Genomic DNA, 56,245 nt, shown 5'->3' with positions numbered 1-56,245 from the left:
TGCCGCCACCGGTCAGCCCTGCTCGCTTGCGAGGACCGGGCCGGTTTCGTCTCGTTTTCGAAGGTCGCTTGCGCCTTTTAGTCCCGCGCCCGCGCCCTTCGCAGGCGCGCAGGCTGCTAGGCCCAGTCGCGCCTGGTCAGGCCGACGTTTTACGGGCGGCGCGTGCACGGATGGCTTCGGCGATATTGGCCATGCCTTCCGTCATGCTCCGCTCCATCGTTTGGCGATCGCCCGGCCAAGCTCGCCGGTGTCGCTCACGTGAAAAATGGGACAGCATCACTGTCCTAACGTCTCGAACTTGCCAGAATTCCAATCTGGGCACAAGCGGCGATTTTGCGCTGCATCGAAATTTTATTGCTAATTGCGTGATCGGTTCGACATTTTCACATCATTGGCCGCCTCGGGCCAGCCCGGAAGTTGTTTCTTCGCGCTTGGCGTGCACTGCGGTGACGACATGGCGGTGCGGCGGCGAGAGGATGGCGCGGCGTCGGTCGATCCCCGACAACAGCGTCCGGACCGGTTTGCGGAAGGGTGACATGAATTTCGTCAGCGACAATCTCGCCGGGGCGAGCGCTCCCGTTCTGCAGGCCATGCTGGCGGCCAATGACGGACTGGCGGCCGCCTATGGCAACGATGCCTGGACGAAGCGGGTCGAGGCCCTGTTCGCCGAACTGTTCGAGCGCGAGGTCGCGGTCTTCCTCGTCACGTCAGGCACGGCGGCGAACGCGCTGGCGCTGGCGAGCCTGGTCCAGCCCTGGGGGGCGGTGCTCTGCCATCACGAGGCACATGTCGCGGCCGATGAATGCGGGGCGCCTGAATTCTTCGCCGGCGGCGCCAAGATCGTCGGCCTGCCGGGCGAGGGCTGCAAGCTCGCTCCGGAGGTCGTCACGGACCAGCTCGCGCGCATGCGGCCGGACTCGCTGCACCAGGTGCAGCCGCAGATGCTGTCGATTACGCAGGCGACCGAATGCGGGCTGGTCTATCGGCCGGACGAGATCGCGGCGCTGAAGGCGGCGATCGCGCCGCGCGGGCTCAAGCTGCACATGGATGGCGCGCGCTTCGCCAATGCGGTCGCAGCGCTCGGTTGCTCGCCCGCCGAGATCACCTGGAAGGCGGGTGTCGACGTGCTCTCCTTCGGGGGCACCAAGAACGGCGCCTTCGCGGCCGAGGCGGTGGTGTTCTTCGAACCCGCCTGCGCGGCCGAGATGCCCTGGCGGCGCAAGCGCGCGGGGCACACCTTGTCCAAGGGCCGGCTGATCGGCGCCCAGTTCGAAGGCCTGCTGGCAGATGGCCATTGGCTGGGTCTCGCCGGCCACGCCAACGCCATGGCCGGCAAGCTGGCTGCCGGCATCGCTGCGCTCGGCAACACCCAGCTCGCCTGGGCCTGCGAGGCCAACGAGGTCTTCGCGATCCTGCCGGAGGCTCGCCGCGACCAGCTCAAGGCGCGCGGAGTGCAGTTCATCGACTGGTCGGATGGAGCGCTGCCGGCAGGGCAGGGGCTGGAGCCGGGCGAGACGATCGGGCGCTTCGTCTGCTCCTTCGCGACGAGGCCGGAAGATGTCGAACGCCTGCTCGCAATCTTCGCGGAGGCCTGAAAAACCCGGGAATCACTGGATTGCGACCGGATTCGTGCCGCAAGCACGCCGTAATCCTTACCGAGAACTGAAGCCTGAGATTCTGCCGCACAAGGACAGGACCATGGCACTTTTCACTTCGCCCGAGCGGGGCCCGCACGATCTGCGTCGCCGTCTCGCCGGGCTCGCCATTGCGGCTGCGGCCCTGGCTTCGGCCGGCCCGGCGCTGGCCCAGATCGACGATTACGGCGGCGGCTACGCCTACTACAGCCGGGGCTATGATCGCGATTACGGCTATGGCCGGCGCTATGACTACGCGCCGCTTCCGGCTGCTCCGATCCCGCAGCGCGCCATCGGGCGGCTGGCGGCACGCGAGTTCGGGCTCGTCCGGGTCGACCGCACGATCGCGACACGCTCCTCCTATGTCGTCGACGGCGCGGGCCGCGATGGCGCCAGGGTGCGCCTGATCCTCGATCGCTATAGCGGCGATCTGATCGACCGGATCGTGCTGGGAGCGCCGGCCCGTACCGCCCGGCTCGATCCGCAGATCGAGCGGCCGGCGCAGCGGCTGATCCCGCGCCCGCCGCCGCGTCCGGCCGAATTGAAGCCGCCCGCCGAGGCGAGCGCTCCGGCGACCGTGGCGCCGCCTTCGCCCGCCGCTCCTCCCGTCCCGGTGGCGGTGCCGGCAAAGCCGCTCGCCGTGCCGACCGTGGCGCCCAAGGAGATCGGCAAGCCAGGACTGGTCAACCCCCAGGATGTCCGCAATGCCGACGGGCCGGAGCTGGCGCCGCCGCTGGCTCGCGCCCATCCGAGCGGCATCCCGGTGCCCGACACCACCGTCCCGCCGGTGCGGATCGAGGGGACCAAGGCCGAGGCGCCGAAGCCCGAGATGGTCCCGATCGCGCCGCTGAACTAAGGGGGCGGCCGGGCGCTCCGCAGCGATGCCGCCGCATAGAGAAAAGGCCTCCCCGGTTTCCCGGGGAGGCCTTCTTGTTTCTGCCGGGCGCGGTCTGCGCCCTGCCGGCGGTTACGCCGCCTGCTTGGTCGCGACCTTGGCCTCGATCACCTTGGCGCCCTGCGCGCCGATCGGAATCAGGCGCGGCTTCTTGGCCTCGGGGATCTCGCGGACGAGGTCGATATGGAGCAGGCCGTTCTCGAGGCTCGCGCCGGTCACCTGGACATAGTCGGCGAGCTGGAAACGACGCTCGAAGGCGCGTGCGGCGATGCCCTGATGCAGGACCTCGCGCTTCTCTGTACCCTCGGCGACTTTCTTCTCGCCACGGACGGTGAGGGCGTTTTCCTTGCTCTCGATGGCAAGGTCAGCCTCGGCGAAGCCGGCGACGGCGATCGAGATGCGGTAGGCGTTATCGGCGGTGCGCTCGATATTGTAGGGCGGATAGGTCGGCGCGTTGTCGACGCTGGTGGCTTGGTCGAGCAGCGAGAACAGGCGGTCGAAGCCGACGGTCGAGCGATAGAGCGGGGAAAGATCGTAGGAACGCATGATTGTCCTCCAGAGGAAGCGACAGAGTGTTCAGCCCGCCTCGCCATGAGCGCGGGCCTCGGTGGCAGTCTCGCGCAGCCGGTTCCGGCCTGCGCATGACTGATCTGGGGGAGGGTTTCGGGCTTTTCAAGACCCCTGCGAGAGGGGCATAAGCAGCCTATCCGCCAGCTGGACGAGCCGATGGCCGAAGCCGAATTCTTCCACGACGCCGGCTATCCCGTTCCCGGCCATGGCAAGGTCTGGTTCGCCGGGGCCAGTGATGGCGCGCGGTTGCGCTTCGCCAGCTGGCATCCGACCGTCAGGCCGGAAAAGGGCACGGTGCTGATCGCCCAGGGGCGGGCCGAGTTCATCGAGCGCTATAGCGAGACCATCGCCGAGCTGCGTCGGCGCGGCTTCCACGTCATCACCTTCGACTGGCGCGGGCAGGGCGGCTCGCAGCGCTTCACTGGCCGGCCGCGGCGTGGCCATGTCGGGCGTCTGAGGGAGTATGAGCGCGACCTTGCTCTCGCCATCGCGGAAATGCAGGCGCGGCTGCCGGCCCCGCATTTCGCGCTGGCGCATTCGATGGGGGCCGCGCTCTGCCTCGATGCGGCGCGACGCGGCGCCTTGCCGGTCGCAAGGCTGGTCGCGCTCGCGCCGATGCTCGGAATCAGCATGATCGAGCGTCCGCGCGCGGCCCGCATTCTGGCCTTCGTGCTGTATTGGCTCGGCTTCGGGCGGGCCTTCGTACCCGGCGGCGGCGAGACGGCGATCGGTACCAAGCCGTTCGAAGGCAACCGGCTGACCGGCGACCCGGTGCGCTATGCCCGCAATGCGGCGCTCACCGCGGCGGCGCGCGAGCTCGCCATCGGCGATCCCAGCGTCGGCTGGATCCGTGCCGCCTTCGAGCTGATGGACAGGCTCGCGGCGCCGCGTGCGGCGCTCGAGGTACGCGTGCCGACCCTGGTGATCGCGGCGGGGCGCGATCCCGTCGTCTCGACGCCGGCGATCGAGCGCTTTGCCGCGCGGCTCAAGACGGGTTCGGCGCTGGTGCTGCCGACGGCCCGCCACGAGATCCTGATGGAAAGCGACGCGATCCGGGCGCAGTTCTGGGCGGCGTTCGACGCCTTCGTGCCCGGCGAGAAGCTGGAGGCGGACGCCTCAGCCGGCGAGCAAAGCGAGGGCGGCCTGGTGCAGGGCCTTGTTGCCGGCGGCGAGGATAGTCCCGCCCTCGGCGGCACTGCCGCCGCTCCATGAAGTGACGATGCCGCCGGCGCCCTCGATGATCGGGATCAGGGCGACGATGTCATAGGGCTTCAGCCCGCTCTCGATCACCAGGTCGACATGGCCGGCGGCGAGCATGCAGTAGGCGTAGCAGTCGCAGCCATAGCGGGTCAGGCGTACGGCGCTCTCGACGCGGCCATAGGCCTGCTTTTCGGCGCCGGCGAAGAGGTGAGGGCTCGTCGTCATCAGCGTCGCCTCGGCGAGCGCCGCGGTCTGGCGCGTGTGCAGCTCGCGCGGGCCGCCCGGGCCTTCATAGCGGGCCTTGCGGCCGTCGCCGGAATAGCGCTCACCGGTGAAGGGCTGGTTCATCATGCCGTAGACCGGCACGCCCTTGCGCGTCAGCCCGATCAGCGTGCCCCAGACCGGAATCCCGGAGATGAAGGCGCGGGTGCCGTCGATCGGATCGAGCACCCAGACATATTCGGCATCGGCGTTCTCGGTGCCAAACTCCTCGCCGAGCACGCCATGCTCCGGGAAGCTGCGCTTGATCAGATTGCGCATCGTCGCCTCGCCGGCGCGATCGGCCTCGGTGACCGGGTCGAAGGTGCCGCCGGCCGATTTGTCCTCGGTGGTGTGCTTGGCGCGGAAGAAGGGGAGGATCGCCTGCCCCGAGGAGGTCGCGAGCCCGGCGACGAACTCCGTGAAATCGACCGCGCTCATTCCGAATCCCCCGTATCCGCGGCCGATGGGGCCGCCCGCTGCCTTCATGCTGGCGGCGCGGTGAGAAGACAAGCGCGATTGCGGTGCGGCGTTCGATCTGCGTCTGACGCATACCCCTCGTAAGGCTCGTCGATCGGGCTTGCGTTTTTGCGGTGCAGCGCCTATTGTGCACTGCGAAGGGGAGATGACCTCAAACCTTCGTTGCCCTCCTTGGGCGTTTCCTCCCTAGACTTGGGCCGCCACGCCAGTGAGCGGCCCTTTTTCTTGGCCGCTGCCGTAGCGTCGCCCCGGCCCTCCTCCGGTGTTTCCCTAGTCTGCGCCTATTCCGCCGCCTGGCGCCAGTCGTCGATCCAGCCGCTCCAGCGCGCGAAGCACTCGGCCATGGCGGCGTTGATCACCTGTTGCAGGCCGGCGAAGCCGGCATTCGGCTCGAGCGTCGTTTCGTCCATGTAGAGGCCGCGATTGATCTCGATCTGCAGCGCGTGCACGCCGGCGCCGGGCGCGCCGTAATGCTCGGTGATGAAGCCGCCCGCATAGGGGCGGTTGCGGGTGACCTTCAGGCCGGCGCGGCGGAACGCCTCCTCGGCAGCCTCGACGACGATGCCGGCGGCGCTGGTGCCGAAGCGGTCTCCGAGAATCACATCCGCTTTGGCGAGACCTTCGCGATCGAGCCCGGTCGAGGGCATCGAATGGGCGTCGACGAGGACGCAGGTGCCAAAAGCCGCCTGGGTCCGGTTCACCAGATGGCGCAGGCCGGCGTGATAGGGGCGGTAGAGCTCCTCGATCCGCGTCAGCGCGACCTCGACCGGAATGCGTCCTGGATAGATTTCGTGAGCGTCGCCGACGATGCGCGGGATGGTGCCGAGGCCGCCGGCGACCCGCAGCGAGCGGGTGTTGGCGAAGCCGGGCAGGCGGCCTTCGAACATGCGTGGGTCGAGCTCGAAGGGTTCGCGATTGACGTCGAGATAGGCGCGCGGGAACTCGGCGATGAGGAGCGGCGCCCCGAGGGCAACGGCATGCTGGAAGAGCAGGTCGACATAGGCGTCTTCCGAGCGTCTGAGCGAGCGCAGCGGCAGGCGCGAGCCCTCGACGAAGGCGGCCGGATAGCGCCGGCCGGCATGGGGGACGTCGACGACGACGGGCACGACCTGCAGCGCCGGCTGGAACAGCGTGAACGGGCGTTCGATCTCGGCGATCACGCTCTCGGGATGCGGGGTGGCGATTTCGACTGGCGGCATCATGTCGCGCGACTGAAGCACAAAGCGAGCCGAGGTTGAAGAGCATGCCGGCTGTGGATGGATCGCCCGCATTCACCGGTTGTTTACTGTAATGGGCGCAAATGGAAGCGCATGGTCCCGGAGGGCGCAGGCGGGTGCTAGAGGCGCTGCGCAGGCCGGGGGCGGCGGCGGCCGGGGCGGCGGGACGGCCGGCCTGGTTTCAATGAATGACGAGGCGAGCGAATCGGGTGCGGCTCCAGTCCGTGCCGGGCGCGCGTCAGCGCAACGAGACGGACGATTGCAGGCGCCATGACGAAGATTCTCCTCGCCGAAGACGACAACGATATGCGCCGCTTCCTGGTCAAGGCTCTGCAGAACGCAGGCTATGACGTCGCCTCGTTCGACAACGGGCTCTCGGCCTATAACCGCCTGCGCGAGGAGCCGTTCGAGCTCCTGCTGACCGATATCGTGATGCCCGAAATGGACGGTATCGAGCTGGCGCGGCGCGCCACGGAACTCGATCCCGACATCAAGGTGATGTTCATCACCGGTTTTGCGGCTGTGGCGCTCAACCCGGATTCGCAGACGCCGAAGGACGCCAAGGTCCTCTCCAAGCCGTTCCATCTGCGCGAGCTGGTGAACGAGGTCGAGAAGCTGCTCGCCGCCTGATCAACAGGCCAATGTGCGTTTCGTTGGAAGAAGCCGACGAAGCGCCTTGCAAGGCGGCTTGCGACTCGCTATAGCCGCCTCACTCGCAACGACGTCGCCCCCGGGCTGGTGTCGTTCCTGGAGCCTTCGGGCGAAAGGGCGCGTAGCTCAGCGGGAGAGCACTACGTTGACATCGTAGGGGTCACAGGTTCGATCCCTGTCGCGCCCACCATTTTCCTCCTTGTTCCGCAAGGAGCCGCGGCCACCCTCCGGGGTGGCCGTTTTGCTTTCAGCCTGTGCATCTCGGCAGTGAGGGGCTGCATCGCAGCTGATCGATTGCAATCGCGGTAAAAGGCAGGGAAAATGCAGCTGGCGCCGGAGTGCTGTCGCGGAATGGCCGTTTTCCGGGCCTATTCCGTACGAATTCCGGCCGGGACGGAGAGCCGCCATGCAAGCGAAGTTGTGTGTTGCAGTGATTCTCGTCGCGGCGCTCGGCGGCTGCGTGACGCCGGCCGAGCAGCGTGCAGCCGATGAGGGGCGCTGTCGGTCCTATGGCTTCCGGCAAGGCACCGACCCGTTCGCCAATTGCCTGATGGCGGTCGATCTCGACCGTTCGGCGTCGCAGCGCGCCCGGCTCGAATCCAGCTTCTACGGCCCGGGCTTCTATGGGCCGGGCTGGTATCCCTACCGGCGCTGGTGAAGCCCAGGGCGCAGCGCCGGGAAGCTTCCGTTCGTGTGAACTCAGGGAGCGGCTTTCCCAAAGCCAGGGGCTGCCTGACCGTTTTGTCGTGAGGCCACGCTGAAATTCGTCACTCCGCGTCGGCCTGCTTCTCGGGCGCAGCGTCGCGGAAGGCCGGCAGGGCGAACGCTGCGGCCTCGGCCTCGAGCAGCCGCGGGAACTGCGCGACATCGACCTTGAAGCGCCTGGCATTGCCGAGCTGCGGCACCAGGCAGATATCGGCGAGGCTCGGTGCCTGCCCGAAGCAGAACGGTCCGGGATTCTTCGCAGCGACCCGCTCGCAGGCCGAGAGCCCGTCGACATTGACCGCGGCGGCCCAGGCCAGGACCACGTCGCTGCCATGGCCGAGTTCGCGCAGCCGGTTGAGCACCTTGAGGTTCTGCACCGGGTGGGTGTCGCAGGCGATGATCTGGGCGAAAGCGCGCACCTGCGCGCGCTGAAAGGGGTCTGACGGCAGGAGCGGCGGTTCTGGATGAGTCTCTTCGAGCCATTCGATGATGGCGAGCGACTGCGGCAGCACGCTGCCATCGTCGTGCTCGATCACCGGCACCAGCCCTTGCGGGTTGAGCGCGAGATAGTCCGGCGCGCGCTGCTCGCCGTTGCGCAGATGATGCGAGACGTGGGTGACGGGAAGGCCCTTGAGGTTCAGCGCGATGCGCACGCGCCAGGCCGCCGAGCTACGAAAATAGCCGTGCAGTTTCATCCTCGCCTCGCTTGTCATCGCCGGTTGCTCCGGCGTCCCGTTCTCGGCCATTCCGGCTTCGATTGACAGGCGGGCTCAGCGCTTTTCTAGCGGGAGGAGAATCTGCACCGATCGGGTGGTCAGAAGGTGTAGCCGAGCCGGGCGCCGAAATTCGACGGGCCGCGCGGGGCGCCGGTGCCGGCGGCGAGGTTGTCGGAGCAGTTCGAGGCGCTGAAATGCTCCATCGTCGCGATCAGGCTCCAGCGATCGTTCAGACGGTAGCCGAGTGCGGCGGCGCCGCGCGCGCCGGTGTTGCAGCCGAGGTTCAGCCGGTTCTCCGGCACGACGCCCGCGGTCTTGCCGTTGTTCACGGCCGCGCCGAGGCTGGCTTCGACGAAGAACGCCTGCGAGATGTCGACTGTCCAGGTCGCTCCGGCATAGGCGTATTGGGTGCCATTGAGGTTGAGGCTCGAGCCGAGATGGAAACGCGGCACGAAGGCATTCGCGATACGGTCGCTGAGGGTGGCGATGCGCGGGGTCAGCAACTCGCCGCCGAAATTCAGAAGGCCGCTTTCGCGCCCGCCCGGATTGGCGGCTCCGGCGCCGAAACGGGCCTCCCATGAGGCGGAGGGCGATTGGTCGGCAGGCGCATAGCCTAGTGCGCGGGAAACGCTGCTTTCGCCCTGCGCCAGGGCCGGCGCGGCAAGAAGGGAGAAGGCAACGGCTATCGACGCGACGCGGACCATGAGGGGCGGTGTTCTCTTAATCGGATCGTAAGATAGTGAAGCGCAGAGAGTGGTGGCCGCAATGTGACGGCAGGCGGTTATCCAATCCGGCCTCAGCCGCTGCGCCACCATGCCACGCCCAGGATCACCAGGATCGCGATGAACTGCAGCACGACGCGCAGTCGCATCAGCTTCTGCGAGGTGCCGGCGCTGCCGCCGCGCAGCATGTTGATCAGGCCAAGCAAAAGCACGACGGCGACGGCGCCGACCGCGATTGGCGTAAGAGCGGACGAGAAGGTCATCGTCAGGGTTTAGTCCCGTGCGCGGCACTTTTCCAGCCGGGACTTGGCGACGAAGCGCCACAGTTCACCGATAGCGTCGCTGCAGGATCAAACTGGCCGCGATGGCTGAGCCTAGGCGATCCGCTCCAATGCCACTTCGATGGCGGCGAAGATCGTCTCGATCTCTTCGGGGGCGATGACCAGCGGCGGCGACAGCACCAGCGTGTCGCCGGCATTGCGGATCAGCACGCCGACATCGAGGCAGCGCTTGCCGGCCTCTGCTCCTCTCACGCCCTCGGCGCCCGGACGCGGCGCGAGATCGATCGCGCAGAGCAGGCCGGCGGTGCGGATGTCGACGACATGCGGCGCCCCCTTCAGCCGGTGCGCCCGCTCCTCCCAGAGCGGCAGCACCTTGGCGAGTTGCCCGAGGATGTCCTGCTCGGCGAAGACGTCGAGCGTCGCGAGACCGGCGGCGCAGGCGAGCGGATGGGCCGAATAGGTGTAGCCGTGGAGGAGCTCGATCGCCTCGGGCGAGCCGGCCATGAAAGCCTCGTAGACATGGCCCGCGACGAGGACGCCGCCCATCGGCACTGCGCCATTGGTCATGCCCTTGGCGCAACTCATCAGATCCGGCCTGACGCCATAGGCCTGCGCCGCAAAGGGCGCCCCCAGCCGGCCGAAGCCGGTGATGACCTCGTCGAAGATCAAGAGGATGCCGTGCCTGTCGCAGATCGCGCGCAGGCGTTCGAGATAGCCCTTCGGCGGCGGATAGACCCCGCCCGAGCCGGTCACCGGCTCGACGATCACGGCGGCGACGGTCGCGGAATCATGGATCTGCAGCAGGGTCTCCAGCGCCTCGGCTGCGGCGAGCCCGCCTTCCGGCCGGCCGCGTGTGAAGGCCATGCTGGCGCGATCATAGGGCAGCGGCAGATGCGCGACATCGGGCAGCAGCGGCCCGAAGGCGGCCTTGTGCCGGCCGATGCCTGAGACCGAGAGCCCACCCCAGCCCATGCCGTGATAGCCCTTGGCCCGGCCGATCAGCTTGGTGCGCGAGGCTTGGCCGCGCGCCTGATGGTAGGCCCGGGCGATCTTCAGGGTGGTGTCGACCGCTTCCGAACCGGAATTGACGAAGAAGACATGGTCGATGCCCTCCGGCGCGAAGTCGGTGAGCCGCGCCGCATAGGCCTGCGCGTCGGGATGGCTCATCTTGAAGGAGGAGACGAAATCGAGCCGGCCGGCCGCTTCGCGGATCGCCTCGGTGATCTTCACCTGGCCGTGGCCGGCATTGACGCACCAGAGCCCGGCCATGCCGTCGAGCACGCGCTTGCCGTCCGGTGTGACGTAATGCATGCCCTCCGCGCGCTCGAACAGCAGCGGCGCCTGCCGGAAGGCCCGCATCGGCGTGAACGGCATCCAGAACGCGTCGGGAGCGTTGTCGCGACGGTTTTCGGCGGCAAAGGCATGCGCGGTCATCGGCTGGTCCTCGCTACGAACAGTCATATGATGTCTTTCTTAATTGCAAAAGACAATAGAGAGGGTGCCTGTGTTGCGTGCTTGGCGCTTCCGAATCCCTCAGTCCTGATCCTGAGGAGCGCTCCGCCGGAGCGCGTCTCGAAGGATGCTCCAGGAAGCTCCGGAGACGTCTGGAGCATCCTTCGAGACGCAAGCTGCGCTTGCTCCTCAGGATGAGGGCTCGGATCAGTCCAGCCCGTCCGGCCGGCGCAATTGCATGGCGCGCTGGAGATGGCTGCGCATCAGGGCGCTGGTGAGCTGGAGGTCGCCGGCCTCGATCGTCGAAAGCATCTGCAGGTGCTCGCGGCTGTTCACCACGACGCGCTCATAGCCATAGGTCCAGTCGTAATTGGAGAGCCGGCGCATCTGGTTCTGTCGGCGGACGGCGGAGTGGATGAAGCGGTTGCCCGAGGCGGCCGCCAGCCCCTCATGGAAATCCGCGTTCATCTCGTAGAAGCCGATCGCCGAGCTCTCCTTCCAGGGCTGCGACAGCGTCAGCTCGTGCCGGGTGCGCATCTCGTCGACCCAGCTCTGCTCCAGTGCGAAGCCAGGCTCCAGGAAGACCATTGGCTCGATCAGCAGGCGAAAGCGGTAGCGCTCGTCATGGGCCGACTGGTCCCGCGCCTCATGCAGGAAACGCCAGCCATAGCCGCGCTTGCGCTCGACCATGTCGAGATCGGCGAGCCGGGCCATCAGGCGCTGGACCTCGGGCCGGCCGAGCTCGTAGCGCCGCATCAGCTCGAGCTCGGAGATCTCGTCGGGCAGGCGTCCGCCATGGCGGTCCTGCGCGACCTTGACCATGAGGAGCTCGGTCTCGTCGGCGGTTGCTCCTGCATCGGCCGGCCCCTCGGGAGCGCTGAGCAGCTCGACGCCCTTGTTCGGATGCCGGCGCACCAGCCCCTGCCGGGCGAGATGGTCGATGGCCGCGCGCACCGGCGTGCGCGAGACGTTGAGGCGGCGCGCCGCGCTGTTCTCGTTGAGCCAGGCGCCGGCCTCGAGCCCGTCCTCGCGGACCATGCGGAGGATCCGCTCGGCGATCTCCTGCTGCAATCGTGTCGGCGTCGTCATCGAAAGGCTCTTGATTGTCTTATTTCGAAATGAAATACATTATGGATTGACGCAGCACCAGAGAGAATGCCGAGTTCCCGCCATGGTCGAGCCCTTTCCCTTCGTCGATGTCTCCGGCACGCCCTATGAGCGCGGCCGCCAGCATGGTGCGGCGGTGCCGAAGCGCGTCAAGCGCTCGATCGAGCTCTATGGCGGCCAGCTCGGCGATCTCGGCTATGACGCTGCCGCCAAGTCGCGTCTGATCGGCGAGTTCGCTCGCGAGATCGAGGCTTTTGGCGCGCACTACATCGAAGAGATGCGCGGCATCGCCGACGGCGCCGGCGTCGCGCTCGAAGACGTCATCATGATCAACGCCCGCACTGAGGTGATCGCCAAGGCGAAGCTGGAGAAGAGCAAGCCGGTCGGGGCGGAGGAAGAGCTCGACGATGGCTGCACCGGCGCGATCATCCTGCCCGAGCGCAGCGCCACGGGCGAACTGATCCACGGCCAGAACTGGGACTGGAAGGCCGAATGCGCGGAAACGGCGATCGTGCTGCGCGTGCGCCGCGATGACGGGCCGGATTTCCTGACCTTCGTCGAGGCGGGTGGCCTCGCTCGCTGCGGCATGAACGCGGCCGGCATCTCGATCACCGCCAACTATCTCGAAAGCGAGCGCGACTTCACGCAGGTCGGCGTGCCGCTCGCCCTGATCCGCCGCAAGGTGCTCGAGCAGGAGCATTTCGCCTTCGCGATCAAGGCGGTGGCGACGACGCCGAAGGCTTGCTCGAACAACATGATGCTTTCGACCGTCGCCGGCTTCGGCATCGACTTCGAATGCGCGCCCGACGCCGCCTTCCCGCTCTACCCCGAGGACGGGCTGATCGTGCACGCCAATCACTGGGTCGGTCAGGTCGCGCTCACCAAGATCACCGATACCGGCATCCCCCGCGTGCCCGAGAGCTTCTACCGCGACTGGCGCGTCAGGAAGCTGCTGAACGAGGCCGGCCGCGCGCTGACGGTCGACGATCTGAAGGCAGCCTTCTTCGACGATTTCCTGACGCCGCATTCGGTCTGCCGGCCGCCGCGCCTGAACGACACCGGCAATCTCTCGGCGACCGTCTCGATGGTGATCATGCAGCCGGCCAAGGGCACGATGGAGGTCGCGCCGTTGCCGGCATTGAACCGAGTCTTCACGCGCTACAGCCTCACCGACGAGCCGGTGACGCTGGCGCAGGCCGCCGAATAGGACGGTCGAACGGATCAGGCGCGCAAGGCCGAAGAGGGCGGCCCGCGCCGGCGGAAGAACAACAGGAGGTACGAAAATGGCTCTGAGACCGATCACGGCCGCCTATGCGACCCTGGCCATTGTCCTGGCCGGCCCGGCGCTGGCGGCACCAACGATCAAGGTGCACCTCAACGCCGATATCCGCAGCATCAATCCGGGCGTCAACCGCGACGACAACACCGACGCGGTCGTGCTGCATGTCGTCGAGGGCCTCGTCGCCTATGGCGAGGATTCGGCGGTGAAGCCGCTGCTCGCCGAGAAAATCGAGGTCTCGCCGGACGGCAAGAGCTACACCTTCACCCTGCGCAAGGGCGTGAAGTTCCACAACGGCGCCGAGCTGACCTCGGCCGACGTGGTCTGGAGCTGGAACCGCTACATGGACCCGAAGACCGACTGGCGCTGCCTGTCGGAATTCGACGGCCGCGGCCGCGCCAAGGTCGAGGCGGTCACGGCGCCCGATCCGGCGACCGTCGTCTTCAAGCTCGACCAGCCGAGCTCGCTCTTCCTCGCCAACATCGCCCGCACCGACTGCGCGATGACCGCGATCCTGCACAAGGATTCGCTCAAGGCCGACGGCTCCTTCGACAGGCCGATCGGCACCGGCCCCTACAAATTCACCGAATGGAAGCGCGGCGAATTCATCCGCCTTTCCCGCAACGAGGCCTATGCCAGCCTGCCGGGCGCCCCGGACGGCTACGCCGGCGGCAAGCGCCCGCTCGTCGACGAAGTCCGCTTCATGGTGATTCCGGACGGCGCCACCGCCAAGGCGGCGTTGCTGCGCGGCGACATCGACATCGTGCCGGACGTCGCCAATGCCGAGGTCAAGGAGCTCAAGAAGGACCAGCGCATCGGGCTGTCGATCACCCAGAACATGGGCCTGGTCGGCATCCTCCTGCAGACCCGCGACCCGCTGCTCGGCAACGTCAAACTGCGCCAGGCCATTGCGGCGGCGCTCGATACCGAGGAACTGGTCGCCCAGGTCACCGACGGGCTCGGCAAGCGCAACAACTCGATCGTGCCGGCGATGTCCTCCTACTACGGCGCGGTCCAGGCCAATGGCTACAAGCACGACCTCGCCGCCGCCAAGAAGCTGCTCCAGGAGGCCGGCTACAAGGGCGAGCCCCTGGTGATGCTGGCGAACAAGCGCTACCCGCAGAGCTTCGACGCAGCCGTGGTCTCGCAGCAGATGCTGCAGGCCGCCGGCATCAACGTCCAGATCGAAGTCCTGGAATGGGCGACGCAGCTCGACCGCTATTCCAAGGGCAATTACCAGCTCCAGGCCTTCCCCTATTCGGCGAGGCTCGACCCGGCCCTCTCCTTCGAATCCGTGACCGGTCCGAAGGCGACGCAACCGCGCAAGGTCTGGGACAATCCGGAGGCGCAGGCGCTGCTCGACAAGTCCATGGTCGTCTCGGACAAGGCCGAGCGCCAGAAGCTGTTCGACGAGCTGCATCAGCGCTTCATCGCCGAGGTGCCGATGGTGATGCTCTACAACGGGATCGACGCCGGCGCCTATGGCAAGCGGGTCAAGGGCTACAAATCCTCGATCCTGTCGAAGCCGCGGCTCTGGGAAGTGACCGTCGCGGACTGAGAACGCGTCCTGAAGTTCGCTACGGCGCGCCAAACAGCGACCGCAGCAGAGTTCGGGCGGACTCTAGGCCGCGCCGCTGACCTCGATCAGGTCCTTGAGGATGTGCTGGCTGATCAGCTCGGCCAGACGTTCGCCATCCCCAGCGCGGATCGCCGCGACCATGGCGTGGTGGTCGGCATCGCTCGCGAGCAGGGCCTGATGCGAGGCCCAGACCGTGACCGCCGAGCCGCGCGAACGGTCGCGCAGGCTCCAGATCGTCTCGACCAGCACCGGATTGCCGCAATGGGCATAGATCAGGCTATGGAAGGCGCGGTTGATCTCGCTCTGCTCGACGCGCGTGCCGCTCTGCACCGCCCGGCTGAACTCGTGGGCAAGCCCGTCGAGCCTAGCGAGAGCATCGTCATCCAGCTTGCCGATGACAAGGCGGCAGGCGGCGCTCTCCAGGATGATGCGGGTGTCGCGGATCGCGCGGTAGGTGGCGAGATCGACCTCGACGACACGGTAGCCGCGATTGGGCACGTGCTCGATGGTCTTGCGTACGGCGAGCTCGTCGAGCGCGGTGCGGACATCGAAGCGCGTCGCCTGGAACGCCTCCTCCAGATCGATCTGCCGCAGCCATTCGCCCGGGCGATAGGCGCGGATATGGATTGCCTTGGCGATCTCGTTGGCGAGTTCGCCCTTGGCGCGCTGGCGGGTTCTTGGACGGCTGGCCATGAGGGGTCTCTAGAGCAGTTTCAGCAGAACTGTGAAGCAGTTTTTGCGTCAAGGATCATGAAAAACAAAGGCTTAGGGCGCGGCAGCGACGCTTGCGAGCCGGCTCGCCTGCCTTGGGCACAGGGGCTGTCGAATCCGGCTTGCAGGCCCTTTCATATCATGCGACAAAATTGGCGCCAATCTTACAGCCAATCAGGAAACGCCGCATGACCGCTCCCGCTGCAAAGCCCGCCAAGCAGGACGACGCGGCGGCGATCGCTCGCGCGCTCTACGATCTCGGCCCGACGCCGGTCGTCGCCTGCAAGGCCGATCCGCGTTTCAGCTATTGCCTCTATGTGCCGAAGACCCTCGGCAAGGGCGGGCAGGCGCCCGAGCTCGTCGTCACCATGCACGGCACCGGCCGCGGCTTCACCGGCTATCGCGATGCCTTCGAAGCCTTCGGCCGCTGGAACAACTGCATCATCCTCGCCCCGCTCTTCCCGATCGGAGTGATGGGCGACGGCAACCGCAACGGCTTCAAATACATGGTCGAAGGCGGGGTCCGGTATGACCAGATCCTGCTCGCCATGGTCGAGGAAGTCGCCCAGCACTACGGCCTGCGCTTCGATCGCTTCGCCCTGTTCGGCTATTCCGGCGGCGGCCATTTCGCTCATCGCTTCCTGATGCTGCAGCCGAACCGGCTCTGGGCCGCCTCGATCGGCGCGCCGGGCTCGGTGACGCTGCTCGACCCGACGCGCGACTGGTGGGTCGGCACCCGCAACATGGCCGAGCTCTTTGGCGCCGCGCCTGACATCGAGGCGATCCGCAAGGTCGCGGTGCAGATGATCGTCGGCGCTGCCGATCTCGAGACCTGGGAGATCACCCACAAGCCCGGCGACCGCAGCTGGATGCCCGACGCCAACCATGCCGGCGCGAACCGGCCGGAGCGGCTCGACAGCTTGCGTCGCAATTTCGAGGAGCACGGCATCGAGGTGCGTTTCGACCTCGTGCCGAACATGCCGCATGACGGGCTGAAAGCCGTCTCGCGGGTCGAGGACTTCTTCGCCGACGTGCTCGCCAAGCGCCGGTCCGGCGCGGCCAGGGCCGCCTGAACCCCGCGATCGCACGCGCAACGACAAGCCAAGACAAGAAGACAAAGAGGGGAAATTGCCGATGAACCGCCTGCTCGCCTCCGCCTTTGCCTTGCTGGCTTTCGCCAGCCCCGCTGCGGCGCAGTCCGTCACGGTGGCGGTCGCCGCCGACATCCGCAGCAACAATCCGGGCGTCAATCGCGACGACAACACCGACGATTTCGCGCTGCAGCTGGTCGAGGGCCTGGTCGGCTACAATGAGGGCGGCGTCGTGACGCCACTGCTCGCCGAGAAGGTCGACCTCTCCGCCGACGGCAAGACCTACACCTTCACGTTGCGCCAGGGCGTCAAGTTCCACAACGGCGCCGAGCTCTCCTCGGCCGACGTGCTGTGGAGCTGGAACCGCTACATGGACCCGAAGACCGACTGGCGCTGCACCTCGGAATTCGATGGCCGCTCGGGCCTCAAGGTCGAGGAGGCGACGGCGCCGGATCCGCGTACCTTCGTCATGAAGATCGGCAAGCCGAACGCGCTCTTCCTGGATACGCTCGCCCGCACCGACTGCGCGATGACCGCGATCCTGCACAAGGATTCGGTCAAGGCCGACGGTAGCTGGGACAAGCCGATCGGCACCGGCCCCTACAAGTTCGGCGATTGGAAGCGCGGCGAGTATTTCACCATGACCGCCTTCGAGGGCTACAAGTCGCCGAAGGACGGCGGCAAGGCCGATGGCTATGTCGGCTCCAAGCGGCCGCTGCTCAAGGACGTCAAGTTCCTGATCGTCAAGGATCCGGCCACGGTGAAGGCCGGCCTGATCTCCGGCGCGCTAGACATGGCCGAAATCCTGCCGAGCGATGCCGCTGAACTAAAGAAGAACCCGAAGCTTTCGGTCGCGGCCGAGCCCAATGCCGTCAGGCACGTCTTCCTGATCCAGACCAAAGACGCGGTGATGGGCAACCAGAAGCTGCGCCAGGCAATCGCCGCCTCGCTCGACATGGATGAGATCGTCGCCGCCTTCTACAACGACCTCGGCAAGCCCAATACCTCGCCGATCTATTCCGGCTCGAGCTATTTCGGCGAGGTCGAGAAGAAGGGCCTGAGCTTCGATCCGACCCGCGCCAAGAAGCTGCTGCAGGAGGCCGGCTACAAGGGCGAGAAGATCGTGATCCTCGCCAACAAGCGCCCCATCGTGCCGAGCTTCCCGGCGGCGGTGGTGGCGCAGCAGATGTTGCAGGCCGTCGGCGTCAATGCCGAGATCGAGGTGCTGGACTGGGCGACCCAGCTCGATCGCTACAACAAGGGCAACTACCAGATGCAGTCCTTCTCCTTCTCGGCCCGCTTCGACCCCGCCATCGCCTTCGAGCAATTCTCGGGGCCGAAGGAGAAGCAGCCGCGCAAGGTCTGGGACAATCCGGAGGCGCAGAAGCAGATCGACAAGCTCTTCGTCACCTCGGACCGTGCCGAGCGCCAGACAATCGTCGACGAACTGCACAAGCGCGTCATCGACGAAGTCCCGATGATCTTTGCCTTCAACGGCCTCGACATCATCGCTCATGCCAAGCGCATCCAGGGCTTCAAGCCATGGCAGTCGAAGCTGCGCATGTGGGAAGTGACGCTGGCGAACTGACACAGCCGGACATCACCAAGCACCGGGGAGGAAACCGATGCTGCGCTTCGCGCTGACGCGCATCCTCATGTCCGTACCGACACTGCTGATCGTGTCGGTCTCGGTCTTCGGTCTGATCCGTTTGATCCCGGGCGACCCGGCTTCGCTGATGCTGGGGGATCTGGCGACGCCCGCCTCGATCGCCGACCTGCAGGCGCGGCTCGGTCTCGACCAGAGCCTGCCGGTTCAGTTCGGCATCTGGTTCGGCAACCTGCTCAAGGGCGATCTCGGCCAGTCGATCTCGTCGCAGCAGGCGGTGCTGCCGCTGATCCTGCAGCGCTTCTGGGTCTCCGCGCAGATCGTCCTGGTCGCGGTCGCGCTCGCGAGTCTCGTCGCCGTACCGGCCGGCGTGCTCGCGGCCTGGAAGCAGGATTCGTCGCTCGACCTCAGCCTCGTCGCCGTTGCGACGCTCTTGCTCTCGATCCCGACCTTCTGGCTCGGCCTGCTCTTGCTGCTCTTCTTCGGGCTCAAGCTCGAATGGCTGCCGGTGGTCGGCTATGTCTCGATCGCCGAGAACCCCGTCGCCGGCATCCTTTACCTCATCATGCCGATCATGACGCTGTTCCTGCACGAGATCGGCGTGATCCTGCGCATGGCCCGCGCCTCGACATTGGAGGTGCTGCGGCTCGACTACATCACCCATGCTCGCGCCAAGGGCCTGACCGAGAGCGCCGTGCTCTGGAACCACGCCTTCAAGAACGCCTTCGGCCCGACCTGGACGCTGATCGGCCTCGTGCTCGGCAACCTGCTCGGCGGCATCGCCGTGGTCGAGACGGTCTTCACCATCCCAGGATTGGGCCGGCTGCTCGTCGATTCGATCTTCGCCCGCGACTATCCGGTGATCCAGGGCTGCATGCTCTTCGTCGCCTTCACCTATGTGCTGGTCAATCTCGTGATCGACCTCTGCTATCCGATCTTCGACCCGAGGGTGACGGCGCAATGAGGCTCCCAGCTCCCAACGCCCTGGTCGGCGGCACGCTGATCGGCTTCCTCGGCATCGTCGCGGCGATCAGTTCGGTCTGGACGCCGGTCGACCCTTTGAAGCTCTCCTTCCGCGCCAAGTTGGTGCCGCCCTCGGCGATGCACTGGCTCGGCACCGACGAGTTCGGCCGCGACGTACTCTCGCGGTTGATGGCGGGCGCCGCCACCTCGGTCTGGATCAGCCTGCTGACGGTCGTGCTCGCAGTCTCGCTCGGCACGGTCATCGGCCTATTCTCCGGCTATGTGCGCGGCTGGGTCGACCGCACCATCATGGCCTTCAACGACGCGCTGCTGGCCTTTCCCGGCATCCTCTTGGCGCTTGGCCTGCTCGCGGTCGTGGGCGCCAACAAATACGGCATCATCCTCGCGCTCGGCATCGCCTATGCCCCATCCGTCGCCCGCATCGTCCGCGGCACGGTGCTGTCGCTGCGCGAACGCGAGTTCATCTCGGCCTCGCGGGTGATGGGCAATTCCGAGGGCTTCACCATGCTGCGCCACATCCTGCCGAACTGCATTGCGCCGCTGACCGTGCTGGCGACCTCGATGTTCGGCTGGGTGCTGCTGGCCGAGAGCTCGCTCTCCTTCCTCGGTCTCGGCGTGCCGCCGCCGGCCCCGACCTGGGGCAACATGCTGGCGGGATCGCGGCCCTATATCGGCCAGGCTGTCTGGCTCGGCATCTTCCCGGGCCTGTGCATCTCGCTGACCCTGCTCGGCATCAACCTGCTCGGCGACGCCCTGCGCGACAAGCTCGACCCGCGGATGAGGGGTGCGCGATGACCTCCAGCAAGCCCCTACTGGAGGTCGACGGCCTGACGCTCAGGATCGGAGCGAGCGGCCGCACCGTCGTCAACAATGTCAGCTTCAGCGTCTCGCCCGGCGAGATCGTCGGCATCGTCGGCGAATCCGGCTCCGGCAAGACGCTGGCGGCGCGGGCGGTGATGGGTTTCATCCCGCCGGCCGTAAGGCTGATCTCCGGCTCGATCCGTTTCGACGGCGAGGAGGTCACGACCATGGCCCCGAAGCGCCTGCGGGCCATCCGCGGCGCGAAGGTCGGCATGGTCTTCCAGGAGCCGATGACCTCGCTCAACCCGTCCATGCTGATCGGACGGCAGCTGGAGGAAGGTCTGGCGCTGCATCGCAAGCTCGACGCAGCCGGCCGGCGCGAGCTCATCCTCGACATGCTCAGGCGCGTCGGCATCCGCGACCCCGAAGGGGCCTTCAACGCCTACCCACACCAGTATTCCGGCGGCATGCGCCAGCGCATCATGCTGGCTTCGGTCATGCTGCTGAAGCCGGCGCTGCTGCTCGCCGACGAGCCGACCACCGCCCTCGACGCCGTCGTCCAGCGCGACGTGATGGAGCTGATGGTCGATCTGACCCAGGCCAACAACACCGCCGTGCTCTTGATCTCGCACGATCTCGGCATGGTCGCGCGCTATTGCAGCCGCATCGTCGTGATGTGCCAGGGCGACGTCGTCGAACAGGGCAAGAGCGAAGACATCCTCGCCCGCCCGCAGCATCCCTATACCCGCAAGCTCCTCGCCGCGATGCCGCATCGCGAGCCGGCGCGCATGCTGCCGGAAGCGGCGACCCCGCTGGTTTCGGTCAACGATCTGGTCGTCGACTATGGCGGTCGCCAGGGCTTCTTCCGCAAGGAACAGGGCAACCGGGCCCTGCACGGTATCAGCCTCTCGGTGAAACCCGGCGAGGTCGTCTCGGTCGTCGGCGGCTCGGGCTCGGGCAAGACCACGCTCGGCCATGCCATCGCCGGCCTGCTCAAGCCGAGCGGCGGCGAGATCCGCTTCAACGGCAAGCCGATCGACAAGAGCGACGCCGCCTTCTGGGACTATCGGCTGAACTGCCAGATGGTCTTCCAGGACCCGTATTCCTCGCTCGACCCGCGCATGACCATCGGCGAGCTGGTCGGTGAGCCGCTGCGGCTGGTCAAAGGCATGGGCTCGGCCGAGAAGAAGGCGCGCCTGCAGGAGGTGCTGAGCGAGGTCGGGCTCGGGGACGGCTTTTCCGAGCGCTACCCGCACGAGCTCTCCGGCGGCCAGCGCCAGCGCGTCGCCATCGCCCGCGCCATCATCCGCCGGCCGAGCTTCGTCATCGCCGACGAGCCGGTCTCGGCCCTGGACGTCACCGTCAGGGCGCAGGTGCTGGAGCTCTTCGCGCAGCTGCAGAAGAAACACGGTTTCTCCTGCCTGTTCATCAGCCACGATCTCGGCGTGGTCGAGCAGGTCTCCGACCGGGTCGTCGTCATGCAGGACGGCCGCATCGTCGAGGAAGGCACCCGCGACCAGATCTTCGATGCACCCAAGCACGACTACACCCGCAAGCTGCTCTCGGCCGTGCCCGGGCTGGAGAGCACGGCGGATGGCGGCGTCAGGCTGTTCTGGAGATTGAGCGAGCCGGAGCCGGCATGACCAAAGCCGTCATGCTCGGCCTTGTGCCGAGCATCCACGTCTTGAACACCGACCTCGACCAGCGAAGACGTGGATGGTCGGGACAAGCCCGACCATGACGGGACGTGCAATGCGAACTGAAGAGCCTTCGCCATGAAGAACGGAATGATCGTCGCCCCGCAGCCGGAAGCCGTCGAAGCCGGCGCGGCCGTGCTGGAGCGCGGCGGCAATGCGATCGACGCGGCGATTGCCTGCGCCTTCATGCAGGGTGTGGTCGATCCGCTGATGTCGGGAATTGGCGGCTTCGGCTCGATGCAGCTCTACATGCCCGGCAAGGGCGTCCATGAGATTGTCGAGTTCTATGCCCGCGCCTCTTACTCCGCGAAGCCGGATATGTGGCAGGACAAGCTGCGCGGCCAGTCGCGTGACGGCTTCGCTTTCCTGCTCGAAGGCGGCATCAACGAGTTCGGCCATCTCGCCGTCTGCACGCCCGGCAGCATCAAGGGCTATGACTATGTGCTGTCGCGCTTCGGCACGATGGACTGGGCGGATGTCATGGCGCCGGCGATCAGGCAGGCGCGCGAGGGCGTGCTGGTGCGCCCGCACATGCACTGGTTCTGGACGCAGGATCAGAGCGGCTCCGGCCAGGTCAACACCTCGGACAAGCTGCGCTACAGCGAGACCGGCAAGCGCCTTTATTTCCGCCCGGATGGCAGCGCGAAGCGCCCCGGCGACATCATCGTCAACACCGACATGGCCAACACGCTGGAGCGGCTCGCCAAGGGCGGCGCCGACCTGTTCTACCATGGCGAGCTCGCCGAGGAGATCGCCGCCGACTTCGCGGCACATAGCGGATTGATCTCGCGCGAGGACCTCGCCCGCTACGAGCTCTCAGTCGCCGAGCCGATCTGGGGCTCCTATCGCGGCCACCGCATCTCGACCTCGCCGCCGCCGGCGAGCGGTATGTCGATGCTGCAGATCCTCAACATGCTCGAGCCCTTCGACATCGGCTCGCTAACGCATGGCGGCACCGAGCATGTCCGCCTGCTGGCGGAGGCGATGAAGCGCATGACCATCGACAAGGACCAGTTCATGGGCGACCCGGCCTATGTCGAGATTCCGGTCGAGCGCCTGATCTCGAAGGAGCATGCGGCCGAGCAGGCTGAGAGCATCCGCCGCGGCGAGCGCGCCGACGTCAAGCGGCTGGAGCGCTCGTCATCGCGCGAGACCACCCATGTCACCGTGGTCGACCGGCACGGCAATGCGGTGGCACTGACCCATACGCTCGGCAGCCCGTCGGGCGCGATCACCGACGGGCTCGGCTTCATCTACAACGGCACGATGAGCCGCTTCGATCCGCGCCCCGGCCGCGCCGGCTCGATAGCGCCCGGCAAGCGCCGCTCGTCCTCGGCCGCGCCGACCATCGTCTTCAAGGGCGACAAACCCTTCATCGTCATGGGCGCGCCCGGCGGCAGCTATATCGCCCCGGCCATGGCGCAAGGCATCAGCAACGTCATCGACTTCGAGATGTCGATGCTGGAGGCGGTGGCGGCGCCCCGCGTGATGGGCGTCTCGAATTCCATCGACATCAGCAACCGCATCCGCCGCAGCGTCGAAGCCGAGCTCAAGGCGCAGGGCTATGACGTCAAGCGCTCGGCCCAGAGCTATCCCTTCGCCGCGCTCCACGGCGTCAAGATCGAGAACGGGTTCGCGACCGGCGGTGCCGACCCGCAGCGCGACGGCATGGCGATCTCGGTGCCGGCGTAAGCCGGCCGAAGCTGGATCGTTCTCCTGGCGGCTCGAAGCGTTGGGGATAGCCCAGAGCTGCTGCTGCCGTGTCAGCCAGATGGCGCGGATCGTGGCCGCGCTCACCTGCTCAGCCGGCGGCCATCGCGTTCTGCGTCAGGGCACGCCGGCGGACAGGGCTCGAAAGCTCGTCGGCGAGCGCCCGGCTGATCGCCGGCAAGCCTTCGAGCAGGTCCGGTAGATAGGCCTGGGATGGTGGCAGGCGCTTCGGCAGCGCGTGCAGGGCCTTGGCCATCTGCATCGGGTCGCGCGGACCGTCGCCGTTCTGCATGGGGTCGTGCAGCACGTCGATCAGGCGCAGGCTATCGGCGCGCTCGGCGCGGATCGCCTGTTCCCGCCGCGGCTTGACCCGCGGCACGATCAGCGCCGGCTTGTCGAAGGAGAGAATCTCGCAAAACGTATTGTAGCCGCCCATGGCGACGACGCAGTGCGCGCGGTTCATCAGCAATTCGAGACGTGGCTCGAAGCCGATGCTCTCCAGCTTCGGCAGGCGGCCGATGCGGTCGGTGAACTCCTTGCGCTTCTCGCGCGACATGAACGGGCCGAAGACGATCAGCGCCGGCAGTTCGATCGTCGGATCGGCCTCATAGGCGGAAATCACCCAGTCGATGACGCCGGCGCCATCGCCGCCGCCGCCCGGTGTCACCAGAATGAACGGCCCTTTGGTGATGCGCGGATGCCGGTTCGGCGGCATGGGCGAGGGTACGGCCCGCTTGAGGTAGCCGGTATAACGCACCTTGTCGGCGAAAAGGTGCTGGTTCGGCAGGCCGAGCAGCGGGTTGTAGACGCTCTCCAGCCCGTAGACGAAGATGTCGTCATAGACATGGGCGAGGGCGTCGACCGCGCCGCTCAGGCGCCATTCCTCGTTCAGCTTGCAGGGCTCGTCGAGCACGTCGCGCAGGCCGAGGACGATGCGCGCGCCGCGCCGGCGCAGGATCTCCAGCGAGGGCGCGAGCTCGCCACGCAGGCCGAGCGGCTCCTTGTCGACGATCACCACATCGGGGTCGAAGGAGAGCACGACCTGCTTGATGATCTCGGTGCGCAGACGGATCGTGTCGCCGAGGTCGAGATTGAGGTGATGCGGGAAGTAGCGGCCATCGCTCTGCTTCTCGATGCCGGGAATGCGGACATAGTCGACGCCGTCGCCGAACTGGAAGCTCGAGATCACCGACGAGCCGGAGACGATGATCACCGATATATGAGGGTAGCTCGCGACCAGCGAATTGGCGATCGCGCGGCAGCGGCGGATATGGCCGAGTCCGAAGGTGTCGTGGCTGTAGATCAGAACGCGCGGCGCATGGGGACCGGCGGGCGGGCGACGCGTCCCGCTATCGTCGATGAGGCTGAGGGACATCCCGCGTCGCGTCCTCTGCTGGAGGGTCAGACGGCCTCCTGGGGACGGAGAACGCACCGATACTGCCGGCGACCATAGCGCTGCCGGAGGCGTGCTCCAAGTCCACCGGCAGCGCAAAAAGCACCGGCGGCCGCACAAATTCGATAGCGGCATGGCCGCCGATCCGGACCAGCAGATTCTCGAGAAAGGCCCAGGTCGTCGCGTCATGGTCGCGATGGTGAAGCAGCAGGCCGAATTGGGCCCCACCCTCGGTCTGCGTGCGGCGTTGGACGAGCAGAGCGAGCATTTCGGCGAGCAGGTCCTCGGCGCTGCGGCCGACGCGGCCGCCATGCCAGTCGATCAGGTCGACGTCGCTGTTGACCAGCACAGGGCCGCTCGGCCCGCCAAGGCTGAACTTGCGGAAGCAGGACAGGCCGGCGAGCCCGATTTCGGGCAGGGCAGCAGCGATGCCGGGATCGATCCGGTTCCAGGGCGGCACGAAGACCGGCAGGGCGCGGGCGCCGAACAGCTCGCGCAGACGCTGCCAGCCCTGCGCGATGTCTGAGAGTACGAGCTTCGCTGGCCGGTGGCCGCCGACCTCGGCCTTCTTCTGAGGCGCCGGCGCATGGTTGTCGTGCCGGATGCCGTGCTGGCAGGGGAAGAGCAGCGGCGCGTTTTCGAGCCGCCGGGCCAGTGCTTCCTCGGCGAGGAGCGGGATGGTCGCCAGCAGCACTGGCGCGCCGAAGCGTTCGGCGAGCGCGGCGAGCCGGTCGAGCTGGACACTCGGGGCGACGGCATCGTCGTCGCGCAGCCAGAATGCGATGCGTCGGCCGGCGAGTGCCCAGGCGTCGAGCTCGGCGAGAAGGTCGGGCCAATCCGCGCGCGTGCTCATCGGCTTGCTCCGCAATGGCGGGAGCGGTGACGCTGCAGCGCGGTCTCCAGGGCGGCGCCAAGTATGGCGCAGGCCGCCTCGCCATTGCGCTCCTGCCGGGCGAAAATCTTGGCGGCGGCGCCGAGGCGTTCGCGCAAGACGGGCTGTTCGATCAGGGTCGCGATCGTATCGGCCAGGACGGCTTCGTCATGATCCGCGGCGAGAAGGCCGGTCCGGCCGGGCTCGACCACCGCCGGCACGCCGCCGCTATGGAGCGCCGCGACTGGCAGGCCGGCGGCCTGGGCCTCCAGATAGACCAGGCCATAGGCCTCATTGAGCCCGGGCCAGACGAAGAGATCATGCTCGGCGAGCTCGGCCCTCGTCTCGGCATTGCCGATCCGGCCGAGCCAGCGCAGGCGCTCCGGCGAAAAGCCGGCAAAGGCGGCCTCGACGGCGGCGCGCTGGGCACCGTCGCCGATCAGGGTCAGCGTCCAGGGCTTGTCGAAGATCCCTGCGAGGGTGCGGGCCAGGGCGAAATAGCTGTTCTCCTTGGTCCCCTTGCGCATCATCGCGACGACGATGAGACGAACCGGCTCGTCCGCTGCCCGCGCGACGCCGCTCCGGACCGGCCTCTCGCCATCGGCGAGCAGGAAGGGCGGCAGGTCGATGAGCGGGACGTCCTCCGGGAGCAGCTTGGCGAGGCCCTCGCGATCGCGCGCCGTCATGCACAGCTGCAGATCGGCTAGCAGGATCGCGTCACGGGCCAGTGCCGCCGCCGTCGCCCAGGGGCCCTCGAAGCGCTTGGGGGCGTCGCTGGCTTCGGCGAGGAGATAGGGCAGGGCGAAGCGCTCGACCAGTGCGGGGCCGATCAGGTCCGGGGCGCGATAGTGGCAATGATAGGTGAAGAACAGGTCGGGCCGGGTGGCCGGATCCTGCCAGCTTCGCGCAAGCCGCTCGATGACCTCCCGCGCCGCCACCTGATGGGCGGCGAGCTCGGCCTCGTTAGGCTCGCGCATGAAGCTGCGCTCGGCCGGCACGATCTCGACGCGATGGCCGAGGCGCTCCAGCAGCGCGACGAGCTGCCGGGCCATGCGCCGGTCGCCGGAGAGGGCACCGTCGCCGTACCGGTTGAGCGGCGTGTGGAAGGCGATCTTCAAGGCAGGCATTTGAAGGCAGTCCGGCCGAGGCACGCGCTCAGCGATAGGGATCGGCCGCGTCGCGCAGGCCGTCGCCGAGGAAATTGAAGGCGAGGATGATCAGGATCACCGGCACGCATGGAAAGAGCAGCCAGGGATAGAGGGCCACAACGTTGATGTTCTGGGCTTCGTTGAGCAGCACGCCCCAGCTGGTGATAGGCGGCCTGAGGCCGAGGCCGAGGAAGGAGAGCGCGGTCTCGCCGAGAATGGTCTTCGGCACGGTGATCGTCGCGGCGGCGATCAGATGGCTCATGAAACCGGGCACGAGGTGCAGGCCGATGATGCGGGCAGGCTTGGCGCCCATCAGCTGGGCGGCGACGACGTAGTCCTCCTCGCGCAGCGAGAGCAGCTTTGAGCGCACGGCGCGCGCCAGCCCGGTCCAGTCCATCAGGCCGAGGATCAGGGTGATGCCGAAATAGACCAGGAGCGGACTCCAGGAGGCCGGCATGATCGCGCTCAGCGCCAGCCAGAGCGGGATATGCGGCAGCGACTGCACGATCTCGATCAGGCGCTGGACGAAGAGATCGACCTTGCCGCCGTAATAGCCGGCAATGCCGCCGATGATGACGCCGAGCACGAAGGAGACCATGACGCCGAGGAGGCCGATGGTCAGCGAGATGCGCCCGCCATAGAGGATGCGCGAGAACATGTCGCGGCCGAGCCGGTCGGTGCCGAGCAGGAAGAGCGTGCCGCCCTCCGGCGGGCAGAACAGGTGCAGATTGCCAGGCACCAGTCCCCAGAAATAATAGCCGTCGCCGCGGCAGAAGAAGCGGATCTGCTGGGGCCGGGTGGTGTCGACGTCGTATTCGCGCTTCAGGTTCTCCATGTTGAGGCGCTGGGTATAGGGATAGACGAAGGGGCCGAGGAACGTGCCTTCGTGGAACAGGTGCACGCGCTGCGGCGGAGCCCGGATGAAGTCGGTATCGCGGGTGGTGTAGTGATAGGGCGCGAGGAACTCGCAGATCACGATCGAGGTGTACATCACGAGGATGACGACGCCGGAGATCACCGCGAGCTTGTGGCGGCGGAACTTCCACCACATCAGCTGCAATTGCGAGGCGAGATAGACGCGCTCCTGCTCCGGCGACATCTTCTCGACGGCGTAGGGCTCGAACGGCGCGGTCGACCAGCGATGCGGCAGCGTGGCGGGCTCGGAGGCGGGGGGCGGCGATGTGGTCACTTGGTCGCCGTTCCCTGCAGGCGGATGCGTGGGTCTAGGATCGCGAGCGCGATGTCGGAGATCAGCACACCGATCACCGTCAGGAAAGACAGGAACATCAGGAACGAGCCGGCGAGATACATGTCCTGGCTCTGCAGCGCCCGGATCAGCAGTGGCCCCGTGGTCTGCAGCGAGAGCACGATCGCGACGATCTCGGCGCCGGAGACGATCGAGGGCAGGATGTCGCCGATATCGGAGATGAAGAAGTTCAGCGACATGCGCAGGGGGTATTTGCGCAGCGCCTTGCCCGGCGGCAAGCCCTTGGCGCGGGCGGTGACGTAGTACTGCTTCTGGAGCTCGTCGAGCAGGTTGGCGCGGACCGAGCGGATCATCCCGGCGGTGCCGCCGGCGCCGATGATGATCACAGGTATCCAGAGATGCTCCAGCACCGATCTGAACTTGGCCCAACTCATCGGCTGGTTGAGATATTGCGGGTCGACGAGCCCGCCGATCGAGGTGCCGAACCAGACATTGGCGAAGTAGAGGAAGATCAGCGCCAGCAGGAAGTGCGGCACGGCAAGGCCGATCAGGCCGATGAAGCTGAGCCCGTAGTCGCCCCAGCTGTACTGGTGCGTCGCCGAATAGATGCCGATCGGGAAGGCGACCACCCAGGTGAAGATGATGGTGAAGAACGACACCACCATGGTCAGGAACAGGCGGTCGCCGACGATGTCGCGCACCGGCAGCTGGTATTCGAAGGAGTAGCCCATGTCGCCGCGCAGCAGGCCGGCGACCCACCAGAAGTAGCGCTCGATCGGTGGCTTGTCGAAGCCGTACTCCTTCTTCAGGAACTCGACACGGCTGAGATCGGCCTTCTCGCCCTGGGCCTGCATCTCGGCGACCATGGTCTCGAAATAGTCGCCCTCAGGCAGGTTGATCACCGTGAAGATCAGGGCGCTGGTGATCAGCAGCGTCGGGATCATCACCAGGATGCGCTTGAAGATGTAGTTCAGCAGCACGACCTCGGGCCCCTCACTTTGCTGCCGGCGCGTCGGCGAACCAGAAGGTGTCCGGCAGCGAGCGGCCGAAGAAGGCTCCGGGCTCGAAGCTGTAGAGACTCTTTTCCGGGACGTTGCGCAGGTTCCTGGAAACCACGACGGGTTGCAGCGTGGCATTGACCACGCCGATCGAGAAGAGCTGCTCGGCGTTGATCCGGAGCATCCTCTGCCAGATCACCTTGCGCTCCTCATGCGTCGCTGACTGGCGCCAGGCGATGTAGAGCTGGACCAGCTCATTGGCCGCCTGCAAATCGGGCGCCTCGCCCTCCCGCCCGCCGGATTCGTAGTACTGGCCCCAGCGCGGCCAGTTGAACTGGCTCGACGAGGTCGGCGCCAGCGCGTCCGGCTCCATCTCGGCTGCCACCAGCGCATTGTCCATGCCGGTCCAGACCGACATCACCGTCTGGCCGGCGATGATGCGGCGGCGGAAGACGTCGAGCTGCGAGGAGCGCGGGTGCATCTTCAGGCCGATGGCCCGGAAATCCTCCTTCAGCAGATCGAGGATGTCGGTCTCCTCGGTCGAGGCGCCGGCGGTCTCGATCGTGAACTCCAGGCGCCTGCCATCGGGAAACAGCCTGATGCCCTCCAGATCGCGCTTGCCGAGCCCGATCTCGTCGAGCAGGCGGTTGGCCTCGGCGACATCGTGCTTCATCCACATATCGGCGAGATCGCGATCGTGCAGCGGGCTCTCCGGCAAGGCGGTGTTGCCGCTCTCCTTGGCGAGGCCGAAGAAGATGACGCGGTTGACGTCCTTGCGGTTGATCGAGAGCGAGAGCGCGCGGCGCCAGCGCAGATCGTGATTGAGCGCGCGCCAGGCGGGATCGACGGCGTTGAAATTCGGCATCAGGGCGAAATAGGCGCCTTCGGCGCGCTTCCACAACCTGACGTCGAAGTTCATCCGCTTCGAGGCTTCCTTGAGGAAGGTGTAGTTGTCGAAGCGCAGATAGCGCGCCTGCAGGTCGCTCTCGCCGGCCGCGGTCTTGGCCGGGATCAGCGAGGCGGTGCCGATCGTCATCGTCACCGCGTCGATATAGGGCAGCTGGCGTCCGTTCTCGTCGACGCGGTGGAAGAAGGGATTGCGGGCGAAGACGAACTGCTCGGCCGGGATCGGCGTGGTGTTGCGCCAGGGGTCGAGCGTCGGCAGGTCGGGATTCTCCGGTCGGTACTGGCGGGAGAACCGCTCGTGCAGCGCGCCCCAGTCCTTGACGCGGATCTCGCGCACCTTCTGCGCCAGCGCTTCCTTGTCGGCATAGCGATGGTGGAACTGCCGCAGGTAATGGGCGGGCATCGCGATGTAGAGCGGCTGCGCTCCGGCCAGCGCCGGCAGGAAGACCGGGTTCGGCTTCGACCAGGAATAGCGCACGGTCAGCGGGTCGAGGACCTCGAAGGTCGCCTTCTCCTCGGCGATGACCATGGCCTGCGGCGGCCCCCCCGGCGAGAGCCGCTTGTTGTTGGCGACATCCTCCCACCAGTAGCGGAAATCCTCGGCCGTGAACGGGTGCCCGTCCGACCAGCGATGGCCGGCCCGCAGCCGCAGGGTGAAGACCCGGCCGCGCTCGACCTCGATGGCCTCGAGCAGGTCGGGCACGAGCTCGAGCTTGTCGTCGTAGACGACCAGCCGGGTGTAGCCGTAGATCGTCATCATGCGGATGTCGCGCTGGTCGCCCATCAGCACGCGCAGCGTGCCGCCGTGCCGGCCGGGCTCGCGCCCCATCGCGCCGACATCGATGACCCGCGGATTTGCCGGCAGGCGCTGTTCGATCGGCGGCAGTTTTCCGGCCGCGACCTGCGCGGCGAGGGCGGGGCTGTCGATGAAGCCCTCGGCCTGGGCGGAGCCGGCGAACGGGAGGTTCTGCGCCGCCAGCGCGGCGAGCATCAGGAGGGTTTCGCGCCGGGTGGTCATCACGCCAGCTCCCTGACGTCTGCGCCCTGGCGGGCGAGCACGAGATGGCCGGAGCCGAGATCGAGATGGGCGAGCCGCTCGCCATCGTCCTCCGGCCTGAAGCAGGCGGGCCAGTGGCGCATGTCGGAGGCGCCGCCGGGCGCCGCCAGCTTGAAGTCGAGCTTGCGGTCGAGATCGGCGAAGGGCACCGATTTCAGCAGGGCCTTGGTGTAGGGGTGCACCGGCGCGGTGAACAGGATGTGGCGCGGCGCGAGCTCGACGATGCGGCCATTGGCCATCACCGCGATGCGGTCGGCCATATAGTTCACCACGGCGAGATTGTGCGAGATGAACAGGAAGGTCAGCCCGCGCTCGGCCTGCAGGTCCTTGAGCAGGTTGAGGACCTGGGCCTGGACCGAGACGTCGAGCGCCGAGACCGGCTCATCGCAGATGATCAACTCGGGATCGAGGGCGAGCGCCCGGGCGATGCCGATGCGCTGGCGCTGCCCGCCGGAGAAGGAATGTGGGTAGCGGTTGAGGAAGCGTGCGTCGAGCCCGACATCCTCCATCAGTGCCTTGACCCGCGCCTTCTGCTCGGCGCCTTCGCCGCGGTCATGAATGGCGAGCGGCTCGCGCAGGATGTTCATCACGGTCATCCGCGGCGAGAGCGAGGAGACCGGGTCCTGGAAGATCATCTGGATCCGCGTGCGGAAGTTGCGCAGCTCCTCGCCCTTCAGGCCGAGTACGTCGATGCGCCGGCTGCCGTCGTCGAACCAGACCTCGCCCGAATCGGCGGTGACCGCGCGCATGATCAGCTTGCTGACCGTGGTCTTGCCGCAGCCGCTCTCGCCGACGAGGCCGAGGCACTCACCGCGCCTGATGTCGAAGCTGACATCGTCGACCGCCAGCACGGTCGATTTCGTGGACTTTCCGAAGAAGCGGGTCGAACCGGTGGTGTAGGTCTTGCGCAGATGGCGCACGGCCAGCAGCGGTTCTTCCTGCGCGCCGGCGCGGCGCGGCGGCTCCTGCTTCGGCGTTGCCGGCGCGCGCGGGCGCGCCTCCCGCAGCGCCACAAGCCGCTCGCCCTCCTGCATGTCGAAATGCGGCGAGGCGTTGAGCAGCGCCTTGAGATAGGGGTGCTGCGGGCGGCGGAAGATGTCCTCGGCGGTGCCGCTTTCCATGATCTCGCCATGGTAGATCACCACGACCTCGTCGGCCATGTTGGCGACGACGCCGAGATCATGGGTGATCAGCAGGATCGCCATGCCCATCTCGGCCTGCAATTCGCGCATCAGGTCGAGGACCTGGGCCTGGATGGTGACGTCGAGCGCGGTCGTCGGCTCGTCGGCGATCAGCAGGGCCGGCTCGCAGATCAGGGCCATGGCGAGCATGGCGCGCTGGCGCAGGCCGCCCGAGAGCTCGAACGGGTAGAAGCTATAGGCGCGCACCGGGTCCTTGAAGCCGACGCGCTTCAGCATCGCGGTGATCAGCTCGCGCGCCTGCGGCTTCGGCATCGGCCGGTGCAGGAGCAGGGCCTCCTCGATTTGGTTGCCGATGGTGTGGACCGGCGAGAGCGAGGACATCGGCTCCTGGAAGATCATGCCGATCCGCCCGCCGCGCAGCTCCCGGATCTCCTTGCCCTCGGACGGCAACGAGGCGATGTCGATCGGCGCGACCGGGGCCTCCGGATCGCGGAACAGAATCTCGCCGCCGGTGACGCCGCCCGCCCGCGGCAGAAGTCCCATGATCGCCTGCGAGATCACCGATTTGCCGGAGCCGGATTCGCCGACGAGAGCCACCGTCTTGCCGGCGGGAATCCGGAAGGAAACGCCCTTCACGACATCGCGAGCGAGGCCGTGGACGGTGAAGCCGATGCGCAGGTCGTTGATCTCGAGAATGTTCATGAGCGGCGAACGCCGTATCCCCTGTTTGGTTGCCGAGCCGTGTACCCGGCCATGCAGGCGCCGCAGACGCCACTCCGACGATGCAGCGCATGCGTTGCCGGCGTCCGAACCCGCCTCGTTACGCCCGCGGGACATTCTTCCGTTTCGATGACGTCCGCGCAACGTCGCTCTTGCGCAAGGTCACCGTGACCAACTGTCCCGACGCGCAGGCCGGGGCTTCCGCAGCGACCGAACTTGAAATACCGGTGCTTGTCGAGTCCCGACGCCGGGCGGGCGCGCATTGCGCGGCGGCGGGAACTGCCCACATATGGGGCCCTGCGCCGGTCCCGAATCCCGGCGCCCGAGGCCTGAGAACGGGATCGCCCCTTGGAGACAAGCCTCTTCCGTTATGTCTGGCAGAAGAGCCGCGCCGAGCAGATCATCGTCCTGCTGATCATCCTCGTCTCGATACCCTTCAACTGGGCATCGTTCGACGTCCCCAAGCGTATCGTCAACGATGCGATCCAGGGCGGAGCCTTCAGGGACGGCCGGACGAGCGTGACCGTCTTCGACTGGACGCTGCATCTGCCGGAGTTCCTGGGTGGCGGCAGCTTCCAGCTCTTCGACGGGTTCCAGGTCAGCCAGTACGGTCTGTTGCTGACGCTGAGCCTGTATTTCCTCGTGCTCGTGCTGATCAATGGCGGCTTCAAATACGCCATCAACGTGCGCAAGGGCATTCTCGGCGAACGCATGCTGCGGCGCATGCGCTACGATCTGTTTGCCCAGCTGATGCGCTTCCGGCCCGAGGACATCCGCGCGGCCAAGCCGGCCGAAGTCGCGAGCATGATCAAGGACGAGGTCGAGCCGATCGGCGCCTTCGTCGGCGACGCCTTCATCCAGCCGGCCTTCCTTTTGAGCCAGGCCCTGACCGCGCTCGTCTTCATCATGATGCAGAGCGTCTGGCTCGGTTCGATCGCGCTCTTGATCGTGCTGATGCAGGCGGTGATCATCCCGATCCTGCGCCGCGAGCAGCTGCGCCTCGGCCGCGAGCGCCAGATCGCCTCGCGCCAGCTTGCCGGGCGGATCGGCGAGATCGTCGATGCCGGCCCGACCATCCAGGGCCATGGCGCGGCTTCCTATGTCCAGTCCGATATCGCCGGCAGGCTCGGCACGCTGTTCGACATCCGCTACGCCCTCTACAAGCGCAAATTCGCGGTCAAGTTCCTGAACAACCTGCTGGCGCAGATTACGCCGTTCTTCTTCTATGCGATCGGCGGCTTCTTCGCGCTGCAAGGGCGGCTCGACATCGGCCAGCTCGTCGCCGTGATCGCGGCCTATCGGGACCTGCCGCCGCCGGTGAAGGAACTGATCGACTGGGATCAGCAGCGCAACGACGTGATGATCAAGTACGAGCAGGTGATCGCGCAGTTCAACCCGCGCGAGACGCTCGAACTCGAGGAGAAGGACGGGGTCGCCAGCCTGCCGAAGCAGGGCGAGATCGAACTCGACAAGGTCGAGATGTCCGATAATCGCGGCCAGCCGCTATTGCTGCCACTCTCCTTCGCGATCCCGCGTCCCAGCTGCGTCGCCCTGATCGGCCCGGCCGGCAGCGGGCGCGACACGCTGGCGCGCATTCTCGGCCGCCAGAGCATGGGCTATGAGGGGCGCGTGCTCATCGACGGTCACCCGCTCAGCAGTTTCAGCGTCGAGAGCGCCAGCCATCTCATCGGCTATGCCGGGCCCGACACCGAGATCATCAATGGCCGTCTGCGCGACAATGTGCTTTTGCCGCTGAAGCGCCGCCGCCCGTCGATCCCGGACCGGGCGATCGATCCGGCCGAGCATCGCCGCTTCATCGAGGCCCTGCGCGCCGGCAATACGCCGCTGCCCTTCTCTGCCGACTGGAACGACTATGAAGGCGTCGGGCTCGACGGGGCCGAGGCGCTGGAGGCCCATGTGCTCGCCGTGCTTGAAATGCTCGGCTGCTCCGAGGAAATCTACGAGCTCGGGCTCGACGCCAAGGTGAACGCGCCGCTGCCGGAGGGCGCCGCCGAGCGCATCATCGAGGCGCGCCAGGTGGTCTCGGCGGAACTCGCCAAGTCGAACCTCGGTGGGTTGATCGAGACGTTCGATCCCGAGCGCTACAACGCCAATGCGACGATCGCGGAGAACCTTGTCTTCGGCGCCGTGCGCAATGGCCGCCGCCCGGCGGAGCTCCTGCTCGACGATCCCTATGCGCGCTCGGTGCTGCAGGCGGAAGCGCTCGAGGAGCCTCTGGCGGAGATCGGCACCCGCATCGTCAACACCCTGTTCGAGATCTTCGCGGGCATGGCGCATGGCCAGACGCTGTTCGCGCGCTACGGCTTCGACGGCGACCTCGACCTCGAGAAGCTGAACGAGCTCGCCGAGGCCCTGCGCCGGCACGACATGCGCGGACCGCTCGACCCGATGACGCAGCGCGAGGTGATGGGGCTCGCGCTGCGCTATATCGAGCCGAAGCACCGGCTGAACCTGCTGGACGGAGCCTTGCAGCGTCGCATCCTGCGTGCCCGCCAGACCTTCAAGACCTATCTGCCGCCGGAGAGCAGCGAGGAGGTCGAGTTCTACGATCCCGACGATGTCATCCACGGCGCCAGCGTACGCGACAACCTGTTCTTCGGACGTCTCGGCTTCGGTGCCGACGCCGGGGAGAAAGTGGCCGAGATCGTGCGCAGCGCCCTGACGCGAGCCGGGCTCGACGCGGCCGCTTATCGGCTTGGGCTCGATACCGATGTCGGACCGCGCGGCCGCCATCTGCCGCTGCGGCTGCGGTTGATGGTGCCGCTGGCCCAGGCGCTGATCAAGCGGCCCGACATATTGGTGCTCGATCTCGACGGCTTCCTGGCGGTGAGCAACGATCCGGCCACGCTGGTCTCGCGCATCGTCGCCCATTGCCGGGAACAGACGTTGTTCGTGCTCTTGACCGACCCGCAACTGGCTGCCGATATCTCAGAGAAGGTGGTCTTTCGCGGGCCCGCCGGGCTGGTTCCCGGTGCGGACGAGGCCGAAAGCGAGGGCGACGAGGACACTGCGCTGCCGCCGGTGGATGGCGCCGAGCGGATCGAGGCGAGAACATGACGCTCGAGAGCGATATCAGCTGCCTGAAGGCGGTTCCGCTGTTTCGGAGCCTGCCGGCATCGCGTCTCAAGCTGCTGGCGCTGATGGGGGAGCGGCGGCATTTCCCGGCAGGGGCCCTGATCAGCGAAGAAGGTCAGAGGCCGCAGGAGGTCTATTGCATCCTCGACGGCGAGATCGAGATCTCGCACCCGCGGGCGAGCGGCGAGGCGCATTCGTTCCGGCTGGCGACCGGAAGCCTCCTCGGCGACGTGCCGCTGCTCTGCAACGAGCCGACGGTCGGCCGGATCACCGCCAAAACGGATGTCTCGATGCTGCGGCTGCCGCGCGAACTGTTCTTCGAGCTGCTCGACAGCATTCCCGAATTTGCGGTGGCGCTGTCGCGCGACCTCGCCTCGCGGCTGTACCGGGTCGCCGGTGCCGTCCTGCGCGGCGAGAAGACGCAGTGATCTCGCGAGGGCACAGATGAGCTCGATTCCGAATTCGGGTCCATCCCTACCGGGGGGCCGGGCCGGCGCCTCCGGCCTCGAGCAGGTCAATTCCTGGAGCCGCGACGTCCGCTTCGCCTCCGGCTGCGTCCTGATGCTGTTCGCGACCACGCATTTCCTCAATCACGCGGTCGGGATCTTCGGCATTCCTGCCATGGAGGCGATGCAGCTCTGGCGCCACGGCTTCTGGGAGAGCAAGATCGGCTCGGTGCTGCTCTATGGCGCGCTGATCGTCCATCCCGTCTTCGCCCTGCTGCGCGTGGCGCAGCGCCGGACCTTCCGGATGCCGATGCGCGAGGTTCTGCAGATCGCGCTCGGCGTTGCGATCCCGCTGCTCCTGATCGACCATATCGTCGCGACGCGGGTGCAGGGCACCCTGTTCATGCAGGACGAGAGCTATCACGCCGTGCTGCGCCGGCTCTGGCCGAATCTCGCACTGTCGCAGAGCCTGCTTCTGCTGCTGGTCTGGACGCATGGCGTGATCGGGCTGCACTTCACCTTCCGCTCCCGCGACAGCTATGCGCGCTGGCGCGACCCGTTCCTGCTCGCCGCCATTCTGGTGCCGCTGCTGGCCCTGATCGGCTTCGCAGTCGCAGGCCGAGAGGCGCGGCTCATGGCATTGCCGCCGGAGCTGAGCACGGCTCAGCAGGTCGATTCCTTCAACCTGCATGTCACCTGGGCGAAGCGCGCCTTCTTCGGCCTGGTCGGTGCGTTCGTGCTGTTCGTCGCGATCCGCGAGGTGAGGGCGCGGGCGGTCGGCGCGATCACCGTGCGCTTTGTCGGCCATGGCGTGCGCAAGGTGGTGCCCGGCTTCACCCTGCTCGAGATCTTCCGGCGTTTCGGCATCCCGCATGCGGCGCTGTGCGGCGGTCGCGCCCGCTGCGCGACCTGTCGCGTCCTGGTGCTGGACGGGGCCGCCGACCTGCCACCGCCCGGGCCGAACGAGGCGAGGCTGCTGCGCCGCATCTCGGCCGGGGAGAATGTCCGCCTTGCCTGCCAGATCCGGCCGAAGCACGATCTCCAGGTCCAGATCCTGCTGGCCGCAAGGCAGCGCGGCGCCGGGCCTTCCGGGGCGCTGGACCCGGATTCCGGCATCGCCAGGAAGGGGCTCACCGTGATGGTCGCGGATTTGCGCGCCTTCACGGCCCTGTCGGAGCGGCAGCTTCCGCGGGAGCTGCTGACATTGCTCAACCGCTTCTACGACGAGATGTCCCAGGCGATCGCCGCCCATGGCGGGCGCATCGAGGCGATCTATGGCGACGGGCTGATGGCCGTATTCGGCCTCGATGCCACGCCCGGCCGGGCCGCATCCGCGGCGATCGCCGCCGCCGGCGACATGCTGCGGGCGGTCGAGGCGCTCAACCGCGAATATGCGACCGCGCTGCCGTTGCCGCTTCGCATCGGCATCGGCATCCATGGCGGTCAGGCGATCATGGGGGCGGTCGAGAACGAGAGCATGGGGCGTCGCGAGATCACGGTCGGAGAGACGGTGATGATCGCCAGCCAGCTCGAGGCGGCGACGCGTCGGCTGCTCTCCGACATCATCGTCTCGGCCGAGACGGTGGCCGCGACCGGCCGCAGCTTCCCCGGCATCACCTCCTACAAGATCGCGATCAAGGGCCGCGACAAGCCGATGCAGGTCTATGGCTTCGGCGGCGTGCCCGAGAAGGTGGTGCCCAGCAAGCCGGAGGAGAATGCGCCGCGCCTGAAGCAGGTGGCCAAGGCTGGATCGGACAAAACCGAGGCCGACGACAACACCGGCTGACGGTGACCTCTTAGCCTCTGTCGAATACGAGGAAGCGCCGACGATCGAAGCCGGCCTCGGCAAGGGCGGGGTCGTTGAGCTTGAGCTCGACATCGATCGTGGCCGGCTCGTCCCGGACCGCCAGCAGGGGGGCGATCTGTCCCAGCGCGCGCTCCAGCGTCAGCGCGTAGTCGATCACCAGCACCTCGGCGCGCCGCGCGAGAGCGAGCAGTTCGTCGCCGAGTGCCGGCGCGCTGCCATAGGGTTTCAGCGAAAGGCCAAGCAGGACGAGGCCGAGCCGGCCGGCGGAAGGGGCGAGATCGACCTGCTGCAGCTTCGCGGCGATATGGCGGACGCGGCAGGGCGCTCCGTTCAGAGTCTCGTCGGCGAAAGCGGGGATCTTCGGGTCGACCACGGTGACGGAGGCCGGCCGGTGCGTCAGAAAGCCGGTGATCGGCAGACCGGCGCCGCCGATCTCGATCACGTGCTCGCAGCCGCGCAGCGCGTGGGCGGCCAGGACCTGGCGCAGTTCGGCCGCCATGCCGGCAAGATGGGGCAGCCTTATGCCGCTCTCCGCGATGCTGGCCTTTGCCGGCGACTGTGAATATGGTCCGGCCCGTTCCATCCCCTTGACCCTCTCCCGATCGCCTGCATGACCGCCGCGCAGCCCGCCGACGCTCTCTACGACATCCTGCGCGGGGTCGCAGCCCTGACCGGCAACCCGATCGCCGCCGATCTCGCCCGGCTCGTCGGCAAGGGCGCGCCGGACGATCTCTCGATCGCCTTCAATCACAAGCAGATCGCCTCGAAGCGTTGGCTCGTCGACAGCCTGGCCGAAGTGATGCCGCGGCCGGAGGGGCCGGTCTGGGTGCTCGGTGCCTGGCACGGCGTCCTCGGCGCGATGCTGCTGGCGGATGAGCGGCTGTCGATCCCGCAGGTGGTCAGCCTCGATCTCGACCCGCGCTGCGCCGAGGTAGCGGCCGTCCTGAACCATCGGCATGTCGCCTCCGGGCGCTTCCGGTCGGTGACGGCGGACATGATGGCCCTCGATTTCACCGAGGCGGCGGGCGGAATGCCGGGCCTCGTCGTCAACACCAGCTGCGAGCACCTCGACGACGTGCCGGGCTGGCTGGCGAGCTTGCCGGCGGGGCTGCCGTTGGTGCTGCAATCCAACGACTATTTCCGCGAACCGGATCATCGCAGCTGCGTTTCGTCGCTGGAGGCGTTCAAAGCGCAGGCGGGGCTGTCGGAATTGCTGTTCGCCGGGGCGCTGCCGACCAAGAACTACACCCGCTTCATGCTGATCGGCCGCAAATGAAAGCCGAGGAACCGGCCGGGCCGGCGCTCGTCGTCGCGATGAAGGGGTATCCGCGCCTGTCGGAGACCTTCATCGCCCAGGAACTGCTCGGTCTGCAGCGGCTTGGCCTGCCCTTCGCGATCTGGTCGCTGCGCCATCCGACGGATGCGGCGCGGCACTTGATGCACAAGGAGATCGCGGCGCCGCTGCACTACCTGCCGGAATATCTGCACGACGACTGGCCGCGCGTGCTGCGCGGTTTCATCCGCGCCTTGTCGCGGCCCGCGACCCTGCGGCTGCTCGGTGTCTTCCTGCGCGACTTTCGGCGCGATCCGACACGCAACCGGCTGCGCCGGCTCGGCCAGGCCTGCGTGATGGCGCGCGAGCTCCCCGCCGGCACGCGCCATCTGCATGTCCACTATCTGCACACGCCGGCCTCGGTGATCCGCTATGCGGCGCTCATCCGCGGGCTGTCCTGGTCGTTCTCTGCCCATGCCAAGGACATCTGGACGACGCCCGATTGGGAGAAGCGCGAGAAGATCGCCGATGCCAGCTGGGGCGTGACCTGCACACGCGACGGCCATGCCGAACTTGCCCGGCTGGCCGATGGGCCGGACAAGGTCGGCCTGCTCTATCACGGGCTCGATCTCGCCCGTTTCCCGGCGCCGCCGGCGCGGCCCGCGCGCGACGGCAGGGATGCCGGCGATCCCGTGCGTTTCGTCAGCGTCGGCCGCGCGGTCGAGAAGAAGGGCTTCGACGATCTGCTCAATGCACTCGCAGCGCTGCCGGGTGATCTCAACTGGCGCTTCGTCCATATCGGCGGCGGCGAGATGCTCAAGGGGCTGAAGGCGCAGGCAGAGGCGCTCGGGCTCGCAGGCCGCATCGTATGGCGCGGGGCGCTCGCCCAGGACGGCGTGATCGCGGCGCTGCGCGAGGCCGACTTGTTCGTCTTGCCCTCGAAGCAGGCTGAGAATGGCGACCGCGACGGCCTCCCAAATGTGGTGATGGAAGCGGCGAGCCAGGGTCTGGCGATCGTCGCGACCGATTTCGCCGGGATTCCGGAGTTCATTCGCCATGGCACCGACGGGCTCCTGGTTGCGCCCGGCGATATCGCTGCGCTGACGGCGGCGCTCGCCGCGCTGGCCGGCGATCCGGAGCGCCGGGCGGCGCTCGGCAATGCGGCCCATGCGCGTCTGCACAGCGACTTCTCGGCGCAGGCGGGGCTGGCGCGCATCCATGCCGCCCTGCTGTCGGAGGTCGAGCGCGGGTCGGCGTCATGACCGGTCAGGTCCTGATCGCGGTGACGCATCTGCTCGGGGTCGGCCATCTCGTCCGGGCCCGGCATCTCGCGGCAGCACTGGCGCAGGCCGGCTACGCGGTGACGCTCGCCAGCGGCGGCATGCCGGATGGCAAGGCTGCGAGCGGCTATCGCCTCGTGCAATTGCCGCCGGTGCGGGTCGAGGGCACGGATTTCCGCAACCTGCTCGACGAGGCGGGAGATCCGGCCGCGCCCAAGCGCCTGTCGGCGCGCGCGGCGGGGCTGGTCGCGCTGACGCGAGAGTTGCGGCCGGATGTCGTCATCACCGAGCATTTTCCTTTCGGACGGCGCCAGCTTGCCGGGGAGTTCCTGGCCTTGATCGAGGCGGCGCGGGAGGCGCGGCCGCAGGCGCTCGTCCTGTCTTCGATCCGCGACGTTCTGGTCGCGCCGCAGCGCGCCGACCGCCTTGCTGAAGCCGAGCGACGCATCGTCGCGCTGTTCGACGGGGTCTTGGTCCATGGCGACCGCGGCTTCCTGCCGCTCGAGGCCTCCTGGCCTGTGACCCCGGCGATCGCCGAAAGGCTGCACTACACCGGCTATCTCGCGACGCCCGCGGCCTCGACATCCGAGCAGGAGGAGAACGGCGAGATCCTCGTCTCCGGCGGAGGCTCCGCCGCGGCGCTGCCGCTGTTCCGGCTCGCGCTCGCGACCGCCGGGCTGCTGCCGGAGCGGCGCTGGCGCATCCTCGTCGGCCAGGGTGTGCCGGAATCCGAATTTGCCGGCTTGGTGCGGCAGGCGCCGGACAATGCCATGGTCGAACGCGCGCGGCCGGATTTTCCGGCCTTGCTGGGCTGCTGCGCGCTCAGCCTCAGCCTTGCCGGCTACAACACGGTTCTCGATCTCGTGCAGGCGCGGCGGCCGGCTCTGGTTGCGCCCTTCGATGCCGGAAGCGAGACCGAACAGGCGATCCGCACCGCGGCGCTGGAGCGGGCAGGGCTCGCGCGAGCGATCCGGCCCGAAGCCGGCCCGGAGGCGCTGGCTGCCGTAATCGCCGGGGCACTGGATGCGGGCCAGCCGGCGCCGCTGGCGGTCGCGCTCGACGGGGCGGCAGGAACGGTCGCGGCGATCGCCCGGCTTCGCGCCCGGAGCCCCTGACCCGTGCGCGCATGCGCTGCGGCAAAGCGCCGGCATGCCTCCCACGAATACCTCATGCGAATTGCCGCTACGGCGCTTTCGCTCTAATGAGGTTGCACACGCCTCCCTTTCGGTCGGCTCCAGGACACCGGGTGTTCGCCGGGCCTGTCCTGCGCCCGGAGAAGAATGATGACAGCAGCGAATACCGCCGCCCCCGGCATGCCGGACATGAAACTGTCGGTTCGTCAGGTCTTCGGCATCGACAGCGATCTGGAAGTTCCGGCCTATTCGCAGACCGAGGCGCATGTGCCGGATCTCGATCCGGATTACCGATTCGACCGCGACACCACGATCGCCATCCTCGCCGGCTTCGCCCATAACCGCCGCGTGATGATCTCCGGCTATCACGGCACCGGCAAGTCGACCCATATCGAGCAGGTCGCGGCCCGGCTGAACTGGCGTTGCGTGCGCGTCAACCTCGACAGCCATGTCTCCCGCCTCGATCTCGTCGGCAAGGACGCGATCGTGCTGAAGGAAGGCAAGCAGATCACCGAATTCCAGGACGGCATCCTGCCCTGGGCGCTGCAGAACAACATCGCGCTGGTCTTCGACGAGTACGATGCCGGCCGCCCGGACGTGATGTTCGTGATCCAGCGCGTGCTCGAGCAGTCGGGCAAGCTCACCCTGCTCGACCAGAAGCGCGTCATCCGCCCGCACCCCGCCTTCCGGCTCTTCGCGACCGCCAACACGGTCGGTCTCGGCGACACGTCGGGCCTCTATCACGGCACCCAGCAGATCAACCAGGGCCAGATGGACCGCTGGTCGATCGTCACCACGCTGAACTACCTGCCGCATGACAACGAGGTCGCGATCGTCCTCGCCAAGTCGAAGCACTACCAGACCTCGCCGGAAGGCAAGGACATCGTCAACAAGATGGTCCGCGTCGCCGACCTCACCCGCAACGCCTTCATGAACGGCGATCTCTCGACCGTGATGAGCCCGCGTACGGTGATCACCTGGGCCGAGAACGCGGCGATCTTCGGCGATGTCGGCTTCGCCTTCCGCGTCACCTTCCTCAACAAGTGCGACGAGATGGAGCGCACGCTGGTGGCCGAGTTCTTCCAGCGTTCCTTCGGCAAGGACCTGCCCGAGAGCGCCGTCAACGTCGTCCTGAGCTAGGCGAGGGAAATCGGGGCCGCCGCCGCAGGTCCGCGGCGGGGCAGGCCCAAGCGGAGGAGGCAGGTGATGGCGTGTTACCAAGGCAGCTGCCATTGTGGACGGGTCGCCTATGAGGTCGAGGCCGATCTCGGGCAGACGATCACCTGCAACTGCTCCTATTGCCAGCGCCGGGGCTCGGTGCTGGCCTTCACCCCGGCGCAGAACTTCACCCTGACGAAGGGCGAGGACGCGCTGACCGAGTACCGCTTCAACACGCAGAAGATCCAGCATCTGTTCTGCGAGAGCTGCGGCATCGAATCCTTCGCGCGCGGCGAAACGCCGGACGGCTCGCAGATGGTCGCGATCAACGCCCGCTGCCTCGCCGGCGTCGAGCCGGCGGAGCTCAACAGCACCGCCTATGACGGGCGCTCGCGCTGAACGCAGCCAGGGAGACCGCAAGGCCTTGTCCATCTCCAACCGCAAGCCCGGCACGCCCAAGGAAGCGCCGGCCGAACCGCTGAAGCGCGCCGTCTCCGGCGCGATGAAGGCGATTGCGCGCAAGCCGGAGATGGAAATCGTCTTCGCCGCCGACAAGCCTTCTCTGGTCGGCGAGCGCGCCCGCCTGCCGGAGCCGCCGCGCAAGCTCACCGCCCAGGACGTCGCGATCCTGCGTGGCCATGCCGATTCGATGGCGCTGCGCCTCGCCTGCCACGACGCCTCGGTCCATCGTCGCGCCGCGCCCGAGGGCGATGCTGCCCGGGCGGTGTTCGACGCTGTCGAGCAGGCCCGCGTCGAGTCGCTCGGCTCGCGCCGGATGGCCGGCATGGCTGGCAATATCGGCGCCATGCTCGAGGACCGCTACCACCGCGGCGGGCGCTATGAGGAGATCACCGACCGCGCCGATGCACCGCTCGAGGACGCGTTGGCGCTGATGGTGCGTGAGCGCCTGACAGGCCTGAAGCCGCCCAAGGCGGCGCAGAAGTTGGTCGAGCTCTGGCGCGACGATGTCGAGAGCAAGGCCGGTGCCGATCTCGACCGGCTCGCCAAATCGGTCGAGGACCAGCGTGCTTTCGCCCGCACCGTCCGCGACATGCTGGCCTCGCTCGACATGGCCGAGCAGACCAGCCAGGGCCAGGACGACGAAGAGGACGAGGACGAGAACGATCAGTCCTCCGAGGATCAGGATCAGCAGGAAGGCGAGGCCGAGCAGGAGAGCCAGGGCGAGCGTTCCGAGACCGAGGTCAGCGAGGACGCCGCCGAGGAGATGCAGGAGGGGGCCTCCGAGGCCGCCGACGCGCCGGCCGGCGACTGGGACGAGGAGGATGACAGCTCCGAAGCCGAGGAAGCCGGCGAGGCGCCGCGTCCGCGCGACAGCCGCGCCAATGACCGGCCGCAGACCGACTACAAGGCATACACGACGAAGTTCGACGAGACGGTCACCGCAGAGGAACTCTGCGACGCCGAGGAGCTGACGCGCCTGCGCGCCTACCTCGACAAGCAGCTGGCGCATCTTCAAGGCGTCGTCGCGCGCCTCGCCAATCGGCTGCAGCGGCGCCTGATGGCGCAGCAGAACCGCTCCTGGCAGTTCGACCTGGAGGAGGGCGCGCTCGATCCCTCGCGCCTGCCGCGGATCATCATCGACCCGTTCCAGCCGCTCTCCTTCCGGCAGGAATCGGACACGAATTTCCGCGACACGGTGGTGACGCTGCTGATCGACAATTCCGGCTCGATGCGCGGCCGGCCGATCACGGTCGCGGCGACCTGCGCCGACATCCTGGCGCGGACGCTGGAGCGCTGCGGCGTCAAGGTCGAGCTGCTGGGCTTCACCACGCGGGCCTGGAAGGGCGGGCTCTCGCGCGAGACCTGGCTGCAATCGGGCAAGCCGGCCAATCCCGGTCGCCTGAACGACCTCCGTCACATTATCTACAAGGCGGCGGACGCCCCCTGGCGCCGCGCGCGCAAGAACCTCGGGCTGATGATGCGCGAGGGGCTGCTCAAGGAGAACATCGACGGCGAGGCGCTGGACTGGGCGCATAAGCGCCTGCTGGCCCGGCCGGAGCAGCGCAAGATCCTGATGGTGATCTCGGATGGCGCGCCGGTCGACGATTCCACGCTCTCGGTCAATGCCGGCAGCTATCTCGAGCGGCATCTGCGCCATGTCATCGCCGAGATCGAGACGCGCTCGCCGGTCGAGCTGATCGCGATCGGCATCGGCCACGACGTCACCCGCTACTACCGCCGCGCCGTCACCATCGTCGATGCGGAGGAGCTTGGCGGGGTGATGACCGAGAAGCTGGCCGAGCTGTTCGAAGAGGATGCCGGCGCCGCCTCGGGCGGACGCGTCTCGCGCCGCCTGCAATGACGCAGAGCAGACGGGCTTTCGTCGCCGGCCTCGGCGCGGCGGCGCTGGCGCCGCCCGCGCGCGCTGAGACGATCGAGCCCGGCCGCTCGCCGGTCAGCGTTTCCGCTCGGCCGATTACGGCTTTCGAGCCGGGCAATCCCGGCAAGACCCGCTTCGGCCAGCTCGTCTTCCGCAGCGGGCTCGTGCTCACCGGCAGCCATCCGCGCTTCGGCGGCTTCTCCGGGCTCTGGCGCTCGCCGGACGGTGCGCAACTGGTGGCGGTGAGCGACAAGGCTTCCTGGCTGACGGGACGGCTCGTGCGGCGTGATGGCCGCCTCGCCGGGCTGGAGCAGGCCGAGATCGCCCCGGTGCTCGGTGTCTCCGGCCGACCGCTCTCGCGCTCGCGCTATTACGATACCGAAGCGCTGGCGATCCAGGACGGCGTCGCCTATCTCGCCGTCGAGCGCACGCATGACATCCTGCGCTTCGACTGGGGACGGCATGGCGTCGAGGCACGGGCGCGGATCGTGCCGGTTCCGGCCGCCGTGAAGCGCCTGCCGAGCAATCGCGGGCTGGAGGCGCTCGGCGTCGTCCCGGCCGGCCAACCGCTAGCGGGCGCGCTCGTCGCGATCTCGGAACGCTCCGGCTCGGAGGACGAGCCGACGACCGGCTTCATCATCGGCGGACGCCAGCCGGGGAGCTTCCACGTCGTGCGCCGCAATGGCTACGACATCACCGACCTCGCCTTCCTGCCCGGCGGCGACATGCTGCTGCTGGAGAGGTGGTACCGGCCGCTGCGCGGCGTCGGCATGCGCATCCGCCGAATCGCCGGCACTGCGCTGCGACCGGGGGCGCGGCTCGACGGACCGATCCTGATCGAGGCCGATCTCGGCCAGGAGATCGATAACATGGAGGGGATGGCCGTCCACCTGGAGAACGGGCGGACCATCATCACCCTGATCTCGGACGATAATTTCTCGACCTTCCTGCAGCGCACGGTGCTGCTGGAGTTCGAGCTGGTGCAATAGCAGCGCGCGTCATGCCCGGGCTCGATCCTGCCCTTCTCCCCTTGCGGGAGAAGGTGGCCCGAAGGGTCGGGTGAGGGGTCGCGCAGGACTTTTGGAACTTCGAAAAATGTCGCGCCGGCATGCGATCAGTGTCGCGCGACCCCTCACCCCAGCCTTCTCCCGCAAGGGGAGAGGGGGCAGGTCGCCCAAACGAAAAAAGCGGCCTCGCGGCCGCTTCATTCAATCGCGAGGGGAGGCCCGCGCGAAGAAAAGCCCGCTCAGTTGGCGGCGAGCTTCTTCTCGATGTCACGCTTCAGGGCGAGCGCGCCGGTCGAGAGCTCGCCGGCCGGAGCCTTGACGAGGAAGGCGTCGAGGCCGCCGCGATGATCGACCGTGCGCAGGGCGTTGGCCGAGACACGCAGGCGGACCGAGCGGCCGAGCGTGTCGGACTGCAGGGTGACGTTAACCAGGTTCGGCCGGAAGACCGTCTTGGTCTTGCGGTTCGAGTGGCTGACCAGGTGGCCGGTCAGGGTGGCTTTCCCGGTCAGTTCGCAACGGCGGGCCATGATATCGTTCCCAAAGTTTCCGGGGTGCCCAAAACAAAACGCCGACACGCGACGTGCCGGTAGGCGAGCACCGGAAGTCAAATTGAAGTGGCGGGTCTATAACCAAGCGCCAGACCCACGTCAAGGCGATGTGCCGATCGGCGCGACGGAAACATCTCGGTAACCTCCTCTCGTCAGACTCCGTTAATCAGGTCACGATTCGGACCGATTCGCAGTGCAAGCGAGCTGTCGAACGGTCGCGCCGCCCGGAGCATCGAGATGAAGCCCGCCCTCACGCCGTCCCTGCCCGGGCTGTCCCTGGCAGCTCTGCTGCTTGCGGGCGTGGTTCCTGCCGGGGCGGCTTCGCTCGACGCGGCCTATGACGTCTCGTTGCTCGGGATGACCTTCGGCAAGGCCAGCCTCAGCGGGGACATCGAGGGCAGCCGCTACAAGCTCGACGTTCAGGCCAAGCTGACGGGGCTCGTCGGCGGCTTCACCGGTGGGCGCGGATCCGGCGTCGCCACCGGAAATCTCAATTCGGGCCGGCTCGCGCCGGCGACATTCGCGATCTCCTCGGCGAGCTCGAGCGAAAGCCGTACCGTCCGGATGGCGCTCGACGGCAATGCCGTGCGGGCGGTCGAGATCGAACCGCCGATCGATGCCAAGCCGGACCGGGTGCCGATCAGCGACGCCCATCGCCGCAATGTCATGGACCCGATCAGCGCTTTCCTGATGCCGGTCGAAGGCGGGCGGAACTCGGGCGCCGCGGCCTGCAACCGCACCTTGCCGATCTTCGACGGCGCCGCGCGCTACGACATCAAGCTAAGCTATGCCGGCACCCGCGAGGTCAAGCTCGACGGCTATAGCGGCCCGGTCTCGATCTGCCAGGCACGCTACGTGCCGATCTCAGGCCACCGGGCGCTGCGGCCGAGCACCAAGTTCATGGCCGAGAACAAGGAGATCTCGACTTGGCTCGCCCCGATCGCCGGTACGGGCATGATGCTGCCGGTGCGGATCTCGGTGAAGACGATGATCGGCACCGCGGTGATCGAGGCCTCGCGCTTCAAGGTCGATCCCGGCGTCACGGCGGCGACCTCGCGCAACTGAGGTCAGGCGCCCGCGGCGCGTTGGAGCGGGAAGGGCGTCGCCGCCGGTACTCTCCTCTCAACGCATGAAGGCGTTGCCGTTCGGCGGATTGCCGCATCGGCGGTGGGAGGGCTAGCCTTTCGCCGCGATTCGACCCTGGAGCCGACATGCCCGGCGATTTTTCACTGCCGCCAGGATTGCGGCGCCGCGACGTGGTGGTGCGCGATACCGTGCTGCATGTCGCCGAGATCGGCGACGGGCCGGCGGTGCTGCTGCTGCATGGCTGGCCGGAATTCTGGATGACCTGGCTGCCGCTGATGAACCGCCTGCATGGCGAGTTCCGCCTGATCGCTCCCGACCTGCGCGGCTTCGGCGACAGCGCCAAATCGCCCGCGCCGCGCAGCGATGTCGGGGCCAACAGCCATGCCGACGACATCGCCGCCCTGCTGGAGGCACTCGGGACGGGGCCGGTCGGCGTCGTCGGCCACGATGTCGGGGCCTATGTCGCCCAGGGGCTGGCGCGGCGCCATCCGCAGCGGGTCGAGAAGCTCTTGTTTTTCAACTGCCCGACGCCGAGCGTCGGCTCGGCCTGGGTGCGCGAGGGCCATGTCAACGAGATCTGGTACCAGTCCTTCCAGCAATTGCCGCTGGCCGAACAGCTGATTGGCTCCAGCCGCGAGGCCTGCGCGCTCTATCTCGGGCATTTCCTGACGCATTGGTGCCATCGCAAGGACGCCTTCGCGCCGGTCTTCGACCGCTGGGTCGAGAATTTCCTGAAACCCGGCAATCTGCGCGGCGGCTTCGACTGGTATCGCAGCCAGAATGCGGCGCGGATCGCCGCCATCGACGGTCATCCGACGCCTTCCGTCCCGATCCACCAGCCGACGCGGGTGCATTGGGGCCGACACGACCCGGTCCTGAAGGCGGAATGGAGCGCCTTCCTGTCCTATTATTTCGACGACGTCGAAGTGACCTATTGCGAGGACGCCGGTCATTTCGTCCATGTCGAGGCGCCGGACGAGGCGGCCGAGGTGTTCGCTGACGTCTTCGGCGACTGAGCTGACGGGTGCGCGACTATTTTCGCTTTTGCCTCTCGCCTTCCCGCCCGGGAGGCCTACATGAGCGAAAGCGGCCCTCGCGCGCGCAAGTCGGCGAAGGACGGAAACCGAGGGCGATTCAAAATCTTGTGGTTTTTGAATCGCTTGCCGCGACATCTCGCCGTGAACGAAACCTGATTCTGCGGGAGTCAGCGATTCGGCCTCGCTTCGTTCCGGACTCGTTCTGTTCACGGCCCGGGTTGCCCTTGGGGCGCCCGAACCGGTAGGGCTGGCCCGGTATTTCGCCGCGCAGGCTGCAGGAAAGCTCCAGCGTCTTGATCCAACCCCGCTCCCTTCCGCCTTCGCTCCGCGCACGCGGCGTCACGGCGGTGCTCGGCCCGACGAATACGGGCAAGACCCATCTCGCCATCGAACGGATGATCGCGCATCCCACGGGGATGATCGGCCTGCCGCTGCGCCTTTTGGCGCGCGAGGTCTATCAGCGCGTCGTCGAGAAGGTTGGTCCGGAGGCGGTGGCGCTCGTCACCGGCGAGGAGAAGATCAAGCCGGAGCGGCCGCGCTTCTGGGTCTGCACGGTCGAGGCGATGCCGCGTGACCTCGCCGTCGACTTCGTCGCCGTCGACGAGATCCAGCTCGCCGCCGATCTCGACCGCGGCCATGTCTTCTCCGACCGGCTGCTGAATCATCGCGGCCGGGCCGAGACGATGCTGATCGGCGCGGGCACGATGCGGCCTCTCATTGAGCAGCTGATCCCGGGCGCCAATGTGGTGACGCGGCCGCGCCTCTCGAACCTCACCTTCGCCGGGGACCGCAAGATCACCCGGCTGCCACGCCGTTCGGCGATCGTCGCTTTCTCGGCCGAGGAGGTCTACGCCATCGCCGAGCTGATCCGCCGGCAGAAGGGCGGGGCGGCGGTGGTGCTGGGCGCGCTCTCACCGCGCACGCGCAATGCCCAGGTCGAGATCTACCAGTCCGGCGATGTCGACTATCTCGTCGCCACCGACGCGATCGGCATGGGGCTCAACCTCGATGTCGACCACATCGCCTTCGCCGGCGACAGCAAGTTTGACGGCCATCATTTCCGCAAGCTGCATCCGGCCGAATTCGGCCAGATCGCCGGCCGGGCCGGTCGTCATCTGCGCGATGGGACGTTCGGCACCACCGGTCGGGCGCCGCCCTTCGATGCCGAGCTGGTCGAGGCGATCGAGAATCACCGCTTCGAGCCGATTCGCCAGCTGCAATGGCGAAATTCCGATCTCGACCTGCGCTCGGTCCCGGGGCTGCTCGACAGCCTCAACCGGCAGCCGCAGGAACAGGGAATGACCCGCGCGCTGATCGCCGAGGACATGACCACGCTGGAAATCCTGGCGCGCGACCACGACGTCGCGAGGCTGGCACAAGGCAAGCCGGCCGTATCGCGACTCTGGGAGGTCTGCGGTCTGCCGGATTATCGCAAAATTGCGCCGATGCAGCATGCGGACCTCGCGACAATGCTGTATCTTCGGCTGATGCGGCACGGCCGGCTCGATCCGGACTGGTACCGGGGGCAGCTCAATGCGCTCGACCGCACCGATGGCGAGATCGACACGCTGTCGGCGCGTATCGCGCAGGTCCGGACCTGGACCTTCGTTGCGAACCGTCCCGACTGGTTGCCTGATCCAGAGCATTGGCAGGGGGTGGCGCGTCTTGTAGAGGACAAGCTGTCGGACGCTTTGCACGAAAGGCTCGCCAGCCGTTTCGTCGATCGGCGCACGAGCGTATTGATGCGTCGCCTGCGGGAGAATGCGATGTTGGAAGCTGAGGTCACTGCGGCGGGCGACGTGCTCGTCGAGGGCCAGCATGTCGGGTTGCTGCAAGGTTTCCGCTTCACGGCGGATCCCAAGGCCGGCGGCCCCGAAGCCAAGGCGCTGAACGCCGCCGCGATGAAGGCGCTCGCCAGCGAGATGGAAGCGCGCGCCTCGCGCGTCGTGCTTGCAGGCGACGAGGCCTTCGTCCTGTCGCATGACGGTTTCATCCGCTGGATCGGCGAGCCCGTGGCGCGCCTCGTCGCCGGCGAGAAGGTTCTGGAGCCGCGCCTGCGCCTGCTGGTCGAGGAGCATCTGACCGGGCCAGCGCGCGAGCAGGTCGAGAACCGGCTGACGCTCTGGCTGAAGAATCACATCACCAAGCTGCTCGGGCCGCTGCAGGTGCTGGAGGAGGCCGCGAGCCTGACCGGCATCGCCCGCGGCATCGCCTTCCAGGCGGCCGAGGCGCTCGGTGTGCTCGAGCGCGCCAAGGTCGGCGAGGAGATGAAGACGCTCGACCAGGAGGGGCGGGCCGGCCTGCGCCAGCTCGGCATGCGCTTCGGCGCCTTCCATCTTTACGTTCCGGCCCTGCTGAAGCCGGCGCCCCGGGCGCTCGCCGCCCAGCTCTGGGCGCTGAAGCATGGCGGCCCGGAGCAGGGCGGGCTCGACGACATCGCCCATCTCGCCTCGTCCGGCCGGACCTCGTTCCCGGCCAACAAGGACGTGCCGAAGGGGCTGTACAGGGCTGCCGGTTATCGCGTCTGCGGCGAGCGTGCTGTGCGCGTCGACATCCTCGAACGCCTTGCCGACCTGATTCGTCCGGCCATCGCCTATCGCCCCGGCATGACGCTCGGCCAGCCGCCGGCGGGCGCCGCCGACCAGGACGGCTTCGTCGCCACGGGCGCGATGACCTCGCTCGTCGGCTGCGCCGGCGAGGATTTCGCCTCGATCCTGCGCTCGCTCGGCTATGTCTCGGTGAAGCGGCCGGGCCCTGCGATCACTGTGCCCCTCGCTGCGACGCCGGAGCCGATCGTGGCTGCCCCGGCGGCTGAAGCCTCGCCTGCGGGCGAGGGGGACGCCGTGGCCGAGGCCGTTTCGGCCGAGAATCTCGACGCCTTGAATGCGGAGGCCCCGTCCGAGGCTGCGGCCTCCGAGAGCGAAGCGCCCGAAGCTGCCGCCGCCGAAACGCCGGATGCTCCTGTGCTTACCGAGGCCGAGCTCGCAGCTGCGCCGGATGAGGCGGCCGTGGTCGCCGCCGAGGCCGACCAGCCGGCCGTCTCCGAGCCGGTCCCGGCCGATGCGATGTCGGCCCTAGCCGAGCCGGTAACCGACGTCGCCGCTGCCGAGACCGCCGTCTCCGCCGAGGAGCCGGCCAAGCCGGCCGAGCCGGAGCTGATCGAGGTCTGGCGGCCGCATCGTCATCAGGGCGGAAGGCGGCCGGAGCAGGGTGCTCGCGGGCGTCGTAACGACCGTCGCCCCGGCCATCAGGGTGAAGCTGCGCCGGCCGGAGAGGCTGGCGGCGGGGCGCGTCCGGAAGGCGGTCCGCGGCCAAATCGCAATCGCTGGCGCGAGGGCGGCTGGAACGGCCAGCGCCCGGCGGCCGGCGGGCAGGCTCCCGCCGGGGACGCTGCGGGCGGCGCGCCGGAGCGGCAGTGTCGCGGTGGTCGGCCGGAAGGCGGCAATCGCCAGGAGCGTGGTCCGCGGCCGGAGTTCCGGCGCAATGAAGGCAGGCCGGGCGGTGGTCCGCGCCGCGACGAGCGCGGCGGTAAGGAGCAGCGCTTCCAGGCGCCGGCCAAGCCGCGTCCCGCCGAGCGTCAGCCGGATCCGGATTCGCCCTTCGCCAAGCTGCTCGCCCTGAAGGCGCAGCTCGAAGGCGGCGACGGGCGCAAGGGCTGAGGCGTCAGGCACGAGGTCCGATTGCGGGAAGACCGTCAGCGTCTCGACAAATGGCTCGGGTTTGCGCGCTTTGCGCGCAACCGCCCCGCCGCCGTGCGCCTGGTGGAGGACGGCCATGTCCGGGTCGCAGGCAAGCGGATCGAGAATCCGGCACAGGGGCTCAAGCTCGGCGATGTCCTGACGCTGGCCCTGCCGCACGCGACTCTGGTCGTGAAGCTGCGCGCGCTCGGCGAGCGCCGGGGCTCCTACGAGCAGGCGCAGACGCTCTACGAGGTGCTCGGCGGCGATCAGCGCGGCGATGCGTCGCTTGCGCCGGGGGAACCGAAGGGATAATCGCTCGGGATCGTGCGGCCGGCGTTGGCGCGGTCTGCAAGGAATGTTCCGAAACGGATGTTTCGGCAGAACTTCTTTATCGTTTCCGGCCTAAATGCGGCCTTGAAACACTCTCTCGACCGGTTCTAAGGATGCGCCGGTCGATCGGAAGGACAGCGCCATGACCTATGTGGTCACCGAGAACTGCATCAAGTGCAAGTATATGGATTGCGTCGAGGTCTGTCCGGTAGACTGTTTCTACGAAGGCGAGAACATGCTCGTCATCCATCCCGACGAGTGCATCGACTGCGGCGTCTGCGAGCCGGAATGCCCGGCCGAAGCGATCAAGCCCGACACCGAGCCCGGCCTCGACAGCTGGCTTCAGCTCAACTCGAAATATGCTTCGAGCTGGCCGAACATCACGCAGAAGAAAGAGCCGCCTGCCGACGCCAAGGAGTTCGACGGCGTGCCCGGCAAACTCGAGGCGCATTTCTCGGCGAACCCCGGCGAAGGCGACTGAACCTGCCCCTGGGGCATGCCCCCGACGCAGTCGACCATGGCGGGCCGGCGGGGCCCGCTGGCAGGCGCGAAAACCGTTTGCCTTTGATTCGGCGGGTTTTTTGTGGTATACAATTGCCACAGTCGAGTTCGTTCCGCCTGCCCCTGCGAGAATTCATGAATGGGGCGCCCCCATAAGCGCAGTCCGCAGAGCTACCGGCACCAAGTCCGGGGCTGTGCGACCTTCGTGTCCGGTGGCCATCAAGAAACAATCGGCTGAGGGAGCGTGTCGCGCCTGGAGATGACTTTCAAAGTCGCATCCGTCGCGTCCGGCAGAGTGGCGCTGGTTATTCCGACCAGCGACTGAAAGTCGCGTCTCCGCACATAGCGGACCGATGAGGAGTTGAAACGGCATGACCACTGCGAAGAAAGCTGCTGTGCGCCTGGGTTTCAAGACTGGCGAGTTCGTCGTCTATCCGTCCCATGGTGTCGGTCAGATCACGGCGATCGAGGAGCAGGAGGTTGCTGGCTTCAAACTCGAGCTGTTCGTCGTCAGCTTCGCCAAGGACAAGATGACCCTTCGCGTGCCTACCGCCAAGGCGGCGAGCGTCGGCCTGCGCAAGCTCGCCGATGGCGAGATCGTCGCCAAGGCGCTGGCGACGCTGACCGGCCGCGCCCGTATCAAGCGCACCATGTGGTCGCGCCGCGCCCAGGAATACGAAGCGAAGATCAACTCGGGCGATCTCGTCGCCATCGCCGAAGTGGTGCGCGACCTCTATCGCTCCGAGGCGCAGCCCGAGCAGTCCTATTCCGAGCGCCAGCTCTATGAAGCGGCGATCGACCGGATGACGCGCGAGATCGCGGCGGTCGACGAGATCACCGAGACCGAGGCGCTGAAGAAGATCGAGACCCAGCTCGCCAAGTCGCCGCGCCGGGCCAGCAAGGCCGAGGCGGCCGAGGCCGAGGAAGGCGACGAGGACCTGCAGGAAGAGGCCGCCTGAGGCGGTTTCCCCAGACCGGATATGGAAAGGCCCGGCGGAGCGATCCGCCGGGCCTTTTCCTTGATCGCCCGGCGGGGGCGCTCCCGGGCCCTCAGGCCGCCCCCGTCTCGCTGGCGAGAAAGGCGACCGTGCGCTCCCAGGCCAGCCTGGCGGCGGCGGCATTGTAGCGCTCGGCGCTGGTATCGTTGTGGAAGGCGTGGTCGACATCCGGGTAGACGATCGCCTGGTAGCGGATATGGGCGGCCTTCAGCGCGGCCTCATAGGCCGGCAACCCCTCGACCAGGCGGGTATCGCGCGCGGCGTGCTGGATCAGCAGCCGGGCCTTGATCTGCGGCACCTTGGCGAGGTCCGGCGAGCGGCCGTAGAAGACGACGCCGGCGGTCAGCTCGGGTGCTGCCACGGCAAGGTCGTTGACGGCGCCCCCACCCCAGCAGAAGCCGACGGCGCCGACCTTGCCGGTCGCGTCCGGCCGGGCGGCGAGCAAGGCGAGCGCTGCCCGCCCCTGGGCGACCACGTCCTCGGGCTTGAGCTGCGGGAAGAGCGCGCGAGCGGCATCGGGATCGGCGGGCGTGCCGCCGAGCGGGGTCAGGAAGTCGAGGCCGAGCGCGGTGAAGCCGGCCAGCGCCATGCGGCGGGTGACGTCCTCGATATGCGGGTTTAGGCCGCGATTCTCATGGATGACGAGCACGCCGCCGCGCCTGGCGGGGGTCTTCGGTGCGACGAGGTAGCCTCTCAGTGAAACGCCATTGACGGTCTCGGCGATGCGCCGTGCCTCGAGCCGGGCATCGTCGGGGGCGACCTGCTGGGCCTGCGCATAGTTCGGCTCGAGCAGCGCGAGCGCGGCCTCCGCCGCTGCGACCGAGCCGGCGAGCGTGACCAGCCGGTTCATGAAGCTGCGTCGGTCGAGCGGCTTGTGGGTGTACTCGTCGTAGAGTTCGACGATGCGGCGGTCGAGTGCCATGGTCGCCTCCCTGATCGGGCGGCGTTCCGCCGCCACCTGTCAGCGGCCCGTCCGTTCGGGGGACCGTCATTGGCGCGGGACGCTAGCACGAGCCGGGATGGCTGGTCAGCGGCGCAAGGCCGCCTGAAACCAGGCTATTCGGTCACGATCTTGTAACGCTGTCCGGGGTTCAGCCTGGCGCTGCGCTCAATGCCGTTCAGGATCAGGAAGAGCTCCTGCGGCCGATCATGCGTCGCCATCCGCCCGGCGAGGCTCGTCGGCGTCTCGCCCTCGGCGGCGCTGACCAGCCGGATCTGCATCGGCTTGACCGATTGCGCCTCGGCCGGAGTCAGGCTGCGGAAGCTGTCGAGCACGGCGCGCATGCCGCGTTCGGGATCGGTCTCGCCCTTGGCGGCGAGGATGAAGCGATAGACGCGCGAGCCGGCCTGGATCGCGGCCAGCCGGAAGCGCCAATCGGTGCCCTTGCCGGTGGTGACGGCAGCCGGCAGGCCGCCGACCGTCACGGATTCGACCGTCCCGGTGGTGACACCGTCGATCCAGCCGGAGGCGACATAGGATTCGAGCGTCTGCCCGGGCTTGAGCGCGACCGAGTCGAAGCGCAGGGCCTGGGCGCCGTCGCCGCCGACGCCGACCACCATCTCGCGCGCCGCCTCGAGTTCGAAGCCTTCGGGCGCGGTGAAGGCGATGCGCAGGGCGCTGTTGAGGTAGCGCCGGCCGCGGACGACGCCGTCGGCCGGGTCGTCGCCGAAGGCAATGCCGTCGATCGCGGTCAGCCAGCGCCCGGGATCGGCGAGCGCGAGGCCGGGCGCACCGA

48 protein-coding genes, 1 tRNA gene and 1 pseudogene are annotated in these 56,245 nt (G+C 67.5%); 30 read left to right on the top strand and 20 right to left on the bottom strand.

Features of this window, described 5'->3' with window-relative positions; all coding sequences use genetic code 11:
- Positions 1–536 precede the first annotated feature (536 nt).
- Positions 537–1,595 carry a threonine aldolase family protein gene (locus RKE40_RS12130; RefSeq protein WP_316018496.1) on the top strand — a complete coding sequence of 353 codons (1,059 nt, stop codon included), beginning with the start codon at positions 537–539 and terminating at the stop codon, positions 1,593–1,595.
- Between the two features lie 103 nt (positions 1,596–1,698).
- Positions 1,699–2,490, top strand: a complete 792-nt coding sequence (locus RKE40_RS12125) for a hypothetical protein (protein ID WP_316018495.1) — start codon at positions 1,699–1,701, stop codon at positions 2,488–2,490.
- A 111-nt stretch (positions 2,491–2,601) separates the two neighbouring features.
- Here the strand turns inward: RKE40_RS12125 and RKE40_RS12120 are convergent, their stop codons facing one another.
- Complete coding sequence (locus RKE40_RS12120) at positions 2,602–3,075, bottom strand: Hsp20 family protein (protein WP_316018494.1); 474 nt, start codon at positions 3,073–3,075, stop codon at positions 2,602–2,604.
- 180 nt (positions 3,076–3,255) lie between these two features.
- Between RKE40_RS12120 and RKE40_RS12115 the strand changes: the two genes are divergently transcribed.
- Complete coding sequence (locus tag RKE40_RS12115) at positions 3,256–4,311, top strand: alpha/beta hydrolase (protein WP_316018493.1); 1,056 nt, start codon at positions 3,256–3,258, stop codon at positions 4,309–4,311.
- Here RKE40_RS12115 and hisN read toward each other — a convergent pair.
- A complete protein-coding gene (gene hisN, locus RKE40_RS12110; protein ID WP_316018492.1) occupies positions 4,216–4,998 on the bottom strand; it encodes a histidinol-phosphatase in 783 nt (260 codons plus the stop codon). The two genes, RKE40_RS12115 and hisN, sit on opposite strands and share 96 nt — an antisense overlap.
- A 320-nt stretch (positions 4,999–5,318) precedes the next feature.
- Positions 5,319–6,236: an N-formylglutamate amidohydrolase gene (locus RKE40_RS12105; protein WP_316018553.1), complete on the bottom strand. Its 918-nt coding sequence runs from the start codon at positions 6,234–6,236 to the stop codon at positions 5,319–5,321.
- A 288-nt stretch (positions 6,237–6,524) separates the two neighbouring features.
- Here RKE40_RS12105 and cpdR point away from each other — a divergent pair, with 288 nt between their 5' ends.
- The 3 genes from cpdR (at position 6,525) to RKE40_RS12090 (ending at position 7,563) form a co-directional block, all read left to right on the top strand.
- Positions 6,525–6,884 carry a cell cycle two-component system response regulator CpdR gene (cpdR, locus tag RKE40_RS12100; RefSeq protein ID WP_038363805.1) on the top strand — a complete coding sequence of 120 codons (360 nt, stop codon included), beginning with the start codon at positions 6,525–6,527 and terminating at the stop codon, positions 6,882–6,884.
- 136 nt (positions 6,885–7,020) lie between these two features.
- A tRNA-Val gene (locus RKE40_RS12095) sits at positions 7,021–7,095 on the top strand.
- A 216-nt stretch (positions 7,096–7,311) separates the two neighbouring features.
- Positions 7,312–7,563, top strand: a complete 252-nt coding sequence (locus RKE40_RS12090) for a hypothetical protein (protein ID WP_316018491.1) — start codon at positions 7,312–7,314, stop codon at positions 7,561–7,563.
- Between the two features lie 109 nt (positions 7,564–7,672).
- Here RKE40_RS12090 and maiA read toward each other — a convergent pair whose 3' ends face one another.
- The 5 genes from maiA to RKE40_RS12065 form a co-directional block, all read right to left on the bottom strand.
- The gene (gene maiA, locus RKE40_RS12085) at positions 7,673–8,305 is read right to left on the bottom strand and encodes a maleylacetoacetate isomerase (RefSeq protein ID WP_316018552.1); all 633 of its coding nucleotides are present in this window, start codon (positions 8,303–8,305) and stop codon (positions 7,673–7,675) included.
- 119 nt (positions 8,306–8,424) lie between these two features.
- Positions 8,425–9,030, bottom strand: a complete 606-nt coding sequence (locus tag RKE40_RS12080) for an acyloxyacyl hydrolase (RefSeq protein ID WP_316018490.1) — start codon at positions 9,028–9,030, stop codon at positions 8,425–8,427.
- Between the two features lie 92 nt (positions 9,031–9,122).
- Positions 9,123–9,311 carry a twin transmembrane helix small protein gene (locus RKE40_RS12075; RefSeq protein ID WP_066477090.1) on the bottom strand — a complete coding sequence of 63 codons (189 nt, stop codon included), beginning with the start codon at positions 9,309–9,311 and terminating at the stop codon, positions 9,123–9,125.
- 111 nt (positions 9,312–9,422) lie between these two features.
- Positions 9,423–10,763, bottom strand: a complete 1,341-nt coding sequence (gene aptA, locus RKE40_RS12070) for an omega-aminotransferase AptA (RefSeq protein WP_316018551.1) — start codon at positions 10,761–10,763, stop codon at positions 9,423–9,425.
- Between the two features lie 225 nt (positions 10,764–10,988).
- Entirely contained in the window at positions 10,989–11,870 is an 882-nt protein-coding gene (locus tag RKE40_RS12065; RefSeq protein WP_316018489.1) for a GntR family transcriptional regulator, read from the bottom strand.
- Positions 11,871–11,952: 82 nt separating this feature from the next.
- Here RKE40_RS12065 and RKE40_RS12060 point away from each other — a divergent pair, with 82 nt between their 5' ends.
- Complete coding sequence (locus tag RKE40_RS12060) at positions 11,953–13,095, top strand: C45 family autoproteolytic acyltransferase/hydolase (RefSeq protein WP_316018488.1); 1,143 nt, start codon at positions 11,953–11,955, stop codon at positions 13,093–13,095.
- A gap of 76 nt (positions 13,096–13,171) precedes the next feature.
- Positions 13,172–14,725 (top strand): ABC transporter substrate-binding protein, encoded by a 1,554-nt coding sequence (locus RKE40_RS12055; RefSeq protein WP_316018487.1) that lies wholly within the window; start codon positions 13,172–13,174, stop codon positions 14,723–14,725.
- Positions 14,726–14,788: 63 nt separating this feature from the next.
- Here RKE40_RS12055 and RKE40_RS12050 read toward each other — a convergent pair whose 3' ends face one another.
- Positions 14,789–15,439, bottom strand: a complete 651-nt coding sequence (locus RKE40_RS12050; protein ID WP_316018486.1) for a GntR family transcriptional regulator — start codon at positions 15,437–15,439, stop codon at positions 14,789–14,791.
- A gap of 206 nt (positions 15,440–15,645) precedes the next feature.
- Here RKE40_RS12050 and RKE40_RS12045 point away from each other — a divergent pair, with 206 nt between their 5' ends.
- From RKE40_RS12045 to ggt, 6 genes are all read left to right on the top strand, one after another.
- Positions 15,646–16,530, top strand: coding sequence for an alpha/beta hydrolase family protein (locus tag RKE40_RS12045; RefSeq protein WP_316018485.1), 885 nt, complete (start codon positions 15,646–15,648; stop codon positions 16,528–16,530).
- A gap of 61 nt (positions 16,531–16,591) precedes the next feature.
- Positions 16,592–18,136: an ABC transporter substrate-binding protein gene (locus RKE40_RS12040; protein ID WP_316018484.1), complete on the top strand. Its 1,545-nt coding sequence runs from the start codon at positions 16,592–16,594 to the stop codon at positions 18,134–18,136.
- A 37-nt stretch (positions 18,137–18,173) separates the two neighbouring features.
- Positions 18,174–19,118 (top strand): ABC transporter permease, encoded by a 945-nt coding sequence (locus tag RKE40_RS12035; RefSeq protein WP_316018483.1) that lies wholly within the window; start codon positions 18,174–18,176, stop codon positions 19,116–19,118.
- Complete coding sequence (locus tag RKE40_RS12030) at positions 19,115–19,933, top strand: ABC transporter permease (RefSeq protein WP_316018482.1); 819 nt, start codon at positions 19,115–19,117, stop codon at positions 19,931–19,933. The genes RKE40_RS12035 and RKE40_RS12030 overlap by 4 nt, the downstream gene beginning before the upstream one ends.
- Positions 19,930–21,582: an ABC transporter ATP-binding protein gene (locus RKE40_RS12025; RefSeq protein WP_316018481.1), complete on the top strand. Its 1,653-nt coding sequence runs from the start codon at positions 19,930–19,932 to the stop codon at positions 21,580–21,582. The genes RKE40_RS12030 and RKE40_RS12025 overlap by 4 nt, the downstream gene beginning before the upstream one ends.
- Before the next feature lie 132 nt (positions 21,583–21,714).
- Positions 21,715–23,328 (top strand): gamma-glutamyltransferase, encoded by a 1,614-nt coding sequence (gene ggt, locus RKE40_RS12020; protein WP_316018480.1) that lies wholly within the window; start codon positions 21,715–21,717, stop codon positions 23,326–23,328.
- Positions 23,329–23,437: 109 nt separating this feature from the next.
- Here ggt and RKE40_RS12015 read toward each other — a convergent pair whose 3' ends face one another.
- From RKE40_RS12015 to RKE40_RS11985, 7 genes are read right to left on the bottom strand one after another with little or no spacing between them, the layout of a single operon-like run.
- Positions 23,438–24,721, bottom strand: coding sequence for a glycosyltransferase family protein (locus RKE40_RS12015; protein WP_316018479.1), 1,284 nt, complete (start codon positions 24,719–24,721; stop codon positions 23,438–23,440).
- The gene (locus tag RKE40_RS12010; protein ID WP_316018478.1) at positions 24,696–25,592 is read right to left on the bottom strand and encodes a polysaccharide deacetylase family protein; all 897 of its coding nucleotides are present in this window, start codon (positions 25,590–25,592) and stop codon (positions 24,696–24,698) included. Before RKE40_RS12010 ends, RKE40_RS12015 begins: the two co-directional genes overlap by 26 nt.
- Positions 25,589–26,737, bottom strand: coding sequence for a glycosyltransferase family 4 protein (locus RKE40_RS12005; protein ID WP_316018477.1), 1,149 nt, complete (start codon positions 26,735–26,737; stop codon positions 25,589–25,591). Before RKE40_RS12005 ends, RKE40_RS12010 begins: the two co-directional genes overlap by 4 nt.
- A gap of 28 nt (positions 26,738–26,765) precedes the next feature.
- Positions 26,766–27,947, bottom strand: coding sequence for an ABC transporter permease (locus RKE40_RS12000; RefSeq protein ID WP_316018476.1), 1,182 nt, complete (start codon positions 27,945–27,947; stop codon positions 26,766–26,768).
- Complete coding sequence (locus RKE40_RS11995) at positions 27,944–28,942, bottom strand: ABC transporter permease (RefSeq protein ID WP_316018550.1); 999 nt, start codon at positions 28,940–28,942, stop codon at positions 27,944–27,946. Before RKE40_RS11995 ends, RKE40_RS12000 begins: the two co-directional genes overlap by 4 nt.
- A 16-nt stretch (positions 28,943–28,958) precedes the next feature.
- Positions 28,959–30,887 (bottom strand): ABC transporter substrate-binding protein, encoded by a 1,929-nt coding sequence (locus RKE40_RS11990; RefSeq protein WP_316018475.1) that lies wholly within the window; start codon positions 30,885–30,887, stop codon positions 28,959–28,961.
- Positions 30,887–32,770, bottom strand: a complete 1,884-nt coding sequence (locus tag RKE40_RS11985) for an ABC transporter ATP-binding protein (RefSeq protein ID WP_316018474.1) — start codon at positions 32,768–32,770, stop codon at positions 30,887–30,889. The genes RKE40_RS11990 and RKE40_RS11985 overlap by 1 nt, the downstream gene beginning before the upstream one ends.
- A 366-nt stretch (positions 32,771–33,136) precedes the next feature.
- Between RKE40_RS11985 and RKE40_RS11980 the strand changes: the two genes are divergently transcribed.
- From RKE40_RS11980 to RKE40_RS11970, 3 genes are read left to right on the top strand one after another with little or no spacing between them, the layout of a single operon-like run.
- Positions 33,137–35,866, top strand: a complete 2,730-nt coding sequence (locus RKE40_RS11980; RefSeq protein WP_316018473.1) for an ABC transporter transmembrane domain-containing protein — start codon at positions 33,137–33,139, stop codon at positions 35,864–35,866.
- Complete coding sequence (locus RKE40_RS11975; protein WP_316018472.1) at positions 35,863–36,312, top strand: Crp/Fnr family transcriptional regulator; 450 nt, start codon at positions 35,863–35,865, stop codon at positions 36,310–36,312. Before RKE40_RS11980 ends, RKE40_RS11975 begins: the two co-directional genes overlap by 4 nt.
- A gap of 16 nt (positions 36,313–36,328) precedes the next feature.
- Positions 36,329–38,116 carry an adenylate/guanylate cyclase domain-containing protein gene (locus RKE40_RS11970; protein WP_316018471.1) on the top strand — a complete coding sequence of 596 codons (1,788 nt, stop codon included), beginning with the start codon at positions 36,329–36,331 and terminating at the stop codon, positions 38,114–38,116.
- A 10-nt stretch (positions 38,117–38,126) separates the two neighbouring features.
- Here the strand turns inward: RKE40_RS11970 and RKE40_RS11965 are convergent, their stop codons facing one another.
- Complete coding sequence (locus tag RKE40_RS11965) at positions 38,127–38,720, bottom strand: hypothetical protein (RefSeq protein WP_316018470.1); 594 nt, start codon at positions 38,718–38,720, stop codon at positions 38,127–38,129.
- A 27-nt stretch (positions 38,721–38,747) separates the two neighbouring features.
- Between RKE40_RS11965 and RKE40_RS11960 the strand changes: the two genes are divergently transcribed.
- From RKE40_RS11960 to RKE40_RS11930, 7 genes are all read left to right on the top strand, one after another.
- On the top strand, positions 38,748–39,413 hold the full coding sequence (locus RKE40_RS11960) for a class I SAM-dependent methyltransferase (RefSeq protein WP_316018469.1): 666 nt from the start codon (positions 38,748–38,750) through the stop codon (positions 39,411–39,413).
- Complete coding sequence (locus RKE40_RS11955) at positions 39,410–40,672, top strand: glycosyltransferase family 4 protein (protein ID WP_316018468.1); 1,263 nt, start codon at positions 39,410–39,412, stop codon at positions 40,670–40,672. Before RKE40_RS11960 ends, RKE40_RS11955 begins: the two co-directional genes overlap by 4 nt.
- Positions 40,669–41,805, top strand: a complete 1,137-nt coding sequence (locus RKE40_RS11950; protein WP_316018467.1) for a glycosyltransferase family protein — start codon at positions 40,669–40,671, stop codon at positions 41,803–41,805. Before RKE40_RS11955 ends, RKE40_RS11950 begins: the two co-directional genes overlap by 4 nt.
- Before the next feature lie 168 nt (positions 41,806–41,973).
- Positions 41,974–42,963 (top strand): cobaltochelatase subunit CobS, encoded by a 990-nt coding sequence (gene cobS / locus RKE40_RS11945; protein ID WP_316018466.1) that lies wholly within the window; start codon positions 41,974–41,976, stop codon positions 42,961–42,963.
- 66 nt (positions 42,964–43,029) lie between these two features.
- On the top strand, positions 43,030–43,380 hold the full coding sequence (locus RKE40_RS11940) for a GFA family protein (RefSeq protein ID WP_316018465.1): 351 nt from the start codon (positions 43,030–43,032) through the stop codon (positions 43,378–43,380).
- A 25-nt stretch (positions 43,381–43,405) separates the two neighbouring features.
- A complete protein-coding gene (cobT, locus tag RKE40_RS11935) occupies positions 43,406–45,304 on the top strand; it encodes a cobaltochelatase subunit CobT (protein WP_316018464.1) in 1,899 nt (632 codons plus the stop codon).
- Complete coding sequence (locus RKE40_RS11930) at positions 45,301–46,311, top strand: esterase-like activity of phytase family protein (RefSeq protein ID WP_316018463.1); 1,011 nt, start codon at positions 45,301–45,303, stop codon at positions 46,309–46,311. The genes cobT and RKE40_RS11930 overlap by 4 nt, the downstream gene beginning before the upstream one ends.
- A gap of 257 nt (positions 46,312–46,568) precedes the next feature.
- Here RKE40_RS11930 and rpmB read toward each other — a convergent pair whose 3' ends face one another.
- Complete coding sequence (rpmB, locus tag RKE40_RS11925) at positions 46,569–46,856, bottom strand: 50S ribosomal protein L28 (protein ID WP_316018462.1); 288 nt, start codon at positions 46,854–46,856, stop codon at positions 46,569–46,571.
- A 258-nt stretch (positions 46,857–47,114) separates the two neighbouring features.
- Between rpmB and RKE40_RS11920 the strand changes: the two genes are divergently transcribed.
- The 6 genes from RKE40_RS11920 to RKE40_RS11895 all read left to right on the top strand — a co-directional run bounded on the left by RKE40_RS11920 (position 47,115) and on the right by RKE40_RS11895 (position 54,470).
- Positions 47,115–47,942, top strand: a complete 828-nt coding sequence (locus RKE40_RS11920; RefSeq protein ID WP_316018461.1) for a DUF3108 domain-containing protein — start codon at positions 47,115–47,117, stop codon at positions 47,940–47,942.
- Between the two features lie 146 nt (positions 47,943–48,088).
- Positions 48,089–48,979, top strand: a complete 891-nt coding sequence (locus RKE40_RS11915; protein ID WP_316018460.1) for an alpha/beta fold hydrolase — start codon at positions 48,089–48,091, stop codon at positions 48,977–48,979.
- Positions 48,980–49,296: 317 nt separating this feature from the next.
- On the top strand, positions 49,297–52,659 hold the full coding sequence (locus tag RKE40_RS11910) for a helicase-related protein (RefSeq protein WP_316018549.1): 3,363 nt from the start codon (positions 49,297–49,299) through the stop codon (positions 52,657–52,659).
- Positions 52,660–52,680: 21 nt separating this feature from the next.
- A complete protein-coding gene (locus RKE40_RS11905) occupies positions 52,681–52,992 on the top strand; it encodes an RNA-binding S4 domain-containing protein (RefSeq protein ID WP_316018459.1) in 312 nt (103 codons plus the stop codon).
- A gap of 160 nt (positions 52,993–53,152) precedes the next feature.
- A complete protein-coding gene (gene fdxA, locus RKE40_RS11900; protein WP_316018458.1) occupies positions 53,153–53,491 on the top strand; it encodes a ferredoxin FdxA in 339 nt (112 codons plus the stop codon).
- Between the two features lie 391 nt (positions 53,492–53,882).
- Complete coding sequence (locus tag RKE40_RS11895; RefSeq protein ID WP_316018457.1) at positions 53,883–54,470, top strand: CarD family transcriptional regulator; 588 nt, start codon at positions 53,883–53,885, stop codon at positions 54,468–54,470.
- 91 nt (positions 54,471–54,561) lie between these two features.
- On the opposite strand, the gene RKE40_RS11890 is transcribed toward RKE40_RS11895, so the two are convergent.
- Together RKE40_RS11890 and RKE40_RS11885 are read right to left on the bottom strand one after the other, a co-directional pair.
- Positions 54,562–55,431 (bottom strand): dienelactone hydrolase family protein, encoded by an 870-nt coding sequence (locus tag RKE40_RS11890; RefSeq protein WP_316018456.1) that lies wholly within the window; start codon positions 55,429–55,431, stop codon positions 54,562–54,564.
- A 134-nt stretch (positions 55,432–55,565) separates the two neighbouring features.
- Positions 55,566–56,245, bottom strand: a pseudogene (locus RKE40_RS11885) (M48 family metalloprotease); the annotation flags it as partial.

The sequence above is a fragment of the Allobosea rubneri genome (genome assembly GCF_032464875.1).
Lineage (GTDB): Bacteria > Pseudomonadota > Alphaproteobacteria > Rhizobiales > Beijerinckiaceae > Allobosea > Allobosea rubneri.
Note: the sequence above shows the minus strand (reverse complement) of the source record. Positions and strands in the feature narration are given on the sequence as shown.

What these genes read in the sequence shown, in the direction of transcription:
- RKE40_RS11970 (WP_316018471.1), top strand. Translation starts at nt 36,329, where the DNA reads ATGAGCTCGATTCCGAATTCGGGTCCATCCCTACCGGGGGGCCGGGCC.
- RKE40_RS11950 (WP_316018467.1), top strand. Translation starts at nt 40,669, where the DNA reads ATGACCGGTCAGGTCCTGATCGCGGTGACGCATCTGCTCGGGGTCGGC.
- RKE40_RS11985 (WP_316018474.1), bottom strand. Translation starts at nt 32,770, where the DNA reads ATGAACATTCTCGAGATCAACGACCTGCGCATCGGCTTCACCGTCCAC.
- RKE40_RS11955 (WP_316018468.1), top strand. Translation starts at nt 39,410, where the DNA reads ATGAAAGCCGAGGAACCGGCCGGGCCGGCGCTCGTCGTCGCGATGAAG.
- fdxA (WP_316018458.1), top strand. Translation starts at nt 53,153, where the DNA reads ATGACCTATGTGGTCACCGAGAACTGCATCAAGTGCAAGTATATGGAT.
- RKE40_RS12060 (WP_316018488.1), top strand. Translation starts at nt 11,953, where the DNA reads ATGGTCGAGCCCTTTCCCTTCGTCGATGTCTCCGGCACGCCCTATGAG.
- RKE40_RS11940 (WP_316018465.1), top strand. Translation starts at nt 43,030, where the DNA reads ATGGCGTGTTACCAAGGCAGCTGCCATTGTGGACGGGTCGCCTATGAG.
- RKE40_RS12010 (WP_316018478.1), bottom strand. Translation starts at nt 25,592, where the DNA reads ATGAGCACGCGCGCGGATTGGCCCGACCTTCTCGCCGAGCTCGACGCC.
- rpmB (WP_316018462.1), bottom strand. Translation starts at nt 46,856, where the DNA reads ATGGCCCGCCGTTGCGAACTGACCGGGAAAGCCACCCTGACCGGCCAC.
- RKE40_RS12055 (WP_316018487.1), top strand. Translation starts at nt 13,172, where the DNA reads ATGGCTCTGAGACCGATCACGGCCGCCTATGCGACCCTGGCCATTGTC.
- RKE40_RS12025 (WP_316018481.1), top strand. Translation starts at nt 19,930, where the DNA reads ATGACCTCCAGCAAGCCCCTACTGGAGGTCGACGGCCTGACGCTCAGG.
- RKE40_RS11890 (WP_316018456.1), bottom strand. Translation starts at nt 55,431, where the DNA reads ATGGCACTCGACCGCCGCATCGTCGAACTCTACGACGAGTACACCCAC.
- RKE40_RS11915 (WP_316018460.1), top strand. Translation starts at nt 48,089, where the DNA reads ATGCCCGGCGATTTTTCACTGCCGCCAGGATTGCGGCGCCGCGACGTG.
- hisN (WP_316018492.1), bottom strand. Translation starts at nt 4,998, where the DNA reads ATGAGCGCGGTCGATTTCACGGAGTTCGTCGCCGGGCTCGCGACCTCC.
- RKE40_RS12040 (WP_316018484.1), top strand. Translation starts at nt 16,592, where the DNA reads ATGAACCGCCTGCTCGCCTCCGCCTTTGCCTTGCTGGCTTTCGCCAGC.
- RKE40_RS12065 (WP_316018489.1), bottom strand. Translation starts at nt 11,870, where the DNA reads ATGACGACGCCGACACGATTGCAGCAGGAGATCGCCGAGCGGATCCTC.
- RKE40_RS12035 (WP_316018483.1), top strand. Translation starts at nt 18,174, where the DNA reads ATGCTGCGCTTCGCGCTGACGCGCATCCTCATGTCCGTACCGACACTG.
- RKE40_RS12015 (WP_316018479.1), bottom strand. Translation starts at nt 24,721, where the DNA reads ATGTCCCTCAGCCTCATCGACGATAGCGGGACGCGTCGCCCGCCCGCC.
- RKE40_RS12090 (WP_316018491.1), top strand. Translation starts at nt 7,312, where the DNA reads ATGCAAGCGAAGTTGTGTGTTGCAGTGATTCTCGTCGCGGCGCTCGGC.
- cpdR (WP_038363805.1), top strand. Translation starts at nt 6,525, where the DNA reads ATGACGAAGATTCTCCTCGCCGAAGACGACAACGATATGCGCCGCTTC.
- RKE40_RS12045 (WP_316018485.1), top strand. Translation starts at nt 15,646, where the DNA reads ATGACCGCTCCCGCTGCAAAGCCCGCCAAGCAGGACGACGCGGCGGCG.
- maiA (WP_316018552.1), bottom strand. Translation starts at nt 8,305, where the DNA reads ATGAAACTGCACGGCTATTTTCGTAGCTCGGCGGCCTGGCGCGTGCGC.
- RKE40_RS12125 (WP_316018495.1), top strand. Translation starts at nt 1,699, where the DNA reads ATGGCACTTTTCACTTCGCCCGAGCGGGGCCCGCACGATCTGCGTCGC.
- RKE40_RS12005 (WP_316018477.1), bottom strand. Translation starts at nt 26,737, where the DNA reads ATGCCTGCCTTGAAGATCGCCTTCCACACGCCGCTCAACCGGTACGGC.
- RKE40_RS11975 (WP_316018472.1), top strand. Translation starts at nt 35,863, where the DNA reads ATGACGCTCGAGAGCGATATCAGCTGCCTGAAGGCGGTTCCGCTGTTT.
- aptA (WP_316018551.1), bottom strand. Translation starts at nt 10,763, where the DNA reads ATGACCGCGCATGCCTTTGCCGCCGAAAACCGTCGCGACAACGCTCCC.
- RKE40_RS12080 (WP_316018490.1), bottom strand. Translation starts at nt 9,030, where the DNA reads ATGGTCCGCGTCGCGTCGATAGCCGTTGCCTTCTCCCTTCTTGCCGCG.
- RKE40_RS11960 (WP_316018469.1), top strand. Translation starts at nt 38,748, where the DNA reads ATGACCGCCGCGCAGCCCGCCGACGCTCTCTACGACATCCTGCGCGGG.
- RKE40_RS12050 (WP_316018486.1), bottom strand. Translation starts at nt 15,439, where the DNA reads ATGGCCAGCCGTCCAAGAACCCGCCAGCGCGCCAAGGGCGAACTCGCC.
- RKE40_RS12030 (WP_316018482.1), top strand. Translation starts at nt 19,115, where the DNA reads ATGAGGCTCCCAGCTCCCAACGCCCTGGTCGGCGGCACGCTGATCGGC.
- RKE40_RS11930 (WP_316018463.1), top strand. Translation starts at nt 45,301, where the DNA reads ATGACGCAGAGCAGACGGGCTTTCGTCGCCGGCCTCGGCGCGGCGGCG.
- ggt (WP_316018480.1), top strand. Translation starts at nt 21,715, where the DNA reads ATGAAGAACGGAATGATCGTCGCCCCGCAGCCGGAAGCCGTCGAAGCC.
- cobS (WP_316018466.1), top strand. Translation starts at nt 41,974, where the DNA reads ATGACAGCAGCGAATACCGCCGCCCCCGGCATGCCGGACATGAAACTG.
- RKE40_RS11920 (WP_316018461.1), top strand. Translation starts at nt 47,115, where the DNA reads ATGAAGCCCGCCCTCACGCCGTCCCTGCCCGGGCTGTCCCTGGCAGCT.
- RKE40_RS11990 (WP_316018475.1), bottom strand. Translation starts at nt 30,887, where the DNA reads ATGACCACCCGGCGCGAAACCCTCCTGATGCTCGCCGCGCTGGCGGCG.
- RKE40_RS12120 (WP_316018494.1), bottom strand. Translation starts at nt 3,075, where the DNA reads ATGCGTTCCTACGATCTTTCCCCGCTCTATCGCTCGACCGTCGGCTTC.
- RKE40_RS11895 (WP_316018457.1), top strand. Translation starts at nt 53,883, where the DNA reads ATGACCACTGCGAAGAAAGCTGCTGTGCGCCTGGGTTTCAAGACTGGC.
- RKE40_RS11965 (WP_316018470.1), bottom strand. Translation starts at nt 38,720, where the DNA reads ATGGAACGGGCCGGACCATATTCACAGTCGCCGGCAAAGGCCAGCATC.
- RKE40_RS12115 (WP_316018493.1), top strand. Translation starts at nt 3,256, where the DNA reads ATGGCCGAAGCCGAATTCTTCCACGACGCCGGCTATCCCGTTCCCGGC.
- RKE40_RS12075 (WP_066477090.1), bottom strand. Translation starts at nt 9,311, where the DNA reads ATGACCTTCTCGTCCGCTCTTACGCCAATCGCGGTCGGCGCCGTCGCC.
- RKE40_RS12130 (WP_316018496.1), top strand. Translation starts at nt 537, where the DNA reads ATGAATTTCGTCAGCGACAATCTCGCCGGGGCGAGCGCTCCCGTTCTG.
- RKE40_RS12105 (WP_316018553.1), bottom strand. Translation starts at nt 6,236, where the DNA reads ATGCCGCCAGTCGAAATCGCCACCCCGCATCCCGAGAGCGTGATCGCC.